32 protein-coding genes (1 of these 32 running past the window's edge) are annotated in these 57,671 nt (G+C 34.3%); 16 read left to right on the forward strand and 16 right to left on the reverse strand.

Annotation, left to right across the window (positions count from 1 at the left end; genetic code table 11):
• Positions 1-119 precede the first annotated feature (119 nt).
• Positions 120-2,078, forward strand: coding sequence for a hypothetical protein (locus FLACHUCJ7_RS01715; protein WP_180907706.1), 1,959 nt, complete (start codon positions 120-122; stop codon positions 2,076-2,078).
• Between the two features lie 698 nt (positions 2,079-2,776).
• Here FLACHUCJ7_RS01715 and FLACHUCJ7_RS01720 read toward each other — a convergent pair.
• Entirely contained in the window at positions 2,777-2,926 is a 150-nt protein-coding gene (locus FLACHUCJ7_RS01720; protein ID WP_180907707.1) for a hypothetical protein, read from the reverse strand.
• Positions 2,927-3,481: 555 nt separating this feature from the next.
• Here FLACHUCJ7_RS01720 and FLACHUCJ7_RS01725 point away from each other — a divergent pair.
• Complete coding sequence (locus tag FLACHUCJ7_RS01725) at positions 3,482-3,904, forward strand: DUF6943 family protein (RefSeq protein ID WP_180907708.1); 423 nt, start codon at positions 3,482-3,484, stop codon at positions 3,902-3,904.
• A gap of 653 nt (positions 3,905-4,557) precedes the next feature.
• A complete protein-coding gene (locus tag FLACHUCJ7_RS01730) occupies positions 4,558-5,823 on the forward strand; it encodes an MBL fold metallo-hydrolase (RefSeq protein WP_180907709.1) in 1,266 nt (421 codons plus the stop codon).
• A 143-nt stretch (positions 5,824-5,966) separates the two neighbouring features.
• Here the strand turns inward: FLACHUCJ7_RS01730 and FLACHUCJ7_RS01735 are convergent, their stop codons facing one another.
• The 9 genes from FLACHUCJ7_RS01735 to FLACHUCJ7_RS01775 form a co-directional block, all read right to left on the reverse strand.
• Positions 5,967-6,143, reverse strand: a complete 177-nt coding sequence (locus FLACHUCJ7_RS01735; protein ID WP_219634046.1) for a hypothetical protein — start codon at positions 6,141-6,143, stop codon at positions 5,967-5,969.
• Positions 6,130-6,345, reverse strand: coding sequence for a hypothetical protein (locus tag FLACHUCJ7_RS01740; RefSeq protein WP_180907710.1), 216 nt, complete (start codon positions 6,343-6,345; stop codon positions 6,130-6,132). Before FLACHUCJ7_RS01740 ends, FLACHUCJ7_RS01735 begins: the two co-directional genes overlap by 14 nt.
• A gap of 9 nt (positions 6,346-6,354) precedes the next feature.
• Positions 6,355-6,750: a DUF5675 family protein gene (locus FLACHUCJ7_RS01745; protein WP_180907711.1), complete on the reverse strand. Its 396-nt coding sequence runs from the start codon at positions 6,748-6,750 to the stop codon at positions 6,355-6,357.
• 39 nt (positions 6,751-6,789) lie between these two features.
• Positions 6,790-7,548 carry a hypothetical protein gene (locus FLACHUCJ7_RS01750; RefSeq protein ID WP_180907712.1) on the reverse strand — a complete coding sequence of 253 codons (759 nt, stop codon included), beginning with the start codon at positions 7,546-7,548 and terminating at the stop codon, positions 6,790-6,792.
• An 811-nt stretch (positions 7,549-8,359) separates the two neighbouring features.
• Complete coding sequence (locus FLACHUCJ7_RS01755; protein WP_180907713.1) at positions 8,360-9,406, reverse strand: alpha/beta hydrolase-fold protein; 1,047 nt, start codon at positions 9,404-9,406, stop codon at positions 8,360-8,362.
• A gap of 20 nt (positions 9,407-9,426) precedes the next feature.
• Positions 9,427-12,006 (reverse strand): glycoside hydrolase family 9 protein, encoded by a 2,580-nt coding sequence (locus FLACHUCJ7_RS01760; protein WP_180907714.1) that lies wholly within the window; start codon positions 12,004-12,006, stop codon positions 9,427-9,429.
• Positions 12,007-12,154: 148 nt separating this feature from the next.
• On the reverse strand, positions 12,155-13,279 hold the full coding sequence (locus tag FLACHUCJ7_RS01765) for an alpha/beta hydrolase-fold protein (protein WP_180907715.1): 1,125 nt from the start codon (positions 13,277-13,279) through the stop codon (positions 12,155-12,157).
• A gap of 24 nt (positions 13,280-13,303) precedes the next feature.
• Positions 13,304-14,599, reverse strand: a complete 1,296-nt coding sequence (locus FLACHUCJ7_RS01770) for a glycosyl hydrolase family 8 (protein ID WP_180907716.1) — start codon at positions 14,597-14,599, stop codon at positions 13,304-13,306.
• Between the two features lie 41 nt (positions 14,600-14,640).
• Positions 14,641-16,755: a thioredoxin domain-containing protein gene (locus tag FLACHUCJ7_RS01775; protein WP_180907717.1), complete on the reverse strand. Its 2,115-nt coding sequence runs from the start codon at positions 16,753-16,755 to the stop codon at positions 14,641-14,643.
• Between the two features lie 285 nt (positions 16,756-17,040).
• On the opposite strand from FLACHUCJ7_RS01775, the gene FLACHUCJ7_RS01780 reads away from it, so the two are divergent.
• The 13 genes from FLACHUCJ7_RS01780 to FLACHUCJ7_RS01840 all read left to right on the forward strand — a co-directional run bounded on the left by FLACHUCJ7_RS01780 (position 17,041) and on the right by FLACHUCJ7_RS01840 (position 45,685).
• Positions 17,041-18,507 carry an MFS transporter gene (locus FLACHUCJ7_RS01780; RefSeq protein ID WP_180907718.1) on the forward strand — a complete coding sequence of 489 codons (1,467 nt, stop codon included), beginning with the start codon at positions 17,041-17,043 and terminating at the stop codon, positions 18,505-18,507.
• A 187-nt stretch (positions 18,508-18,694) separates the two neighbouring features.
• A complete protein-coding gene (locus tag FLACHUCJ7_RS01785; protein WP_180907719.1) occupies positions 18,695-22,825 on the forward strand; it encodes a hybrid sensor histidine kinase/response regulator transcription factor in 4,131 nt (1,376 codons plus the stop codon).
• 652 nt (positions 22,826-23,477) lie between these two features.
• Positions 23,478-26,531 carry a SusC/RagA family TonB-linked outer membrane protein gene (locus FLACHUCJ7_RS01790; protein WP_180907720.1) on the forward strand — a complete coding sequence of 1,018 codons (3,054 nt, stop codon included), beginning with the start codon at positions 23,478-23,480 and terminating at the stop codon, positions 26,529-26,531.
• Positions 26,532-26,541: 10 nt separating this feature from the next.
• A complete protein-coding gene (locus tag FLACHUCJ7_RS01795) occupies positions 26,542-28,029 on the forward strand; it encodes a RagB/SusD family nutrient uptake outer membrane protein (protein ID WP_180907721.1) in 1,488 nt (495 codons plus the stop codon).
• Between the two features lie 135 nt (positions 28,030-28,164).
• Positions 28,165-28,707 (forward strand): hypothetical protein, encoded by a 543-nt coding sequence (locus tag FLACHUCJ7_RS01800; RefSeq protein ID WP_078227651.1) that lies wholly within the window; start codon positions 28,165-28,167, stop codon positions 28,705-28,707.
• Positions 28,708-28,875: 168 nt separating this feature from the next.
• Positions 28,876-30,360: a vanadium-dependent haloperoxidase gene (locus FLACHUCJ7_RS01805; protein ID WP_180907722.1), complete on the forward strand. Its 1,485-nt coding sequence runs from the start codon at positions 28,876-28,878 to the stop codon at positions 30,358-30,360.
• A 33-nt stretch (positions 30,361-30,393) separates the two neighbouring features.
• On the forward strand, positions 30,394-32,604 hold the full coding sequence (locus FLACHUCJ7_RS01810) for an FG-GAP-like repeat-containing protein (protein WP_180907723.1): 2,211 nt from the start codon (positions 30,394-30,396) through the stop codon (positions 32,602-32,604).
• Between the two features lie 53 nt (positions 32,605-32,657).
• Positions 32,658-35,957: a VCBS repeat-containing protein gene (locus FLACHUCJ7_RS01815; RefSeq protein WP_180907724.1), complete on the forward strand. Its 3,300-nt coding sequence runs from the start codon at positions 32,658-32,660 to the stop codon at positions 35,955-35,957.
• 445 nt (positions 35,958-36,402) lie between these two features.
• The gene (locus FLACHUCJ7_RS01820) at positions 36,403-37,605 is read left to right on the forward strand and encodes a hypothetical protein (RefSeq protein WP_180907725.1); all 1,203 of its coding nucleotides are present in this window, start codon (positions 36,403-36,405) and stop codon (positions 37,603-37,605) included.
• 12 nt (positions 37,606-37,617) lie between these two features.
• On the forward strand, positions 37,618-38,133 hold the full coding sequence (locus FLACHUCJ7_RS01825; protein WP_180907726.1) for a hypothetical protein: 516 nt from the start codon (positions 37,618-37,620) through the stop codon (positions 38,131-38,133).
• Positions 38,134-38,233: 100 nt separating this feature from the next.
• Complete coding sequence (locus tag FLACHUCJ7_RS01830) at positions 38,234-41,383, forward strand: SusC/RagA family TonB-linked outer membrane protein (protein ID WP_180907727.1); 3,150 nt, start codon at positions 38,234-38,236, stop codon at positions 41,381-41,383.
• 14 nt (positions 41,384-41,397) lie between these two features.
• The gene (locus tag FLACHUCJ7_RS01835) at positions 41,398-42,846 is read left to right on the forward strand and encodes a RagB/SusD family nutrient uptake outer membrane protein (RefSeq protein ID WP_180907728.1); all 1,449 of its coding nucleotides are present in this window, start codon (positions 41,398-41,400) and stop codon (positions 42,844-42,846) included.
• Positions 42,847-43,519: 673 nt separating this feature from the next.
• Positions 43,520-45,685, forward strand: coding sequence for a beta-glucosidase family protein (locus FLACHUCJ7_RS01840; protein ID WP_180907729.1), 2,166 nt, complete (start codon positions 43,520-43,522; stop codon positions 45,683-45,685).
• A 111-nt stretch (positions 45,686-45,796) separates the two neighbouring features.
• Here the strand turns inward: FLACHUCJ7_RS01840 and FLACHUCJ7_RS01845 are convergent, their stop codons facing one another.
• The 6 genes from FLACHUCJ7_RS01845 to FLACHUCJ7_RS01870 all read right to left on the reverse strand — a co-directional run.
• Positions 45,797-47,740, reverse strand: a complete 1,944-nt coding sequence (locus FLACHUCJ7_RS01845; protein ID WP_180907730.1) for a glycoside hydrolase family 97 protein — start codon at positions 47,738-47,740, stop codon at positions 45,797-45,799.
• A 114-nt stretch (positions 47,741-47,854) separates the two neighbouring features.
• Positions 47,855-50,449 carry a xylan 1,4-beta-xylosidase gene (gene xyl3A, locus FLACHUCJ7_RS01850; RefSeq protein ID WP_180907731.1) on the reverse strand — a complete coding sequence of 865 codons (2,595 nt, stop codon included), beginning with the start codon at positions 50,447-50,449 and terminating at the stop codon, positions 47,855-47,857.
• A 42-nt stretch (positions 50,450-50,491) separates the two neighbouring features.
• Positions 50,492-52,078 (reverse strand): glycoside hydrolase family 43 protein, encoded by a 1,587-nt coding sequence (locus FLACHUCJ7_RS01855; RefSeq protein ID WP_230408778.1) that lies wholly within the window; start codon positions 52,076-52,078, stop codon positions 50,492-50,494.
• Positions 52,079-52,294: 216 nt separating this feature from the next.
• Positions 52,295-55,006 (reverse strand): T9SS type A sorting domain-containing protein, encoded by a 2,712-nt coding sequence (locus FLACHUCJ7_RS01860; protein WP_180907732.1) that lies wholly within the window; start codon positions 55,004-55,006, stop codon positions 52,295-52,297.
• A gap of 41 nt (positions 55,007-55,047) precedes the next feature.
• On the reverse strand, positions 55,048-57,582 hold the full coding sequence (locus FLACHUCJ7_RS01865; RefSeq protein ID WP_180907733.1) for a glycosyl hydrolase 115 family protein: 2,535 nt from the start codon (positions 57,580-57,582) through the stop codon (positions 55,048-55,050).
• 54 nt (positions 57,583-57,636) lie between these two features.
• On the reverse strand, positions 57,637-57,671 hold the 3' portion of the coding sequence (locus FLACHUCJ7_RS01870) for an alpha/beta hydrolase-fold protein (protein WP_180907734.1). 2,683 nt of this gene lie beyond the right edge of the window; only the last 35 of its 2,718 coding nucleotides appear in the window; the start codon falls outside the window, past its right edge — the gene reads right to left on this strand; it ends in the stop codon at positions 57,637-57,639.

Raw genomic sequence — 57,671 nt, forward strand, 5'->3', positions numbered from 1 at the left:
TTGGTGGTCAATTTGCTCCGGAATTAGGTGGTCAGTTTGCTCCGGAACGGGTGGTCAATTTACTCCGGAATTAGGTGGTCAAATTGACCGGTTTTTCCACTAATCCTTTAGAAATTGAAATGATAGTAAATCCTGCAACATTTCAGGCTATGACATCAATTGAAATGATGGAGCAAAAAGGAGATAAATATTCATCCTCATACATTGATGGCAAAATCACGTTTAACATTCCATTTTCTTCATTGGTAGAATTCATGGGGTCAAAAAATGAAGGCGAGCGAGTGATGATGAAAGAAATTCTCAAATCTCTAAATTTAGTTAGCGGTATTTCGATTACCGATGAAGATATAAATAATATTATAGAGCATCATATGCCTCTGAATCAAGCAAAAATGATTTTGATTTCTGACAGTCAGCAAGATTTAATGATTGAACGCAGATGGCTTGCGAAGGCATTTTTGTTAACCGATGCTGAGGTTGAAATTTTACTGGATGAGTTACCTAGTTTGATTGAAACAAAAATGACTATCCCTGAAAAAATTATTAATGCTGATGAAAAAAAGGCTTTATTTAACACGGCTACTACTGTCTTAATAGAAAAACTTAAGAAAGAAATTGGAGCATTCAATCACGAAGATCTATTAATATCTCTTTTGAAACTACATGAGGCGTTAGTTCAAAAAAGAGAATATAATAAGACTATCATCCCTGCACAATTGCTCTGCTTTGGGGGTATTGAAGCTAAAGTAAATGAAATACATGAAAATGAAAAAAATCTTGTAAGGACTTCGGTAGCCCTTAGAGGATTAATTGAATACCTTGCAGCACAACCTATATCGGGAGCATTAAGTTCAAGTTTAGATGATATTGATAGGCTTTTGGCATTGATGCATGAAATTGTGAATTATGGTTTTTTAAGTGATGCGGTACATTTTAAAATGGATGACCCTGAAGTTGGAAAATTACCTTCTGGACGTATCGGTATATCGAGAGATTTTTTTGAGGAAAAACTTAAACCTTATTCTGAATCCAATACTAAAGCTGAAATTGATGATTACATATCAAATTTCGAAAACAGATTTGAAGTATATAACCCAGTGGATGAAAACGATGCCGACCCAGAAATAATCCAATCGATAGAGGAGTTAGATGAAGCGTTTCTGAAAGATTGGGGAATTACTTTTTCAAATCTTTATGCTTTATTTTATCATGCAGCGGTGTTGTGTATGCAAGCAGAAAAATCAGTCATTACAATGGAAGAAGATGAATTGATTGAAAAACTTGTTATTGATTTCAACTATCCAAGAGAACAAGCTATAGCTGGAATTAACCGACTTGTTTTATCGTCAAGGGATTCATACCTAACAGCTCCTGAAAATTACAATAATAGTGAAGTTTTCCCATGGAAATACAATCGCGAATTTAGTTTAACAAGAAGGTTTTTGGTGAGACATTCAAATTTAGATAAAAAAGATTTTTTGAGTTGGGGCTTTAGAGCTGCTATAGCTACTCAAAAGCAATTACAATTTTTATTACATAGTGGAAAATTAAATAATGGAGGTGTTGAGATTAAGCGGATAATGGGGGCATTTCGTGTTAAGAATGGAAATGTGTATAGAAATATTGTAAAAGACTGGCTTGCTTCACACTCCGATTTCATTGTTATTGATTATGAAGTCAAAATCGCTCCGAGGGGACCTTTAAATGCCGATAAACCATATGGTGATGTGGATGTCCTAGCGTTTCATAAACCAAGCAGTACTGTTTTTAGTATTGAATGTAAGAACACAACTAAAGCCAAAAATATACATGAAATGAAAAATGAAATGGACAGCTATCTTGGACGTGAAGGTGGAAAAGGAATGATTACTAAACATGTTGACCGACATAATTGGCTTATTAATAACAAAGAAAAATTACAGAAACTTTTTAAAGTTGAAACACCTATTACTGTGAAATCGTTAATGCTTTCATCTGAAGTAATTCCTACTCCATATATTAAATCAGAGGCATTACCTTTACCTATAATAGCATTCCACAATTTAAAACGAGAAGGTACAAAACTATTATTTGAATAATAGCAACCCATCAGATATAGTTTGTTTCTAAACAAGAAAGTTAAAAAGTCATTAATAATAGATGAAATGAATTTTATTGCCACTCCTTCCCAACGCTCCAAAAGTTTTTGTATGCCAGAAGTATATCGCTCCGATAGATAAATGGTGCAAGGCAACAAAAACTTTCCCCAAAGCTTAGTTACATAATGTGGCATTATAGTGCATAATCAAAATCCCATTCCAAAAGAAGTTACCGGATGCACTATAATAACATTATGTAAAAAAGCCGCTCATCCAACGCGCTTGCCAGTGGCTCCAGGACAACATTTTTTGCAGCTCCCATCGCATCACCCAGCTACAAAAAAAACCGTCCTTCGCCACTGTCTTTAACAACGTTCGCCATTTCAGCGGAAACTTCTCGTAACTACCTTCTTTCAATAACGTTCACGGTCACTGTTTTTAGCAACTTGATGTTTAAAGCGGTAAGTGTTTGCATTGTTTTTGTGCGTGTTGTAAATTGCTTATCAACTTCATTTCTGAAATTCACGATATTAGGAATAAGCAATTTACAACACCCAAAAAATCAAGAGAAGCCAGCAAGAGTGTGGTTTTTTATTTGCCACAAACTATCGAAGTAATTGTTTTCACGATGGCCAGATGTCATAGCAATTTCATAGAACATTCTTTGATAATTGAAAATTTAATAATTCCAAGAACGTTTATGGCATCAAGCCATCATAAAAACAATCAGAAGCACCCCAGTAAGCAAATAAAAAACCACACACTTGCCTGCGCTGCTGCCCCATCGCACTCGGAATTATTTTTTTATTGTTTTTGTAAGTATTGAAAATCACTTGAAACTTTTGCATCACAATTGAAAATATTCGTAAAGTGATTTTCAATACCCACAAAATCAAGTCCAAGAAAGAGTATGAATTTTCAAAACAGAAAAATAATTGGTATGGAATTTTATATCTCTTTTTTCTGTTTTAAAAATCCATACCCCTTCTGAAGAACTTCATCTATCTCATCAACTTTTTTAAATCCCATTTCATAACAACACCTCGGTGGTAAGGAAAATAAAAAAATAAATAAAAAGAAAGTAAAGGTAAGCTCCAGTTTCAAGAAAAGAAAGTTCAAGCCTTCGGTTTTCAATAAAATCTCCACCCTACGTTTTCAGTTCGCTACAACATTTAACTGAAATAACAACCCCACTTCCGAACAACTTCATCTTAAAAACCCGGGTAGTATTTTTTTGAAAAAACTTGCTTTTCTTGAAACCTCCACTTGATAGACGACTTTCTTTTTTTTCCTTTTTTCTTTTTAAAAATTTTATGTGTGCGGAGCGTAGCGAGGCATACCTGCATTTCAGAAGAAACAACGCAAAAAATTGAAAATTAATCTAATTTTTAAAAGCCGATGCTATGCTGAAATTTATCATTAAAACCCACAGAAAAGGAACGATTTACAAAAAACCACACATCTACATTTTAAACAAAGGATTGAACAGTGGAAAGCCTTCAAATGAGCCATTCACTAATAGTTTCGTGGTCATTTTTCAAAACGAAAAAAATTGTGAGAGCATTTACTTTGTCGCATATAGCCTCTGGAAAACCAAGTTTTGGCATCCATTTCTAGTGGGTTCAGTAATTCCATTTTTACGTCTTCCTGACTTTAAAAAGGAATTCAATTCAAAAACTGATTTGATGATTACAGAACATGAAGAACATCTTAAAAATATTGCTGCTCTTAAACTTTTAGAGCAAAAAGAGAAGCAGTTTAATGAAAACATAAATCTTATAAACGACTTACGTAGAGTGATTTTATACAGGTTTTGCAGAAAATAATTATTAACTTAAATGTGAACAAAAATGAAACTATTTATTTTATACCAAACTGACAATTGGAAATCTAAAGCCTCAAGAGTGTGTTTTGGCGTTTTCGACACCAAAGCCAAAGCCATTGACAGCGCAAAATGGCAGGAACTATAAAGCTATAATTCCGAAGTGGTAGTTTTAGAGGTAACGCTTAACCTATTTAAAGAAGTTTAATTTTAGAACGAAAAAAAGCCCAATCCTTGAGGTTTGTACTTCAATATAGTCTAATCCAAAGGTCACCGCAACAAGAATTAGAATATTTTTTATGATTCTTAATGAAAATTTTGAGCATTAAAGATAAAAAAAAACTGACATATGCTTTTTCCATGAACTAATTTTGAAGCAAAGCCCATTTGAGTTTTTCAATCTGTAGCAATGTTTATGCAAAGTGATTTTGAAACGCATAGCCTGATAAAACCTATACTTTTATTTACAAATATTTGACTATAAGTGATTTAAAATTAATACTTTAGCTTAACTATTAGATATTAGATCAAGTCAATCACTTAAGGTGGCTTTCTCTAATTTTCACACATACATAAAAACAAATGGTATATCACCCAAAAGAGGATTTCACAAAAATAGCTTTGCAAAAAAAAAATCAACAAAAAAAATCATACACAATGAAGAACTTTATGTATGCTTCAAAAAACGAAGCACAAATTTATGACAACGTTATTAATAACAAGGGAAAAGAAATTATTAATAGAATCCTTATGGGTACCTATGTAAAAATTGCTGACCAACAAGGAGACTGGTACAAAGTAGTTACGGCTGGGCCAGATGGTTGGATACACAAAGACGATTTAAGCGACAATATGGGTTTAAAGGTTTTCTTTTTGGACGTAGGTCAGGGCGATGGAATGTTAGTAGAAATAGGAAAGTACAAAATATTAATTGATGCCGGTCCAAATGATAGCATGTATAGTTATTTAACCAAATGGCAATACAAGTACCAACTTGATACAGATAAAAAAGTACATATAGATTTTCTAATCATAAGCCATTTTGATATTGACCATTATAAAGGAGCCATAGAAATTATTAACGATACCAGATTTACATTCGGCACTATAGTACACGCAGGCATTTTAAAATTTTCAACTAAAAAAGGCGAAAACTCATATTCTACAGGTCTAGGGGAAACGATAAAAGTTGGAAATAAAGAATACCTTACAACTATATTTAATGACCTTTTAACCATTAATGAATCAGTACCTTTTAACAGAGATGTAACAGCATTCATGCAGGCAATAGCAACTGCTAATGAACAAAATAGGATCACTAGTGCTAAAAGAGTTAAAGCTGGTGATAATATTATAACGGAAAGCATAGAAGCACAGGAATTTAGAATTGATGTATTGGCACCGTTTACAGAAAATATTGATGACAAACAATGTTTTGTTTATTGGAAAGATGATGGTCAAACAATAAACGGGCACAGTTTAGTTTTAAAACTTACGTATGGCTCAAGGTCACTTTTACTAGGTGGTGATTTGAATACTTTTTCTGAAAATTATTTAATGGATAAATATAAAAATCAAAATCCTTTCGAAGTAGATGTTGCAAAATCTTGCCATCATGGCTCTAATGATTTTACAGAAAAATTTATGGCTTTAGTTAATCCCTTTGCTACAGTAATTTCATCGGGGGATAATGAAAAGCATTCACATCCGAGACCCGATGCAATTGGGTGTGCAGGAAAGTACTCAAAAAGTATACGGCCTTTAGTATACTCTACAGAACTAGCTCGTTCTACCGATCTTAAAAATCAGGAGATTCTATACGGAATGATAAATTTGAGATGCAATGGAAAAGATATTTATATGGCTCAAATGAATGAGGTAAAAACAAATAGTGATGTATGGGTTTCTTACATTGTTAAATAATTTTCAAACTATAATAAATTCAAAATCTGTCCTCAAAAAACTAACAGAATACAATTAACAAACCATTAGTACAAAAAAAGCCTGATCTCACGACCAGGCTTTCAAATTGTTTAACCCAAAGGTCACCACAACAAGGGCTAAACTTATTTTTTGTGCTTCTTTTGTAGGCTTTTAAGTAGCATCGAAATAGTAAAACTAACAATTGCTCCAACAGATGCTAAAATAATAGTTTTTGCAATATCCTCAGAATTTATATTCGGTACTATACTCAAAAATGTGCCTCCAGCAGTACCCATTAAAGTATGGTTATTCGCTGTCATTACTTGTAGTCAACTGACTAACCGTGGTTAAAACACCACCAGCTACGGCAACATATCCTCCAATAGTAGTCACTATTGCAGGCAATGCAACTGGTGCTGCTAAAATCGTTCCACCAACAGCTGCCAAAGCCAAACCAATAGTTCGAAGCACTTTAAAAAACTTTGGTGTAGGAGCTGTAGCTCTATTTATAATTTTTTTCATAATTTAAAATTAAGATTGTACAATCAATTCAACACTTTCTTTATTTTCCAGAGCTTTATAAACAATGTCTTTCAACTTATTAAAAGCGATTCGAGACATCAAGCCAAGTCCTGGACCAGAAAGCTTTGTTACAGGAGCAATACAGCCTTGCAATTCCTTTTGGGCATTATTCGCAGGATGAAAAAGAATAAACTTTCTATTCGGTACATCCACCAATTCCAAATGCCATTTGTACTTTGCACTGTATCTTTTTCTAATAAAATATTTCCCTTCAGGAATGCAGGAAACCTTCGTTTCGTTCATCTTCCAGGGCAATTCAATCGTGTTACAGATCAATTTGCCCTCGCATTCGAGTTTACCGTTTGTCCCATCAGGGAAATAAGTTCTAATTAATAATAGTTTCATAAGCTTTAAGACTTTCGACTTTTAACCTTCGACTAATTATTAGACACCGCTATCCACTTTTACAATCGATAATGGATTGTAAGCCCCATTTTTCAAGGCATACATTTGACCATTTATCTGTTGGTAAAATTCCACTCCCAAAGCTAAAAACAATGGTTTGGTACTAGCAGGAGTTACAGAATTGGAATGATTAATTATCACAGATGCATTGATGTCCCAAGGCAAAATAGCCGTTTCTGAATTGGAAGACACAAAATTTTCAGCTTCAAAATCAATTTCAGCTCCACCAGAAATGATTTTGTAGTGAGTAGTTCCACTTGGAGCAGCAATCATGTTTGCTGGAATAAATGATGCTAAATCCACAGTAATTTTACCAGCTACACGGTCAATAGTTGCCACAAAAGGAGCAAACAAAGTAGTACCGAGTTTTCCTCCAATGTTGAATTCAAAACCTGCTAAAAGTTCGGCTTCGCCATCAATTACATTTCGCAATCCTCTAACACTAGTAGTGTCAGCTTGGATAACTTTAACCATTTGTTGAGTCAATCGACTAACCATTCTACTATCCGCAGAGTTCAAAAGCAAGGCTCTAAATGCTGTTCTCAAAATCTTTCCAGCTTTTCCTGCTCGACCAAATTCAGAACCATTTTCACGCGTTCTTTGAAACGCAGGATCGCTTGCAATTCTGCTCGCATCAATGCCACCTTTTTCACGCGCCAAATGCCCATCTTTGGTTTTGTAAAAAGTAATATCCCCGATAGTACCTTTCAATTTAATTATGCCTTTCTGTCTTGCCATAACTTGAAAAAATTAATTCAACAATCATTTACATCTCCTTCATTCTATCAATCAGTTGCAACTATAATTTGAATGATTTATACAAAGTTTACAAAGCATTTACCAGAATTAAAAAGCAAGTCTGTACCAAATGTCCAAAAATGACATAAGTGTCTTAAATAAACATAAAAACACAATAAATACGTTTAATAAAAAAGGATTAAATTGCAGTAGAATTTCTGTAAGTCAGAAGTAAGTCAGAAGTAAGTCAAAGCCTAATCAAAGGTATAGATAAAGTATGAAATTGAATAATCAGAGGGTATGCATCTATCCCAAGGACATACAACGAATAACAGGCAAAAGTTATCGTCAAAGTACTAGATTAATGCAAAAGATAAAAAAAGACCTCAACAAGCTCGAAAATGAGTTTCTAACGATTGAAGAGTTCTGTACATATGCTGGCATAAAATATGAACAAGTAACTCACTTGATTTTTGGTTAAAATTGGAAAATACCTCAGACAAATTTTAATCAAGAAGAGCATCATTAAATACTTTAACAACTAGTTCAATATTTAGTCTTGATACTTTAATATTCAAATAATTATGGTTATATTTGAGTACTTTGAATTTGGAATAATTGTACCCTTATAAAGGAGGTGTCAGTCGAGGAGTCACTTAAATAATTATGCTTTGTAAAGTATTGATTTTATTGGTGGCTTTTGTAGTAGACAAATCCCTCTTTCTCCACCAGTAGAAGTTTCAAAAGAAACTTTAAAGTCAAAACCCTTTAAATACAAGTATTTAAAGGGTTTTTTGTTTTTTGTAACTACTCAAAAAACACATATATTATCAAAGTACGGTGACCCTTTAGTACCCAAACCCAACCAAAAAAGCTTGTTTTTTTTATTAAGCGAATTGCCATTTTTATATTTTGCTTCTAAAAAAGTTGAAGCGTCAATAGGATCTATACTCGGATAATTGGCTGTACCGCTAAATCCTCCATAATATGAAAAAGTTTCCAGATGGTTCATCGTAATTCTCATCGTTTGATTGGCTCCCATCGAAAGGCCTGCAATAGCTCTATGTTCGCGATTGGCCAGAGTACGAAACATAGTATCAATCATTGGAATAACTTCGGTAATAAGTACTTCTTCAAAAATAGACTCGGGACGTTCTTTTTTAGGTACAGATTCGTTGTTTTGTGGTTTATAAGCGTAGCCATTATCCATTACAATAATCATAGGAGTTGCCTGTTTTGAAGCTATCAGATTATCTAAAATTAAATTTGCTCTACCTTGGGCAGACCAACCTGATTCGTCCTCAAAACTTCCGTGTTGTAAATAAAGTACCGGATAACGTGTTTTTGCATTTTCATTATAACCTGGAGGTGTATAAATAAAACAGCGTCTAAAAGAGTTCGTCAATTTTGAGAAGTAAATATTTTCACTTACCAAACTGTGTGGCACATTTTTCAGGGCAAAAAATTCCTGATCTCTTGCGGGAATTTCGATTCCACTGCCTGTTCTTCCTGCACCGTAGAAATACAAACTTCCTGGATCCGGAACCGAAGCCCCATCAAAGTTTAACTGATAATAATGAAATCCTTCATCTTGTGGATTTGACTCTCCTGTCCATACTCCATTGGTATCTTTTCGCATATCGTATTTAACTCCGCCAATATCAAGTTGCACTTTATTTGCATTGGGAGCAGAGATGCTGGCACGCACGCGTCGTTGTGAATTTACCTGAGGAAATTGTTTTTCTGCCTGATTAATGGTTGAAGGTTTAAAATCTTCCACTATTTGTGGTTCCTGACTCCTGGCTGATTCAAAACACAAACTGAAAATTATAATGACAATATTTAAAAATCGTTTCATATTTGCTTTTTTTAAGTTTATTATTTTTCCTGTGCCAAATCATTTACAGCATTCGCAAGAAAAACATACCACGCCCCACCATCGATAATACATTCATTTTCTCCCCAAAAAAATGGCCAGTCATCTTTATTCTCTAAATAGTCGGGTTTTAGAAAAATAACGCCCGGCACTACTCCACCCGCAATTGTAGTAAAGTCCGCTCGATTACCTCCATAAGCCACTTTTTTAGATCTGTTTCCAACAGCATTTACAAAAGATAAATTAGAATAAGGATGACAGCCCAAAATATAATTTAGTCCTTGATAAACACTTTCTTTGTCCATGATATTAGGATAAATTTTATGAATATAATAATTGGTACTTGCCAAATTGATAACCTGTGAACTACCTCCCCAACCTCTTTTTGCAATCGGTACACCATAAGGGTTTTCGGCATTTTCTTTGTCCATTTTTTCTTTATACTTAATTACATAGCCGCGTACTTTTTGTTTGTAATTATCATCCATAGATGGGACAGCCAATAATGCTGAAGTAATATTAAAATCTAAATTTTCGTCTAGCAGCTTCCATATTTTATCTTCAAAACCTTTTTTATATTTTTCGTCTTTTGTACTTAAATAGAGTTGAAGGATTGCGATCATGTCACTTCCTTTACCCCATCTCGACATTGGACTGTTGTCCGGTTTTGCTTTTTTATCTATTTCAGTTGCTTCATTAGTCAGCTTTTTAGCAATAGACAAACATTTCGCAGCAAGTTCATCATTATACCCTTTTAAAGCACGACTTGCTGAGGCTAATGCTCCTGCAGTTCTGAAATCCAGAAATGAAGTGCGGTTGGTAAATGCCCATCTGTCATCTTTTGTACCGCTTGACACTCCATTAGATTCATAAGGTTTAAGAGACGGATTATAAGGCAAATTATCTGTTTCGGTCGAAGCATCGCCCAAATGATGGTACTGATGAAGATTAGGAACCACTATTCCCCTGACAGGATGACCAATATTTTCGACTTGAGCCACAAGATTCAAAACTCCATGTTCAATTTGTTGTAGCATATCGGGCTGACCATCAGGACGGTGAATATCTACGAACCGTGTTTTCTGGTCAATATACGTTTCATCCCTGTTTACTTTGAATGCTTCCCAGGATTCTACAAAACTATTGATAACACTGACATGCGAAAAAGTTTGTATATCAAAATCACCGGCATCAAACCAGCCTCCTACTGACATTCCCGGAATACGTTCTAAAGGTTTGTACTTCGTATCAGTTGTTGGACCTTGTTTATAACCATCAAAGTGTTCGTGATTAATGGGCGCCTGAAGGCAATCGTCTAAAAACGGTCTTCCATGCCAAATTCTATAAGCCTCGTTCACTTCCATGTGATCCATCTGAACGGGAAACCATACGTCCATAGTTGGATGCCATATTTTGGAATAAACATCATCTTCAATCTGAAAAGTATTTGTTTTTTGGTCGCCGTATTGAATATAATAAAGTCCTTTTTCTTTAACAGCACTAAAATCAATCTGGGCATAATTATATCGGAGATAAGGTCCCCAATCCTTGACATTAGCTTTTAATTTCTCTGTAAATTTTCCATCTTCACCAAGTTTAAAAATCGATGCAGTAGTTAATGCTTTATCACTTTTATCAAGTTCGACAACCGCTACTTTCTTTTGGCCCGGCATATAACCCACTTGTGAAAAGCCAATAACGGGTTCTCTTTTCCAATTCGGTATCGCATTAGGTTCTAAATACCAGGTCATTACTTTCCCTTTTTTGTTTGAAGGAAGAAGACTTCGCGCTATAAACCAGCCGTTTTGCCCCAAATTTCTTCCATCAAAAAGCATTACATCCTGATCTTCTGACTGAATTTTTACGTTACGCTCGGGATTTTCGGGTGCAAAAATGAAATTCTTACCCGATTCTAAAGGAAGGGTCGTTATAAATTCATTCTTTCCACGATCATCGAATGTTGTATGTCCCGCAAATTGTGGGATCTTTTGAGATAAAGGCAGAATTGCAGTATTGCTTGCAGGATATCTGGGGAAAGTTCCTGCTTTTCCATCAACCACATAATTACTTTCAACATAAGAAGTTGGAATAAATTCCAGATTAAATCCTGCTCTTCCTTCCAATTGCTTTGGAACCGGTTTATCAAGCTCAACATTAATTACAAAACCTTTTCCTTTTGGGGTAACTATTATTTTGGAATCAAAATTAAATTCTTCATACCTCAATATAACTTCAATCCTATTGTTTGTTCTGTCGACTTTTCTACTGATCATTTTTGGAATTAAATCCCATTGTTCCGGTGTGTTTTGAAGTCTGATTGCTCCCCCGGTAACTGTTCTGACACCATGATGAATAAACTCTATTCCTGCCGTTTTTTCATCGAAAAACATCCCGTTGTATTCATTATTAAAAACCCAGACATTCAGTCCGGGAGTTTCAAAATATTCCTTTTCATTTAATACTAAATTCTGAGAAAAGGAAATGTTTGTCAAGCTAAAAAAACAAAAAAACAATATTGTTTCTTTTCCCAAAGTCCTCTTAAATTTGAAAAGAACTCTTGAGATACTATTAAGTTTACGCATAATTTAGATTTTAATTTGTTAGCCCAAACAGCGAATTTTATACTGATAAATTCTTTTAGACATACTATTTCTTGTCAGCCAAATAAATTCATCAGCAGCTATTATTCTACTGGTTCAGATCAATCAATGAATTAATACTATTGAAAATCTACTCTTTAAATAATAGTGGAGCTAATTCTTTGAAGCTGCGGCGCCACGTTTGAAATTCATGGCCAGTGTCTTCGGAAATATAGGAGACAGCATTAAAACCAGCGCTTTTAAGGTCTGACACAGCGCTTTTAATACCATCAGGGCGTTCTTTACTTCCACAACTTAAAAAGATAAGTTTGACTTTTGATTTATCCTTAATGTCTTCTGGTTTATAAGTGCCTCCACTAAGAAGTGCATAGTGAGAAAAAACTTCCGGTTTATTGAGTGTTATCATTTTTGTTTCCATACCTCCCATGGATAAACCTGCCATTGCACGATGAGACTGATTGGCAGCTGTACGGAAATTGGAATCTATATAGGGGATTAATTCCTCTACAAGAACTGTTTGAAAGGGTTCTATTTTAAAGCTTGCCAGACCACCATATTTAATTTCATTGGTCATTCCGTACGCCATTACAATAAGAAATGGTTTTATTTTGCCTTCTGCAATCAAATTATCCATGATTAAATTTACACGTCCCTGATTGCTCCAGGCTGTTTCATCTTCTCCCCAGCCATGCTGTAAATACAAAACCGGATAATTCTTAGCTTTATCTTTATGATAAGCTGGTGGCGTGTAAACAAAAGCTTTTCGTGAGGTATTGGTACTTTTTGAAGGAAAAAGAATTTGCTGTACATTTCCGTGAGGAACATCTTTCAATGCATAAAAGTCTTTATCGTGGGCTGGTATTTCAATGCCGCTCTCCCAACGTGTAGAACCATAAAAATTGAGTGCACCCGGGTCGTTAAAAATACCCCCATCTACAGTTACATGATAATAATGAAAACCTTCATCCATTACTCCAGAAGTGGTACCCATCCAGTAACCGTCTTCTTTTTTTTCCAGTGTAGTACCCCCTTTCGTGCCACCTAATCCAAGACTTACTACAACAGATTTAGCTTCAGGTGCTAAAATTTTAAATCGTGTATACCCTTGAGAATTTACCTGTGGATATTCCTGTCCTGGCTGATTTAGTGATGAGGGTTTAAAATCCTCGGCAATTCCAGTTTGTGCTGTCTGGGCAAAACCCAAACAGCAGCACAAAATAACTATTAGCAACATCATAATTGAATACTGTTTCATATTTTTTATTTTTAAGTTTAAAATTTAATTTCCTTGTGGCGTTATAATTTTATAGTTACCACTAAGGTGCATTAGACTGAATAAATACATTAACCCATCATAATAAGGGTCAAAATAACCATCTTCATAAGGTTCAAGTTTTGCATTCCAGATTGCATGAACAAAATCCATACTTGCCTTATCGCGATTTACTAAAGAGGCAGTAGCAGCAGTGGATACTAAACCAATAGAGTGTCTCAATTTTTTTACAGGACCTGCCTGAAGTATCCAGTCAGGAGTAGAACCATCTAAATTAAATTGGTCATCATATGTATCTAATCCCTTAGATCTTAGAAAATCTTGAAATCTTTTTGCATAATCTTCCTGCCATACTTTATCCTTTCCATACCAGGTATAATCCATCGCAATATTCATAGGAACACGCCATGAATCGTAACGAAACGCTGCGGGCATCCATGGTGTAGGATGTGGTTCTCCATTAAATTCGGTGTAATCTGCATTTAAACCCGTTACAGGATGACAGGCCTTGTGCAAAAAGTTACGGGAAACATCAGCACATTCTTTATAAAACTGCTCGTGCCCATCTTTGGCATACAAAGCCCATATTTCATAAAATGCAGGGACATGATAAGAAGGATCTGTCCAGTTATATCCTCCTCCTTCCGGAACAAAAGATATTTGTTTATGCTCTGTATTGATAATGTTATAAATATTACCAGTACCGTCTTTTTTCCACATGGCATCTAAAATTTTTCTGGCTTCATTGTAGTAATGTATTCCAGTATCATTGCCCCATTTGTTCGAAGCAAAAAGCAGACTTGTGATGTAATACAACTCTCCATCAGATGCAGAACCAGGCGAATTTTGTTTTTTTGTTTCAGGATTTACGCTCCATGCAAAATAGCCTTCTCTTGGTCCGTCCTGATGCTGCATGTATTTAACAGACCATCTCCAAATTCGGTCAAAAACCTCTTTTTTATTAAGCTGAACGGCAACCATCATACCATATGACATTCCTTCGCTACGGGCATCTTTATTTTTGACATCTGAAACATATCCTAAAGAATCGCCTTCTTTAAAATATACTTTATCTGGTCCTTCAAAAACATCATAATAAGCTTTGGCTAATTTCTTATCTATTTCAATTTGACTATAACCCCCTTCCTTAAAAAGATTGCGATATTGAGGCTTTTTGAATTCTGATTTTTCTATTTTCCCTTTATTTTGACTAATTACCAAAGCCGGAACAATCAACACAAAAATCAATATCAAAACTCTAATAATTCTAACAAAACACTCTCCTGAAAAATTTTTATTCATAACCGTCTCTGTCTTTTTTATTCTAATTAAAATCAATTTTATCATAAACTGTTTTTTATTTTATTGACTGCTATGACTACATCCCTTTCAGGCATTTTACAAGCTTTGTTAACGCAAACATAGATATAGGTCTCATTGTTTATAAAACGATTTTCTAAAATTGGAAGTTTACTTTCTTTTGTCGCTCCTGCAATTAGGATATTGGGCAAATAGTAACTTTGCAGCTGAATCGTTTTAGCAATAGCGTCTTTTCCGGAAAGGGCTACTTCAAAATAATTATCTGTATAATTCAACATTAAATCCAGCCAATTGTAATATTCTGCAGGTGATTGTAATGCGTCTTCTTTTACATTATTTAACATTTTCTCAGCTGTTTTAGAATATGTATCATTCAAGTAATAATGTCCTAACAGGAATAAATTACGAGCAAGAATAGAATTGGAGCCGGGAATTACATTGTCTGCAATTTCCATTTTTCTGGCAATTAAATTTGTTGAGGCATTAGACGTAAAATAAAACATACTTGATTTTTTATCCCAAAAATGAGTTATCGTATTATCTGTTAATTGCTTGGCTTTGTTTAGCCATTTTTCGTCAAGAGTAATTTGATACACCGCAATAAATGCATCTATAACAGCAGCATAATCTTCTGAAAAACCAACAATACTGCTTTTACCTTCTTTATAACTGTGATTTAAACTTCCGTCTTTTTTAAGCTGATTATTTATAATGAAGTTAGCGTTTTTTAAAGCGATTGCTTTGTAATGTGGATTTTTGAATGCACGATAAGCACTAACATATCCTTTTATCATTAAAGCATTCCATGAAGTCAGGGTTTTATTGTCTAAATGAGGTCGTGACCTTTTGTTTCTGGCTGTTAAAAGTATTTGCTTCCAGTTTTTAACTTTGGAATCCAGTTCTTTCAAAGTCAATTTGTTTTTAAGCGCAAAGTCTTTATCCGATTGGTTCCTAAATAAAACATAGTTTTGGTTTTCCCATAAACCGTTTTCATTGCTATTAAAATATTCTTGAAAAAGAGGATAATCAGATTGTAATATAGATTGTAATTCCTCCTTTTTCCACACATAATAGGAACCTTCCTCCTGTTTTCCTGCCTTATTTTTGCTGTCTGCATCTAAGGAAGAATAAAAAGCACCATCAGTTGCCATAAGTTCCCTTTCTACAAAATTCAGCGTTTCATATACCGTTTTTTTATATAACTCATCTTTGGTTGCCAGATAAGCATCAGAATACAAACTTACTAATTGGGCATTATCATACAGCATTTTCTCAAAGTGAGGAATATGCCATTTAGAATCTACCGAATATCTCGCAAAACCACCACCAATGGCATCGTAAATTCCTCCATTAGCCATTTTTGTAAGTGTCGTTTGCACATACTTTTGAATCGATTTATCATTATTCTGAATACTGTAACGAAGCAGGAAATGTAAAGAACCCGGCATTGGAAATTTGGTCTCGCCAACTAAACCTCCTTCTTTATAATCCAAATCTTTTTGCCATGATTTTACAGCAGTAAAGACCTCTAAATTTTTAAAATTCGCTTCATCATTATTTACTGTAACTAATTGCGATTTCTGAATTCCTTTGATTAGTTTTTCTGCATATTCACTTGCTTTTTTAGGGTTATTTTTATATAAATAAGAGAGTTCTGTTAAGGCTTTTGTCCACTCATCTTTGGTGAAATAGGTTCCTCCAAAAATTGGACGCCCATCAGGAAGTGCAATACAATTTAAGGGCCAACCGCCTTTACCAGTCATTAATTGTACTGCATTCATATAGATTTGGTCAATATCCGGACGCTCTTCCCTATCTACTTTTATACTTATAAAATTATCATTCATTAATTTGGCCACAGTTTCGTTTTCAAAGCTTTCTTCTTCCATAACATGGCACCAATGACAAGCAGAATATCCTACGGATATAATAATCAATTTATTTTCTGCTTTTGCCTGGTCCAAAGTTTCCTGATTCCATGCTTTCCAGTCTACAGGATTATGCGCGTGCTGCAAAAGATACGGACTTGTTTCGTTGATTAAATCATTAGTAAATTTGTGATTCCCTTGATTATTCTGTTTTCTGTTACAGCTAATAAAAAAGCAGGAAATGATTAATAAAAGAGGTAGAATGCGCATATAAATAAAATGAAAAGTGTGAATAATGAGGTTGAATTTCAGTATATTTTTTTAATCAAAAGCTAAAATAGCAATTTATATTTAACAGATTTACTCTAACGAAATTATGCTTCAAAAGTGTTATTAAACGCTTCAAAAGTGACAATCTTATTTCAACTTTCCAGCTATTTTTACGTTTAGCATTTTATTAAAATGGGGTTAACAAAAAGCGTTCATTGCTCCATAAAAAATTTGCTCTTAATCAATACGATTACTAATGAAAGGAAAAAATAACCAGTCTATTTTATGAGTAATACATCACAAAAACTTTCTGTTCTGGAAAAAATAGGCTATGGTTTGGGTGATTTTGCAGCGAATTTAATCTTTCAGACTTTGCTGACCTTTTTGGCTTTTTTTTATACCGATGTTTATAAAATTCCTGCCGGAACGGCCAGCGTTATTATTTTTATTGGAGGTTTTATCGGTGCTTTTTTTAATATTATTATGGGTGTTCTCGCTGATCGTACTGAAACCCGATGGGGAAAATTCAGACCCTGGATATTATGGACCGCTTTGCCTTTTGGAATTGCCTCTGTTCTTTCTTTTCTAACGCCTAATTTTAGCGAAAACGGCAAGATAGTTTACACATTACTGACTTACTTTTTTTTGGTTTTAATTTATGCTGCAAATAACTTGCCTTACGTTGCTTTAAGCGGAGTTTTAACAGGTGACATGAAAGAAAGAAACAGCCTTTCTTCCTATCGCTTTGTAGCCGTAATGATTGCTCAATTTATAATACAATCGCTTTTATTACCATTGGTTTTAATTTTAGGGCATGGTGACAAAGCAATTGGTTTTAAAAATACAATGATGCTATTTGCTATTGTAGGAGTAACTTGTCTTCTCATTACTTTTTTTACTACCAAAGAAAGAATAATACCTGCAAAAAATCAGGAATCTTCAGTTAAACAAGATTTTATTGATTTGTCTAAAAACGGACCTTGGCTGGTTTTGTTACTTGTTACGATTTTGGTATTTATAACATTGTCTTTAAAAGGCGGAATGTATGTATTCTACTTTAAATATTATTTAGATCCAGCTGCTCAAACCGCTTTTTTGAATGATATTGGTTTTACTGCATTTATTGGCAGACTAAATAATTCATTAACAGCAATGGGATTAGTAGATTTTCAGTGGCCAAAAGATGTTCCTACTTCAGCGTTTAGTCTTTTTAATGCAGGAGGAATTCTTTTTATGATTTTTGGAATTATGTTTTCAAAATCACTAGCAGATTCCTTTGGAAAAAGAAATATCTATATCACTTTCATTTTTTTATCTGCTGTAAGCTTATTACTTTTTAATTTTTATAGTAGAACAGCTATTGCAATGGTTTTTCTTACCCAATTAGCACATGGATTTATTTATGGAGTAACAATTCCTTTATTGTGGGCCATGATTGCCGATGTAGCTGATTACAGCGAATGGAAAAACAATCGAAGAGCAACTGCTACTGTTTTTTCGGCAATGATTTTTGGTCTAAAAATAGGGATAAGTATAGGTGGAGCATTAGGCGCTGCATTTTTATCCAAATATGGTTATGTTGCTGGAGAAGTCAATCAGATACCCGCAGCGGTCGAAGGAATTAAACTTTCTGTAAGTATCTATCCTGGTTTTATATTTATTATAAGTGCAGTACTGTTGTTCTGCTACCTGATAGATAAAGAAATGGAAATTCAGATTGAAAAAGATTTAAAGGAAAGAAGAGAAAACTAAAACATACTATTTCATAAATTAAATAGATAAAAACCTGCTATTCTTCAAAACATTAACTATAATTATTCAAAATTTAAAACCCTTTTCATATTTAAAAAAAGTAACTAATTTAGTATTAATTTGAAAACAATAATTGGTTTTAAATTAAATAGTATATATTTAATTTAAATTTACAAATCATTTTATAATGTACCTAAAAAAATGTTTTAGATTTATTGCCATCTTACTCTTTACCATAAACAACTTATTTTCTCAAAATACATTTGAAAACTATCAGTTTAGATTAATAAGTAATGAGACTTCAAAAAGTGGTATTTACACCATAACACAGGATAAATCCGGTAACATGTGGATTGGAACAAATGGTGCCGGTTTATATAAATTTGATGGTGTTAACTATGTCGCTTATGAGCAAAACTCCAACGTAAATAATTCTATTAACAGCAATTTAATTTATGTAGCTTACGTAGACACACGCAACCGATTGTGGATAGGGACAGATGAGGGATTATGTCTGTATAATCGAAATTTGAATACTTTTGAAAATATTGATATTCAAAAGAAAATTAGAAAAGAAAACGTAATCTCTGTAAAAAGTATTATTGAGGACAATAAAGGCAATCTTTTTTTAGGAACTTTTAATGGCGGATTACTGAAATTAAATAGCTCGACAAAGGAAATAACTCCGGTAAAACTTGATGCTGCTAATCCGTCAAATTACCTTATCAATAGTTTAGTAAAAGATAAAAAAGGCACTATTTATTTAGGTACTAATCTTGGCTTAAAGGTCGTTGATCCAATAAAAAATGAGGTTAAAAAGGTAAACATAGGCAAAGAGAATCAAACATTCTCAGGAAATATTGTATCTATGTTTGTGGATAGCAGGCAAAACTTATGGATCGGTAATGGCTACAAAGGTCTGGTTAAGGTAGATTTAAATTCTAAAGTTAAACACATTGTTTCTTACCCTATCACACAAAAAAGAATTATGTCGATACTGGCAACAGATGCTAAAACAATTCTTTGTGCAACAGAAAATGACGGACTCATTATTGTAAACGATCAGGGTTTGGTTCAAAAAAAATATGTAAACAGCAAGTTCAATATTCGCAGTTTAAGTTCAAATTCTGTTTGGTCTTTATTTCTGGATAAAGAGCGTAGAATTTGGCTTGGTTATTACAATAAGGGCTTAGGTGTTTTTGACAGAATAAACAGCAAGGTAAATATTATAGAAAGTCTACCTGGGAATTCCCAATCCTTACAAACCAATTGTGTTACCGATATTGCCAAGGATAATGACGGACAGTTATGGATTTCTATGGAAGGTGGAGGAGTTGATCTTTACAATCCTAAAACCAAAAATTTTAAGCATATAACCAAATCTGATAATAGCTTTTATTCCGGCTTAACCAATGATAACATTACAAATGTATTTATTGACAAAAAACAGAACATTTGGTTATCCAGCTGGAATGAGGGGATTTTTCTTTTAAAGAAAGGAAGCAGGAACTTTATTAATTACAATACAAAAAATACTAATCTGGCCTCGGATAATATTATGAGTATTGCTGAAGATTCAAGAGGTGTCGTTTGGATAGGAACCTTTGCAAAGGGTTTGCATTATTATTCACCTTCAGATGGGAAATTTCACCATTGCAATTCCAAACCATTTTATAAAAATGGCTTAGTGAATTTAGACATCAGAAATGTGATGGTTGATTCTGATGACAATGTTTGGGTTGGTTCAACAACAGGTTTGTACAGAGTTAAAACAAATGATTTTGTTGCCTTTTCAGTCAGTTCCTTACGAGATAAAATGTCTGAAAAGTTTAGAAATCATAAAAGCACGCATACTATTAATACTTTGTATGAGGCTAAAAACAAAGAAATCTGGATTGGCACTGATGGTGCCGGATTGTTTAGCTACAATAAAAAAACAGATTCACTGAAATGGCATATAAATTTTCCCGGCCTTCATGAAAAGTCAATCTCGTCGATTGTAGAATCTAATGATGGCGGTATTTGGGTAAGTGGAAAGAAAGGAATTACCAGACTGAATTTAAAAAACAAGACTACCGTTAATTACTCAACATATGATGGCCTGCTTGGAAATGATTTTAATAACAATTCTGTCCTGAAAGATGAAGATGGATTGCTTTATTTTGGAAGCTACGAAGGCTTGAACTACTTTGACCCTACAAGTTTAGTTAAAAGTAAAAAACAGCTTCCGATTTACTTTACCGACCTAAAACTTTTTAATAAATCAGTAGGGCCGCTTGAAAAAAACTCACCCTTAATAAAAGTAATATCCCAAACAAAAAAAATAATCCTTAAACATGATCAGTCTGTATTTACAATTGATTTTATTGCGGTTAATTATTCTTTTCCTGCCAGAAATGAATTTGCTTATTATTTAGAAGGTTTTGAGGATTCATGGAATTATGTTGGCAGTAAACGCTCTGCAACTTATACTAACTTAGCCCCAGGCAATTATGTTTTCAAGGTTAAAGCGTCCGAAAAAAATGGAGCATGGAGCCAGAAACCATTAGAACTAAAAATTGAAATTTTACCGCCCTGGTGGAAAACATCTTTTGCTTATCTGTTCTATTCTTTATTGCTTTTTGCAGCAGTTCATTTTACCAATCAATACTATCAAAATCGTTTTAAACAAAAACAACTGATAGAATTTGAACAGAAAAAAGCAATTCAGATTGAAAAATTAAATAATAAAAAATTACAATTCTTTACCAATATCTCTCATGAGTTTCGAACTCCCCTTACTTTGATTTTAAACCCATTAGGGGATATCATCAGGAATTACAGTTCAGAGCTGCCAGAGAGTGTATTGAGAAAACTACAGACAATTCAAAAAAGTTCCGACAGACTTTCAAGACTGATTAATGAGCTGATGGATTTCAACCAGCTGCAGTTCAATAAAATGACCCTGCAATTGCAATTAATCGAGGTGGTAAGTTTTACAAGGGAAATTGTCAGTTATTTTGAGCAAGAGGCATCCAGCCGTGGAATTCAGCTGGAATTCCAATCCAACAAAACAGCATTAAAAGATTGGATAGACCCTAAAATGTTCGAAAAAATTATTTTTAATGTGATTTCAAATGCTTTCAAGGTTACTCCTGATAATGGCAAAATAATGGTGAAAATAGTAGTCAATCAGGAATTGTTTCATTTTCCTTTGATAGGTCAAACAAACACTTATCCTTCTTTTGAGGTTATAATTCAAGACACAGGTTCAGGACTTGATAAGAAAGATATTAAGCGAATATTTGACCGTTTCTACCAAGTAAATAACTTAAATAAAGCTTATTATGGAAGTACAGGGATAGGATTAGAAGTGGTTCGTGGATTTGTAGAATTACATAAAGGAATAATCGAAGTAGAAAGCGAACTGGGAGTTGGCACCACTTTTAAGTTACTATTCCCTATTGGAAAAGAGTTCTTTAATGAAAGTGAAATACTGCTTGAGGAATTTAAAAAAGAAAAAAAAGTAAGTTTCACGCCAATAGTTGAAGCAGGCATTCAATCACAAGATGATGAGCAAAAACCGGATCGGATTCATACCATTCTCATTGTTGAAGACAATGTCGAACTGCGGAATTATTTAAAAAACGAACTCAAAAAAGAGTATAAGGTTCTGGTAGCTGAGAATGGCCAGGCTGGTTTGGAATTGGCCCTGCAGAAATTGCCTGATTTGATCCTAACAGATGTAATTATGCCAGTTATGAGTGGTTTGGAGTTGTGTAAAAACATTAAGGCAGATTTAAAAACAAGCCATATTCCGCTGATGATGCTCTCTGCAAAGGCACTAGTCAAAGAAAGACTGGAAGGTATTGATTCTGGTGCGGATATGTATTTGAGTAAACCCTTTGATATGGATATTTTAAGGTCCAGCTTAGTACAATTGATTAACAGCAGGCAAATTATGTTTAATAAATTCTATAACGGAATTACCCCAAAAGCAAAAGAAAAAACAACCACTCTGGATAATGAATTTATAAAAAACACCCTGAATTATATTAATGAAAACATTAGTCAGCCTGAGTTAAGTGTTGAAGTTTTGGCTTCGAAGGTGTTTTTGAGCAGAAGCCAATTGTATCGAAAAATTAAAACGCTGACTGGTGTATCAGTAAATGAATTTATACGTAATGTTCGTTTAGAAAAGGCCAAAGAACTAATAGAGCTTGGTAATGACAATATAACCGAAATCAGTTTTAAGGTTGGTTTTAGCTCTCCTTCCTATTTTACAAAATGCTATAAAGAAAAATACGGATATCTGCCTACACATAACAACAAACAATAAGCTTTTTTAAAGTATTAATTAAGACGGTTTATACCGTCTTTTTTTGTGTCAAAATCAAATTTTGTCTGATTTTTTCCTAAAATTTTAAGTTGAATAAAATTTAATATTGTCATTTTAATTTAAAACGACAACTTAAAATTAAAAGTATTTTTTGCTTTTTCTTCTTACATTTTATTTTTAAGAATTATTAAATATGGATAAATAGTCTTTTATTTTTTTGCTATCCAAAAAAATAAAGAATAATTATTGATAATACCCTATTTACATTTCCTTTAAAACAAGCATAAAACGCTGTATATATTATTTTTACACGTATAATGCTACAAATTTGATAGTTTTTGCATCATTTGTAGTATGTGAAATTTATGTTAAGACTCTATTTTTGGATTAACAATATTAAAATTAACTAAAAACATTATTAACAACTTTAAAACAATTTATAAGCATGAAATGAAAACAATTTATTTATTGAGTATCTCTTTTTTAAATCAAAAATTAAACAGTAAAATATGATTTGAGAAATCTAAATTAAGAAGAACTTATTATTTAGTGACTTTCGAAATTTAAGAGTATAAATAAACTATAGTCAATATTAATAAATAACAACTTTACATCCAGACAATTATTTAACTAAACAAAAAACCAATTAACTATGATGTTAAAAATAAAATTTGCAATAATCGCATTGCTAATAGTTAGCACTCAAAATGTGATGGCACAATCAAAGACCATACAAGGTGTGGTTACGGATCCTTCAGGAGTTCCCTTGCCTGGCGCCAGTATTAATGTACAAGGCTCAAAAAATAGCGCATCAACAGATTTTGATGGTAAATACTCTTTACAAGGAGTAAATGATACAGACAAAATAACATATTCATTTGTAGGTCTAACTTCACAAACAATTACCGTTGGTAATCAGAGTGTCATTAATATTAAACTAGCCGAATCCACACAAACCTTAAATGAAGTTGTAATAGCTTACGGTACACAAAAAAGAACTAAAGTAACCGGAGCAATTTCAACAGTAAGTTCAAAAGATATAGTAGCAGTGCCTATTACCAACGCTGAGTCTGCCTTACAAGGTAGAGCAGCGGGTGTTACAGTTATCAATGGTGCACCTGGTTCGAGCCCAACAGTTCAAATTCGTGGTATAGCTACAATGAATAATGATACTCCATTATATGTAGTTGATGGAGTTTTGGTGGGTAATTTATCAGGATTAAATCCAAGTGATATTGAATCCATGTCTGTTCTAAAAGATGCTTCCACAACTGCTTTATATGGTTCAAAAGCTTTTAATGGAGTAATTATGGTAACTACCAAAAAAGGAAAAAAAGGTCCTGGTCAGCTGAATTTTAGTTCTTATGTAGGTTTTCAAACGGTTACTAAGCGATATGATGTTCTAAATACGCAACAATATCTTAAGTATGCTAAAGATGCTTTTAACCAGGATTTAACGGCAAGAGCTGCTCAATTTGGTAATGTAAATACAAATTGGCAGGACGAAATTTTTCAGACTGGTTTGATGCAGGATTACAATTTGAGTTTCTCAAATGGTACGGAAAATTCAACAAGCCGTTATTCTGCAGGATATTTAAAGCAAGAAGGATCTATTATTGGAACGGGTTTCGAACGTTATTCTTTCAGGTCAAATAACACCCAAAACATTGGTAAATTGACTATCGGAAGCAGTATTGGAATATCCTTTAACAAAACAAATCCAGAGCGTGCTTCAGGAGGTAGAACATTATTAGAACACGCAATCAAAATGGCTCCCTATATCCCTGTTCACAATGCTAATAACTTAGGCGGATACGAAGGTGTAATTAAAGATATCGACGGCACAAATGATGCAGAAAACCCTGTACGTGTTGCAAATAATGGATATCAGGAGATCAATGGAACTTCTTTAATAGGAAATATATTTGCAGAATTGGAACTTTACAAAGGCTTGAAGTTTAGATCACAAGTTTCTTTAGATTATTATCAAAATAGAGACCATACATTTGTACCAGGTTTCTTTGAAGGTACAAACTTTCAAAATTATTCTTCAACTGCAGAAATTAACTCTCAAGGCCAAACCATTGTTTTTGATAATAGTTTAACATATAAAACTACTATTGCAGAGAAACATAATATTGAAGTTTTAGGTGTTATAACTAAAATTGAGAATAAAAGCCGTAATGTTACTGGTGGTAGCCGCAATTATATTTCCAATGACATTGATCAGTTAAGTATTACCGATCCAACTTTAACTTCGGCTAATTATGAGACAAATAATTTAGGCTATGTTGCCCGTATTAACTATGATTATAACGAAAAGTATTTATTTGCTGTTTCCGGACGTCGAGATGGTTCATCACGTTTTGGAGCTAATAAACGTTTTGGTAATTTCTATTCTGTTGCTTTAGGTTGGAATATAGCAAAAGAAAGTTTTATGGCAGGTTCTGTTTTCAGTACACTGAAGCTTAGAGGAACTATTGGTACAACGGGTAATGATAAAATTGAGGATTACAGATATGCTTCCGCATTAAATACAAATTATACATATCCATTTAATGGTCAGGCAGGTTTAGGTACTACTTCTGGAAGTGCTCCTAATCCAGATTTAAAATGGGAGTCCAAAAATGACAGAAATATAGGTTTAGATTTTGGATTATTTGATGAAAAATTTACGGGATCTATCGAATATTTTAACAATAAAAGTAGTGATATCCTTTTTGCTGTACCACTTGCTACTTCTACTGGTGCTCCGGGAGGAACTCAAATACAAAATATTGCCGATGTAAAAGTAACCGGTTTTGAAGTCTCATTAGGTTACAATGACAGACAAGGTGATTTTACCTGGTCTGCAGTAGCTAATCTGGGGACTAGTAAAAATGAAGTAACGGCTTTAGCTCCAGGTGTTACAAGTGTTTTAGGCGGACCTGTACCTCGTGCTGGTTTAGAGAATTTTTCAAGATTAGAAGTTGGTAAACCATTATTTTATTTTTATGGTTATGAAACCAACGGAATTTATCAAAACCAGGCAGAAGTTGCTGCTGCTCTTGGTAGCACTCAGACTGCTGTTCAACCAGGTGATATTCGATTTGTTGATCGTAATGGTGATCAGGTAATTAACTCAAGCGATAAAACAGATATTGGAAATCCATATCCAGATTTCACATACGGTTTGAATCTTACTGCTGGTTATAAAAATTTTGATTTCAACTGTTTTATATCAGGAGTTCAGGGTAATGATATTTTTAATGCAAATAAATTTGACTTAGAGAGTATGGATCGTCTGTTTGGAGCAAGTACTGATGTTATGGGGCGATCAATAATTACAGGCGGTATTCCTAATAGTAGTGGAGGTCCTGGAGCTCTTACAGGTGGTGTTGTTTCAAATCCATCAGCAACACTTCCAAAAGCTGTTGGTGTAAGTCAAAATGCAGGGTCTTCAAGTACGAGATACATTGAAGATGGTTCCTATACACGATTAAAAAACGTGACTATAGGATATACATTCTCCGGAGATGCATTTAGTAAGTATTTTTCAAAAGTACGATTTTATCTAAGTGGACAAAATTTAGTTACTATTACGAATTATTCTGGTTTAGATCCTGAAATAACACGTACAGATGGTAATGCAAATTCTGCTGGAATAGATTTAGGAAGATATCCACAACCTAAATCAGTAATTTTTGGTTTTGATGTTTCATTTTAATATTAAAATAATGAGAAAAATAAAATATACAGTTGTAGTATTGTCTGCAATTTTTACAATAAATTCATGTGACACTAAGGATTTAGAATTATCTAATCCAAATGCCTTACTACCTGAAACTTTCTTTAAAACAGAAGGCCAGATACAGTCATCTGTAAATGCAGCCTATGCCAATTTGCAAACCAGAGGACTTTACGCAAGACATATTTTCTTTGCTTTAGATCTAATGTCTGGAGAAAACCAAGGAAATGGTGGGTTAGAAGGTAATAAAAAACCTTTTGGGAATTTTAGTTTTGATGCAAGTAGTGATATTATTCAGTACTATTGGGATACCTGTTTTTTAGGAATATCGAAAGCCAATTTTGTGTTGGATAATGAAGAAAAGATTAATGCTTTACAAACTTCAATTATATCTGAAGAAAAAAAGAAAAAATTTTTAGCGGAAGCTCATTTTTTGAGAGCCTATTATTATTTTCTACTACTGCCACGTTTTGGTGATTTACCAATTTATACAGAACAGACTATTGTTGGTAAGGCCAGAAGTCCCAAAGCTGAAGTTTATAAATTGATAGAAGAGGATTTTGACTTTGCTTCAAAAAACTTATTAAGTAAAGACGTTGAACAAAAAGGAAGAGCTACTAAAGAGGCTGCCTTTGCTTATTTAGGAAAAGTACTTCTGTATCAAAAGAAATATGATGAAGCTTTAGCTGCTTTTAATAATGTTGCAGGATTTACATTAGAACCTAAAGGTCAATTTTATAATAATTTTATGGATGAAACAGAGCATGGTCCGGAATCCATTTTTGAGATTGAATATGATGAAACTTTAGGAGTAGGTGATAAATGGGGTAGTGACACTTCAGGTGAAGGGAAAGCTGAATCGACACTTAGAGGCCAGGAATATGGTAACTTAGATTGGTATAATGTCTGTCCAACGGATGATCTGTTAGATGAATATGAAGCTGGTGATCTTCGTTTCGGGGATACTTTTTATGTTCCAGGATCAAAATATAATAAAGGGGCAAATACTATGACGGCTGCAAATTTTGGTAATGGTACTAGAAGAGCAGGCTGGAAAAAATACCAAAATTACTATAAGAGAGTATCCGAATTACAACAATCGAGCATTAACTTTAAAGTTATGCGTTATTCAGATGTATTACTTATGAAAGCGGAATGTGAAAATCAAAGAACAGGAGGTTCACAAACAGCTGCTATAGCTTATATAAAAGAAGTTAGGGACAGAGCTGGTTTAATAACTAATATTCCAGCAACAAAGGATGATGTTTTTAAAGCCATTATTCACGAACGTAAGGTAGAATTAGCTGGAGAGCAAGTTCGTTTTGATGATCTTATAAGATGGGGTCTGGCAGGTACTGATCCGCTACTAAAAAGTAAAGGTTTTCAGGTTGGTAAAAGTGAATTATGGCCAATACCAAACAGAGAAACATCTTCTAATCCGAATATAAAACCAAGTGATAATAATCCTGGTTACTAAAAATTAAGTTAGTTTAGGTTGAGTTAGTATTTGAAAGCAGCGCATGTTAAGTGCGCTGTTTATTTACTTTCTACAGTTTATATAAAATAACTTAAGCCTATTTAAATAAAGTAATTAGTATACTGACAGTTTTATATGAAAAGAATTGCATCACTTTTTTTAATCGTAACATTGTTTTACAATGTTTTAGGATTTTATATCATGTTTGCTGAACAACAACAGCAAGTGTGGGTGAATGCTATGGAAAAAACTGACAACGCAAATTTTGAAATAATTGAAATTAAAATTAACCCCTATGCTTATGTTGTAGATTCTGGCTTTGAAGAAGTTAATGAAGACTTAGTAATCGAAAATAAGACCTACCATGTTTTTAAGAAAAGAATCCTAAACAATGTTTTAAAATTATATTGCCTAAAGAACTCTCACCGAGAGGTTTTGAGTAATGATTTAAAAAAAATTGTCGACAGTCAAATATTTGATACCGACTCAAATAAAGAAAATCCAAGTAAAAAATTGATAAAATCCTTTATTCAGGATTACATTCCTAATGATACAATTAATTTAGTAAGTACTACAACTAAATTAGTTTTTCCTGTTACTTTAAATTCATACAGTCCAAAAGAAGATCTTCTTTCCGGATATTTTACTACCAATTACCCTCCTCCAAATATGGTATAGTATTTCCTGGTGTTAAAATATAAATAGCCTTTTTAATCAATCATGCTCTTGCATTAAATCTTTAGTTTTTAACTTAAGACTGAATTGTTTATTTAAGATTTTGACATACAACACTCAATTAATTCTAATTGAAAGAAAACTATCAAAAAACCATATAAAACCACCAAAATGAAAATTCATAAATTACTATTTAAAGTACTATTATTTGGTACTTTAACTACATCCATATTTGCTCAAACCAAAGAGAGTAAAACTAAAATTAAAGAAACAACAGGAGAAAACAATATGGCCTATAAATGGTCAGAAATAGCAGTACTTGCCACTGGTAATGATACCGATAGATTTAAACCAAGACCAACAGTAACTTCTCGTTTTCTTGGATTGACATTTGTTGCTGTTTTTGATGCCTGGAGTCGTTATGATCAAAAAGCAATTCCTGTATATTTAAAAGATACAGAAAGAAGACCTAATAAAGAACAAACACTCAAAAATAAAGAGATTGCTATTAGTTATGCTGCCTATAATGCATTATGTGAATATTATTTTTCGGATAAAGATTTGTTTGTCGCTTTTATGGTCAAATTAGGCTTGGATCCTAATGATAAATCACTCGATCCTAAAACGCCTGTAGGAATAGGAAATTTAGCCGCAAAAGCTGTAATTGAAGCAAGAAAACATGATGGATCAAATCAATATGGAGAAGAAAATGGTTCGAATGGAACTCCCTATTTTAACTATGTAAACTATAATCCAGTCAATTCTCCAGATGAAATGATTGATGTAATTCATTGGCAGCCAAAATATTTTTCAGATGGAAAAGGCGGTAAGTTTGCGCCAGGCTGTGCCACTCCATTTTGGAACAAAGTAAAACCTGTAGGATTAAAATCTGGTGATCAGTTTCGCCCTATACCCCCACCTGCATTGGATTCAGAACAACTTAAAAATGAAGTTAAAGAACTACTTGATTTACAATATAATCTAACCAACGAACAAAAAGCATTGGTAGAATTTATGCGTGATGGTCCAAAATCAGTACAACAAGCCGGACATTGGTTAAAGTTTGCCCAGGATGTTTCCAGACGTGATAAGCATACTTTAGATCAGGATGTAAAAATGTTTTTCTATAATCAGGTAACTGCAATGGATTGTTTTATAGCGTGTTGGGATACAAAAATGTTTTATGATTTTGCCCGTCCTTATGCTTTAGTACATCATTATTATAAAGATCAGACTATAAAAGCCTGGGGGGGACCTGGTTTTGGAAATATAGAAATGAAAGGCCAAGATTGGAGACCTTACTCACCAGATATTTTTTTATGTCCCGCTTTTCCGGGTTATGTTTCCGGACATAGTACAATTAGTGGTGGTTGTGGTGAAGCATTAAAATTATGGACCGGAAGTGATACTTTTGGAGAATCTGCAATCTGTAGTACCCCAGGGTCAATGACAGAACCAAACAACATTGGAAAACCTGTTGTTCTAAAATTCCCAACCTTCACAGAAACAGCAAATATGGCGGGGATTTCCAGAGTAATGGGAGGCTATCATATCCAGGCAGATAATGTTGAAGGACTCAAGCTGGGCAGAAATGTGGCTCATGAAGTTTGGAAGTTTTATAATTTTCATATAGGAAACAAAAAATTCGATAAATAATAGCACGATTAACCAATCTAAAATGTTTTAATTATGAAAATTAAACAGTTAATATTGCTATCGATACTATCTATTTTGACACAGTCATGCGATTATTTTTCTAATCCTAATGACAAAATGGTTAACATTTTGGAGGCCAGGAATAGAATGTATAATGTTAGAAAAAATCCATTTGCTACAAACGCAGAGATCCTTTATTTTGATTCAATAATTAAAAATTCCTATGAGGGACATTTAAAATTATATAATGAAATAAATAAAGGAAATGCATTATTAAAACTCGGTAAAGAATCAGAAGCAGTCTCAATTATTGAAAGTGCAATCAAAAGACAAAAAGCAATTGATGGCAGAGATAACCCTCAGTCATTAATTTTTTTAGCAATTGCTTATATGAGACTGGCAGAAAAACAAAATTGCGTCAATTACCATAATCCGGAATCGTGTATTATTCCAATACAAAAAAGTGGAATTCATACTATACGTCAAGGTTCTCAAAAAGCAATTGAAATTTATAAAAAATTACTGGATATAAATCCTAATGATTATGAATCGAGATGGCTGCTGAATATTGCTTATATGACCATAGACGGATATCCCTTGAATGTTCCCAAACAGTGGCTGATACCTAATCTAAATAAAGATAATTCAGGATATACAATAAAACCTTTTATGGATGTTGCTGCAAATGTTGGCATAAAAACCAGGAATATGTCTGGTGGAGTTATTGTTGATGATTTCAACAATGATAATTATTTAGATATTGTGACCTCTGACTGGAGTCTGGATGGAGTCATGCATTATTATCAAAATGACCAAAAAGGGAAATATAGTGATTATTCCAAAGCATCTGAAATAGGGCGTTTCAAAGGAGGATTGAATATGATACAAGCTGATTATGACAATGATGGCGATACCGATATTTTTGTTTTGAGAGGTGCCTGGATGCGTAAATTCGGAAGACAGCCTAACTCGCTGTTACGTAACAATGGTGATGGATCTTTTACTGATGTAACTATTAAAAGTGGGTTGTATTCTGAATTTCCTACTCAGGCTGGTACGTGGAATGATTTTAACAATGACGGCTATTTAGACTTATTTATTGGTAACGAGTCATCACATGATGAATCCTACCCTTCTGAATTGTATTTGAATAATCAGGACGGAACATTTACCAATGTTGCCCATGCCGCTAAATGTGATATTGTCAGTTATATAAAAGGAGCAACATCAGCAGATTATGATAATGACGGCGATATTGATTTATTTCTTTCCGGAATGGATAAAAGGAAAATATTATTAAAAAATACAGGAATCAAAAATGGTATTCCACAATTTATAGATGCTACAGATCAGGCAGGTTTAGCAGGAATCAATGTAATGACTTTTCCAACATGGTTTTGGGATTATGATAATGATGGCTGGCAGGATATTTTTGTTTGTGGCTATCAATATGATGGTTCTATAGGAGGAGAATTTGCAATGGAAGCATTGAATATCCGTAATAATAGCAGCAAAATGTATTTGTATCACAATAATCATGATGGCACATTCTCAGATGTTTCTAAAGCATCAGGGCTAAATAAGACCGTATTTGCAATGGGTTCCAATTTTGGAGATATTGATAATGATGGTTTTTTGGACATGTACCTCGGAACAGGAAATCCAGATTATAAATCTCTAATTCCTAATAAATTATTTAGAAATATGGGTGACGGAAAATTTGCTGATGTTACTGTTTCCGGGCGGGTAGGGAATTTGCAAAAAGGTCATGGCGTAGCCCTGAATGATCTGGATAATGATGGAGATACAGATATTTTTATAGAAGTTGGAGGTGCTTATGCAGGAGATGCTTTCAGTAATTCCTTATACCTGAATCCTGGTCAAAACACTAATCGCTGGATAAAATTGCAATTAGAAGGTACAGACAGCAACCGTTCTGCTATTGGAACAAAAATAAAAGTCAGTTTCAGGGAAAATGGTGTTTCAAGATCTGTATACAGGATAGTAAATTCAGGTGGAAGTTTTGGGGCATCAGCCTTAAGAATGGAAATTGGAATTGGACAAGCGAGAATTATTGATCAAATTGAAATTACCTGGCAAAAAAACCAGAAGAAGCAAGTGTTTAAAAACATACAGCCAAATCAATACATTAAAATTACAGAGGGAGAAAAAAACTTTTCAAAAGTAAATATTAAAAAAACAGTTTTTCCAACTGCCGGAGCAAAATCCTCTATTTGTATTTGATACAGTAAATGGGAGTTTTAAACATTTAAGAGATAAATTTTATTATTATAAAAATGAAAAATACAAAAAAAATAAAAGTAGTTTTTTTTAGCCTGTTAAGCTTATTATTGCTTGTTAGCTGTTCTGATAGAGAATCAGATGAAGTTATATTTTCTTCTTTAGACCGTGCTGATACAGGAATTGATTTTAGCAATAATTTGACAGAAAATGATTCCCTGAATTACTTCACCTACAATTATATTTATTTGGGAGGAGGAGTTGCTACAGGTGATATTAATAATGATGGCCTGGTAGATATCTTCTTTACCGGAAATCAGGTATCAAATAAATTGTATTTAAACAAAGGGAATCTAAAATTTGAAGATATTACCAAAAAAGCAGGTGTTGGAGGCGATACGCGTTGGTACAATGGAGTAACTATGGCAGATGTAAACGGAGATGGTTTTTTAGATATTTATTGTAGTGTAAGCGGAAAGTTTGGTCCAAAAAACAATCAATTGTACATCAATAATGGTAATGGAACCTTTACAGAAAAAGCTAAAGAATACGGAATTGATGATATAGGAAATAGTGTTCAGGGCACCTTTTTTGATTATGATAAAGATGGTGATTTAGATTTATTTGTAGCCAACTACCCGCCTACAAAATTCAGCTCCGCAACCCGGGACTATGTACAGATGATGCTTCATGTCAAAGACAATGAAACAGGACATTTATACCGAAATGACGGCAATCATTTTGCTAATGTTACCGAAGAAGCAGGTGTAAAAGCTTATGGACTGTCATTAAGTGCAACAATTGGTGATTTAAACAATGACAGCTGGCCTGATATATATGTTTCAAATGATTTCAACTCACCCGATTTTATGTACATCAATAATCAGGATGGTACTTTTAAAGAAGTGGTAAAACAAGCAATGGCACATAACTCTTTCTACGGAATGGGTGTCGATATTTCTGATTTTAACAACGATGGAAATCTAGATGTTTTTCAGGTAGACATGGATGCTAAGGACAATCGCCGTAAAAAAGCGAATATGTCCAGTATGAATCCACAGCTTTTTTGGGACGTAGTTGATGCCGGTTTTAATTACCAATATATGCACAATTGCATGCAGCTCAACACAGGAGTAAATGAAAACGGAATTCCGCATTTTGGCAATGTATCCCGCATTACAGGAACCTCATCTACTGACTGGAGCTGGGGACCTTTATTTGCGGATTTTGATAATGACGGTAACAAAGATTTGTTTGTAAGTAACGGAACCCGAAGAGAAATTAATAATAATGATTTCTTTAATAAACTGGAAGCTTTAAATTTAAAACCAAAAGACTTACTTAAGAAAACGCAGGAAATTCCTTCTGAGAAAATTGATAATTTCATGTATCAAAATAAAGGAAATTTAAATTTTGAACAAGTAAATAAAAAATGGGGAATTGAATATAAAGGCTTTTCAAATGGTGTAGCCTATAGTGATTTAGATAACGATGGCGATTTAGATTTAGTAGTAAACAATATCGACGATTATGCCTCTGTTTTTGAAAATTCAAGTTCTAAAATCAATAATTACATCAAGGTAAATTTCAAAGGAAATTCAAAAAATACTTTTGGTTTGGGGAATCGTGTTTATATAAGGACAAAAAAAGGAACCCAAATGCAAGAGCTTACCCTAACAAGAGGATTTCAGTCATCAGTAGCTCCAGAATTGCATTTTGGTTTAGCAAAAGACAAAACAATCGACGAAGTAAAAGTAGTCTGGACTAATGGTAAGGTGCAAAAGTTATACAATGTTAAAGCGAACCAAACCTTAAACTTCAAAGAGCAGGATGCCACAGAAGAAACAGCATCGAAAACAATTGCTAAAAATGCTCTTTTTACAACAGAAAATGGAGTTTTTCCAGCTTTCAAACACGAAGAAAACAAATATGATGATTTTAAAGATCAAGTTTTGCTGCCTCATAAAATGTCTACTTTTGGACCTTGTATTATTGTAGGTGACCTAAATAAAGATGGGCTTGATGATTATTTTATTGGAGGTTCTTCTGGCTATACAGGAAAAATATTTTTACAAACTGCAAAAGGTTTTACAGAAAAAAATATTCAGGCGTTTGAGGAAGATAAATTTAGTGAAGATGCAGGGGCATCGATTTTTGACGCTGATAATGACGGCGATAATGACTTATACGTAGTGAGCGGTGGTTATGAATTTTTGATTAAAGATCCAAAATTACAAGACAGATTATACCTCAATAATGGAAAAGGAGATTTTACCAAAGCACCAAAAGGAGTTTTGCCAACAATGCTAACGAGTGGCTCAAAAGTATATCCAATTGACTATGATAAAGATGGAAAAAAAGATCTTTTGGTATTAGGAAGACAGGTTCCAGGACAATATCCTTCACCTGCCACGACTTATTTGTTGCGTAATATTAGTACTGCAGCTCAACCCAAATTTGAAATTTCTAAAAAGTCACCCAAAGAATTTATTAATTTAGGAATGTCTACAAGTGCTGTAATTACCGATTTTAATAATGATAAATTAGATGATATTATTGTCGTGGGCGAATGGATGCCAATACGTGTTTTTCAAAATACCAAATCAGGTTTCAAAGAAGTTACAAAAAACATGGGTCTTACTGATGATACTACCGGTTGGTGGTGGAGCATTCAGCAAGGCGATTTTGACAAGGATGGTGACATGGATTATATTGTTGGAAATAATGGTTTGAATTATAAATATCAGGCAACTCCAAATGAAACCTTTGATATTTTTGTAAAAGATTTTGATAATGACAAACACAAAGATATTGTGTTAAGTTACTATAATGATGGTAAGCAATATCCAGTACGTGGTCGTGGCTGTTCCTCTCAACAAATCCCAAATATCAAAAAGAAATTCAAGGACTACGAAAGTTTTTCACAAGCTACTTTGGTCGATGTATACACAGAAAAATCACTTAAAGAAGCCTTGCATTATAAAGTAAAATCTTTTGCAAGTATCTATCTGGAAAACAGAAATGGAAAATTTGTCATCCATAAACTACCTATTCAGGCACAAATTAGCTGTATCAATCAAATAGCCGTTGATGACTACGATAAGGATGGAAACCTTGATGCTTTAATTACAGGGAATATGTTTAATTCTGAAGTGGAAACACCAAGAAATGATGCCGGTCATGGTTTGTTTTTAAAAGGAAATGGTAAAGGTGCGTTCCTACCTGTCTCAGCAGTTAAAAGCGGATTCTTTACTCCCGGAGATGTTAAAAACATGGAAAAAATTAAAGTAAAAGACAAAAATTACTTTCTCGTAACCAATAACAATTCGTTTTTGCAAAGTATCAGAATTAATTAGGCTTCCTACAGACAGCTGTGATAGTTATTGTCTAGGACAAAATTGATTTGCTGATTTCATGTGAAATGGAATTTTAACTTTCAGATGTTAAGTTAATACAGTACTTACAAGATCAAAAAAGATCTTGTAAGGAATTGTTTTTAGATACTATAAATTAGTAATTCAATATTTGAAGACCCAGACTGTTTGAACAGGCAATTTTGAAATAATTCAAAAAACTATTTCAATTTAACCAAGAACCTTGTTTATAATATTCCATGTTTTTTCTAAAATTTTACCTGCGATATTATCTGCCATAATTTTTCTTTTGGAAATATGACCAATCAGGACTAATTCATTTAATGAATAGTAGTCTTTATAAACATTGGGCAATTTTATTGTAATGATTTTGTATAAACAAAATAAGACATCAATATTTTTTATGCTCATTAAAACAACTAAAATCATGAAAAAAATACCATCATTATATACTTCATTTATTTTTACAGCATTTATTTTAATCACTTTTCAAACAGAAAAAACCATTGCTCAGGGTTGTGTTGCCGTTCGGCAAATGGGTGGACTTTTTATGAATTCTGCCAGTTCTTATAATTTAGACAAAGGAGAATTTCAGGTAGGGGCAAATTACCGTTATTTTCATTCCTGGAGACACTTTGTTGGTAAGGAAGAACAATTAGAACGCCAGACTACAGGCGGTGGTCATGACGAAAATGGTGTGGAGAGAGGCAATGCCGTAAACATTTATTCACATGCGGTAGATTTTAATTTTTCATACGGAATAACCAACAGAATCCAGATCAATGCCACTTTGCCTTATGTAAATAATGAACGTTCTCAGGTTTTAAGGCAAGCAACTCCTGTAAAAGATACTCTTCGATACAGTGTTTACGCACAAGGTTTTGCAGATGCAAGACTAAGTGTTAACTACTGGTTTTTTGACCCAAAAACGGCTCATAAAGGCAATTTAATGCTAGGATTAGGAGTAAAATTAAACACTGGCAGCCATGATAAAATGGATGATGCACCACAAACAGATGGAACAACAAAAAGTGTGATAATGGATCAGGCTATTCAGCCAGGAGATGGCGGTGTTGGAATTTCAGTAGAGGCACAAATATTCAGGCAGTTAACGGGACGTTTGTACGGATTTGCAAACGGATATTATTTATTTAACCCTAAAGAATCAAATGGCACATTTAAATCGGCTCCAAAAGCAGGTTTAGAGGGTTATGAAATTTATGCCTGCCCAGACCAATATTTTGCAAGGGCCGGTGTATCTGCAGCAATAGACAAAAAAGAAAATTTTAATGTCTCGCTGGCCGGAAGAATTGAAGGCATCCCTGCTTATGATGCTTTTGGAGGACAGGTAGCTTATCGTCGCCCTGGATATGTTATAGCGATAGAATATGGTTTTTCTTATCATGTAGGAAAACATAATTTCAGCTTATTTATTCCCTATAATATCGTAAAAAACCGTATCCAGAGTGCTGCCGATATCGCCAGTCAGGATTTACAAAATTCTGTTATTACCGATCCAGCCAAAAAAGTTCATGTCCAAGGGGATGCTGCTTTCGCAGATTATTCTATCAATTTAGGATATTCTTACCGATTTACTTTAGGTAAAAAGATGAAAGTAACCATGCCATAATAACATATAGAAATGAAAACTACTTTTAAATTTTTCTATTTCTTATTAAGTAATAAAATAGGAACGCATGGTGTCAGCTTAATGCGCATTGCATTAGCGATAATTTACATTTGGTTTGGAATTCTGAAAATCTTCGGAGTCAGCCCGGCGGGCGATTTAGTAGAAAAAACCGTTTTTTGGTTTAAACCAGAATTTTTTATCCCAATACTTGGAGTTTGTGAAGTCTTTATTGGATTAGGGTTACTTGTTAGGAAATGGATTCCGGAAACAATTCTGCTGCTTTTATTGCACATGATAGCAACCCTCACTCCTATTTTTATGCTGCAATCCAGCTGTTTTGAGATCTTCCCTTACGAACCTACGCTGGCGGGTCAATACATTATTAAAAATCTTGTTTTGGTTGCGGGTGCACTTGTTATCTCCGGAAAATATAATGAGGATTATTATGCAGCAATGAATTTGGAAAAAGAGCAGGACAAATTCGGAGTAACTACGCAATCAGGTAATCATCAAATTTTAAACAAATAATGGGATGTTTCCAGAAAGTGTTGAGCATAGCTGCTACAATAAAAATACTGACTAACTACTGCCTAATTTAAATTTTAATATTAAAATCAATATTTATAATATGTTATTAGAAAAATATTTAAAATTACTGCTCAGTTTTTTCTTTTTGCTTAGTACACAGATCTATGCGCAACAGCAAAATTTGAAAGGGGTAATTGTAGATGCCAAAGACAATATGCCATTAATTGGCGCAACAGTTCTATCTGAAAATAAAGAAATTACTACTAATGAAGATGGAGAATTTGTTATTGAAAATCAAAAATTACCATTTACATTAAAACTGAGTTATATCGGATATACGACACAGGAAATTGTGGTACGCTCTTTTGATTTATTAACAGTAAAATTAATCAAAGATTCAAATCAATTAGATGAAGTCCTGATTTCGAGTGGCTATTTGTCTCAAAAAAAATCTGAATTTTCAGGTTCTGTATCCACAATTTCAGCTAAGCAATTACAAAACCGTCCTTCTACCAGTTTTGATCAGTTGTTAGGTGGTCAGGGAACAGGAATTGATGTAATTCAATCTACAAGTGTGTTAAACAATACGCCTGTTATTCGCGTTCGGGGTTTAAATACGATTACATCGGGACTTTTTCCTTTGATAGTCGTAGATGGTGTGGCTGTTTTTACCGGCTCATTGGGTGGATTTGTCGGCAATAATCCGCTTTCTGGGATTAATCCTAATGATATTGCCTCTGTTGATGTATTGAAAGATGCTTCTGCTTCCGCAATATATGGATCCAGAGCTGCGAATGGTGTTATGGTCATTACCACCAAAAAAGGTAAAAATGGCAAAACTAAATTCAATTACAACAGCTGGTTCAGCCGAAGTACTCCTTATAATTTGCCTAAATTATTGAATGCCGAAGATTATACCATGATTAAAAATGAAGCCTTGGTTAATGCAGGCAAAGCTCCCGGTTTTTTCCTTTCTAAAAATGCTGATGGAAGTACCGTAGATACAAATTGGTATGATGTGGCTTACGAACCGGGCTTTTCGAGCAATCATAACATTAATGTTTCCGGAGGCAATGAAACGACTCAATATTATTTTTCAGCAGACTATACCAATCAAAATAGCTTTATAAAAAACAACACGTTTCAAAATTACATGACACGATTAAACCTCAGTCATGACGTCAACAATTTTATTAGGGTTGGTGTTAATGTTTCTTACAGCAGGGCAAAAAACGTAGGTCCAAATACAGGTGCTGTAGCAGGTAATACGTTGTCTTCATCAACTTATAACACAGAGTATATTACCAATGAACCTTTAGGAAGAATGACGTATGTCTTACCTCCAAATGTACCGGTTTACAATCCTGATGGTTCGTATAGTATCCAAAACGGAATAAGTGTGGGCTATGGTGCCAATATTCCGTCTATTATCGGTACAATTAATGCTTACAATTTAGCAATGGTTCAGGAGCTTGATCTGACTACTTCAATTAGTAAATCGCTTTTAGGGAATATATATGGAGAGTTTGATATCACTAAAAAAATAACTTTCAGAACCAGTTTTGGATTGAATACTATTGGATTGGAAAACAAATTATTTTTAAATCCAATTCACGGAGGAGGAGCATCCTACAACGGTGTAGCAACCAATATAGCAACCGATTTATCAAGAACAGATTGGGCGAATACCATTACGTACAAAGATTCTTTTAATGAAAATCACAATTTCATGATCCTTGTAGGTTATGAAAGAATTAAAACAGCTATAGAGAGTTGGGGAGCTTCACAAAGTAATATTACCGACACTTATTATAAAAATTACCAGGGAAGTTACGCTAATATTTCGCCTATTGGCAATGACCTTTCAGAAAATGCTTTACTCTCTTATTTTACCAACTTAAACTACAATTTTAAAAACAAATATTTCCTGACTTTAAATTATAGAATTGATGGTTTATCGGCTTTATCCGAAGGAAACAAATACGGTAATTTTGGAGGTGGTTCTGTTAGCTGGAATCTTCTGGAAGAATCCTTTTTTAAAGATTCAAAATTAAGCGGCTTTCTGAATAACTTAAAACTTAGGGCCAGTTATGGTATTGTTGGAAATAGCGAAATAGGAAACTATCCTGCTATCGGAATCTATAATTCATCTACTTATGGTGGTGCACCAACCTTAGGATACTCTCAAACTGCCAATCCTGATCTAAAATGGGAAACAAGTTCAAAACTCGATTTAGGACTGAATTTCGCCATGCTAAACAATCGCATTTCCGTTGAGTTTGATTATTACAATAACAAAATCAGGGATTTGATTCTAAAAACACCTCAATCCCTTTCCGCAGGAATTCCGAATAGTTATATCAACGAAAATGTGGGCGGGATGTACAATACAGGCTTTGAAATAGGGATTAACGCACTCGCTGTTACTGCCAGAAATTTCAATTGGAATGTGAATTTGAACCTTTCCACACTTAAAAATAAGGTGACTTCATTAGCAAGCGATGTATTTGTGCCAAGTGTATTTGGAGTACAAAATATGACCAGAGTAGGCTATTCTATCGGATCTGTTTTTGCGGTGCCTAACAAAGGTGTAAATCCGGAAAACGGTCAGATGGTTTTTATCAACAGCGAAGGCAAAGAAGTGCAGTACAATCATATTGGATCTCCAAAATGGACCTATCTGGATGGCAGTGCTGCTCCGGCCATAGACAATTACAAAGATGGTGTCATGCAAGGACCTTCATTACCAAAATTTTTTGGAGGATTAAACAACACTTTCAATTATAAGAATTTTGTTTTAGCTGTAAACCTGACTTTTGCACAGGGAAATAAACTTTATAATGGAACACGCGCCACCAATTCAGATCAGCGTTATTTTAACAATGGTGAATTTATAAAAAACAGATGGACAACACCCGGCCAAAAAACAGACATTCAAAAGTTGTATTATGGTGATAATGTTTCGGCAGGTTTTTCATTTTCAAGCACTTCAAAAGTAGAAGACGGTTCTTTCGTAAAACTTAAGAATATGTCCTTAGGATATAATGTGCCTCTGGAAGTTTCCTTTCTGAAAAATACATTCAGCTCCATTTATGTGTATTTACAAGGCAATAATCTGTACACTTTTACCAAATACAGAGGTTCTGACCCCGAAGTTTCTATCAATGGAAACTCTATTAATTCAGGAAAAGATCAAAATGTTCCTCCCAACGCTCAGGTGCATACTCTGGGGTTGAATATTGGATTTTAATTAAAACAAACACGATGAAAAAATATATTTTAATAAGCTGTTTTATTCTGATGTTTACGACAGCTTGCAACGACGATTTATTAGACACGAAGCCTGAAACCAGTATTCCGGAATCAATAGCATTTAGCACTCCGGCTAAGATTTTGGCTCAGACCAATAATTTATACAAGCAGTTACAAAATCAAAGTTTTTATGGTGGCCGATTCATTGTTTTTAATGAACAGCGAGCAGATCAATTTGGTCAGAACGACGGAAATGCAGCAACAGGTTCTGCAGTATGGAATCAAAATGTGGCCTCAACAAATGATTTTGTAAACAATGTATGGGCAGTCGGATATGCTGCAATTAATGCTTCAAATATTCTTATCAGCAAAATGAATGAAACTACTGTTATTTCAAAAGAGCTGGCCAAGAACTACATTGCCGAAGCCAAATTTATTCGTGCCTTTTGTTATTTTAGTTTGATTCAAACCTATGCTAAACCTTACAATCAGGACAAAAATTCTTTAGGCCTTCCTTTGCGATTAACACCAATTACGACTTCGGGACATAATGATTTGGCGCGAAGTTCTATAGAAATGGTGTACACGCAAATTCTGAAAGATTTAGATGAAGCAGAAATAGATTTACCTGTTAGTTATTCAACACCTTTGCTCAATACTTCCAGGGCTAAAAAGTGTACTGCAATTGCATTAAAAACAAGGGTTTTATTAGTTCAGAACAATTTTGAGAAAGTAATTACAGAATCTAAAAAAATCGTTTCTTCTACCCTTCCTTTTCAATATACAGAAGGAAATTTAACCCAAAAATTAGAACCTAATTATACTAGTATTTTTGGTGGAAGTTATACAGGAACTGAAGCAATTTTTTCTATCCCTTTTGCTAATTCTACTACTGAAACACCTTCCGCACAATATTCTTTGGCGTATAATTATTTAGCACAACCTATTATTTTTTTAGCAACTGAAGGTATTGTTAGCGATCCCGCATTTAATTCGGCTACTGATGCACGTTCCAGCCTTATTGGTAAAAGTGCAGCCAATCAAAAAGTATTGAAAAAATTTAGTATCACAACAGCACCTTTTAGAGATTATGTGCCTGTAATTCGCTATGCTGAAATATTATTAAATTATGCAGAAGCAGCTGCTTATACTGACGATTTAGTAACATCAATGGCTTTACTGAAAGCGGTAAGAAATCGTTCAGACCCGAATTATGTTTTCCCAGCAAATGAAATTGCAACAAAAGAGGCTATGATTGCGACCATACAAAAAGAAAGAGATATTGAACTTTTAGGCGAAGGTTTCCGCCTGATGGATTTGCAAAGAAAAGTACAAACCTTACCTGCAAAAAAGGGATCGATCGGTACAGCTCCTTTGGTGTTGCCAACCAGCAGTAATTATATCTGGCCAATACCAAGTGGGGAAATCTCAGTAAATAAACTAATGGAACCAAATCCTTAAAAACAGACAAGTAATTTGAGTTGTATTATTATTTAGGCGTCACTTCGAGTGTTTTGGGCTAAAATATTTTGTGCTAAAACGATATTTTAATAACCAAAAATCTATCGAGAAGTTTCGTTTTGCAAAAGTTCTCGATACTATTTTATAAAAATGATCTCGCTATCTTATAAAATCACTCGAAATGACGATAAAAAATGAATGATCCATAATTATTATTAATCGAACTCAGATAAATAGTCATTTGAAATTAAGCTGAATTTTTATACTAAATAATAACCTGTTGGGTGTAGTTATTAAAAACGTCAGTTCGAGTGTTTTTTTGTGCAGAGAAACGGAACAAAAAATATATCGAGAACCGTTTTAATAATAATTTTTCTGTTCCCGATACAATCTTCTATCGAAAATCACTCGAACTGACGAAAAATTATTATCAAAAACTAATTACACCCAACGGATTAAATAATAAGTGTGATGCATTTTTATTACAGTTTAAAAAATTAGCTTTTTTTCATTCAAGTCTGCTTCATTTATTATATAAAATGCTCGATTTGTATCACTCCTTATGTCCTCTATTCCTCTATTTTTGAAAACTTTTAATTGGGATTATTTTACCCATTTATCATAAAAACCCAAATTATTTAATTTAACCAAAAGGTTTTCTAAAACATATAAAATGAGATTACGATTTATGGCTATTGTTTTGTTTTCAGTATTTTTTCAAAGCTCTTTTTCACAAACAGATGCTGTGACCGAAAAAAGAATCCAACAGTTAATTAAAAAAATGACTTTGAAGGAAAAAGTCGGTATGCTGCATGGGAATTCTAAATTTTACACTTCAGAAGTAAAACATCTCGGAATTCCGGAATGGGCCTTATCTGATGGTCCACACGGAGTCAGAGCAGAAATGAATCGTCATAATTGGCAATATGCCGGACAAACGGATGATGCTTCGACCAGTTTTCCTCCTGGAACAGCAATGGCTGCAAGTTGGAATCTGGAACTGTCTAAACAGCGTGGAATCGTTTTAGGCGAAGAAGCACGCTTTCGCAAAAAAGACGTTTTGCTCGGACCAGGAATCAATATTATTCGTTCTCCACTTTGCGGAAGAAATTTTGAATATTTAAGCGAAGATCCATTTCTTATTTCGCAGCTTTCAATCAATTATATTAAGGCTTTGCAAACGCAGGATGTCGCGGCTTGTGTGAAACATTTTGTAGCCAACAATCAGGAAGAAAACCGTTTTGTTGTTGATGTCACTATGAGCGAACGCGCTTTACGCGAAATTTATTTGCCGGGTTTTAAAGCTTCAATTGTAGATGCCGGAGTATTAGGCATTATGGGGGCTTATAATAAATTCAGAGGTTCGTATTGCACTGAAAACGATTATTTGGGGCGAACACTTTTACGTGATGAATTTAAATTTAAAGGCGTTTACATGTCGGATTGGGATGCTGTTCACAGTACTGAAAAAGCGGCTTTGGCTGGTTTAGATTTAGAAATGGGAACTGAAAAAGAAAATTATAATGACTGGTATTTCGCAGATCCTTTGATTAAAGCAGTACAGGAAGGACGCATCAAAGAAAGCGTTGTTAACGAAAAAGTGGCGAACATTTTAAGAGTCATGATTAAAACGAAAGTTTTAGATCCTAAAACGCGCGTAACAGGCTCTATAAATACAAAAGAACACCAGCTGGCTGCCTATCGTTCTGCTGTCGAAGCTGCTGTTTTATTGAAAAATGAGCGTTCAATTTTACCCTTAAATATGAGTGCGATAAAATCAGTAGCAATTATTGGTGATAATGCAACGCGTACACATTGCGGCGGAGGATTTAGCTCAGAAATCAAAGCTTTGTATGAGGTAACACCACTTCAGGCGATGACCACTAAATACGGAAAATCAATGCAGATCAATTTTGCACAAGGATATGAAAAGCAATCCCATGTTGTGGAAAGAAGCAGCGACGGTCAATTAAACACGGATAAAGTAGATTGGAAATTAATCGAAGAAGCTGTAGCTCAAGCCAAAAAATCCGATGTCGCGATTGTTTTTGCAGGCTTAAACCATGATTTCGATTCAGAATCATTTGACAGATTGCACATGCGTTTGCCTTACGGACAGGAAACTTTAATTCAGGAAGTAGCGAAAGCAAATCCTAAAACGATTGTCGTAATTATTGCCGGTTCTCCACTTGAATTAGCGGGTATTGAATCTCGCGTTTCTGCCTTAGTGTGGGGATGGTATGGCGGAATGGAAGCTGGTAATGCCATTGTTGATGTGTTGAGTGGCAAAGAATTTCCATCGGGAAAATTACCTTTTACTATTCCGGTTACTTTAAGCCAATCTCCGGCACATGCTTTAGGTGCCTATCCCGGGCATGATTTGAAGGTCAATTATGAGGAAGATATTTTGGTAGGTTATCGTTGGTTTGACACTAAAGGAATTGATCCTCAATATCCTTTTGGTTATGGTTTGTCTTATACTTCTTTTGAAATCTCAAATGTTGCATCTGACAAAAAAGTCTACGGTATCAATGATGAAATAACAGTAAAATTCAATATTAAAAACACAGGCAGAACCACTGGTGCAGAAGTAGTTCAATTGTATGCAGGCCAAACGAATCCTTCTGTTTTGAGGCCTAAAAAAGAATTAAAAGCATTTGATAAAATATTCCTCTCACCGGGAGAACAAAAGACGATTGATTTAAAAATAAAAGTAAAAGACCTGGCTTTTTACGATGAAAAAACTTCTGGTTGGAAAATTGAACCGGGTGAATTTGTACTTTATACGGCTACATCAGCCAAAAATATCGTGAGTAGTTTTCCTGTTACTGTGAAGTAAAAAACTTCTTAATAATGAAAAAAGTTGCCGAAATGGCAACTTTTTTCATTAAACCTTGTTATTGATGGCCTGACAAAAATTTTTGATGTCCTCTTTCAAAAAAAATTACAATTAATTCAAAAGCAGTACTCCTCCATTACGAGGAATTATTATTTCAGCCTCCTGGTTCTTTTTAAGTTTTATTGTTTTTACTTTTCCATTTAATTGTTCATCATCATGATAATAAATTAACGATGATCCTGAAACAAACATTGGCAGTTTTATCTTAAGTTTTAGAATTTCTTTTTGGGCATTCACACCCGCTATATACCACTTGGTTCCTTTTCGGCGGGCAAGTACAACGTATTTACCAGGAAATCCATCTAAAAAACGAACTTCATCCCAAGTTGTGGGTACTTCTTTCATAAAATTTATTGCCCAGTCCGGAGCATCAGTCAAATTATTTGGTGCTAATGCAAAATGCTGTACCCCGCTTTGAAAAAGTACTGCTGCTGCTAAAGCAAACACATCAGAAGTAATTCGTTTTGAGCCTTTATTGGGAATATTATCACTGTTGTAAAATTTATTTAAGGCACTTCCCCCAAAATCCATACTTCCTACTGTATTTCGAATAAAAGTATGTATTGAGGCATTCATTGCTTCATTGTCACAGCTTCCTTGTCCAAAATGTAAATTTTCGCTGGCTAAAACCGCCTCACTAGCTGCGAAGTTTGGATACATACGCTCCCAGCCTCTTGGTAATGTACAGCCATGAAAAATAACCATTATACCAAAATCATTAGCATCTGTCAGGATATCTTCATATAATTTCATGGTTACTTGTTTGTCTCCTCCAAAAAAATCTACTTTAATTCCTTTTACGCCAATACTTTTCATCCAGGCCATTTCTTTACGACGGATTGTCGAATTGTCCATCATACCTCTCGGTCCCTGGGGAGCATCATTCCAATACCCGTTCGAATTATACCATAAATACAAACCAACACCTTTTCCTGCACCATATTTAGCCAGTTCCGCGATTTTATCCTTTCCTATCTGAGTATCCCAAAGGGCATCAATTAAGATCGTTTCATATCCCATTGCTGCACTAAAATCAATGTATTGTTTCTGTACCGGAAAAGTAGTGTTACTATCCATTTTCATTATCCAGCTCCAGGAACCTTTGGTATATTGGTATTCTTTAGAAGCCTGGTATTTTGGTTTAACCAAATCAAACGGAATTGTGGTTTCTACAATAGGTGCCAGTGTTTCTCCAATTGTAATAGTGCGCCAGGGAGTTTCCCCAATAAGCGGTATTCCTGGGGCAGTTGTTCCGTTTCCATTATTTTCTCCTGCCATTGGAAATCCTACAGTATATAATCCTTTATCATGTCCAATTAGTCTGCTTGCGCAATAACCGCTGTCAACTCCTGTTTCGGATATTAAAACCCATCCAGTATTATTTACTTTAAAAAGACATGGAAATGTATATCCTTCACCCATGCCGTTTTTTCCCATTGGGGCATCTAATGTGTATGATGTTTCATAACTTGGTGCAGTTCTGGCGTACCCTGTCATTGGCTTACTTTGCGGACAAAGAAAGGTAGTGGTTCCTTCAGGCAGTATAAAACCGGAGGCTTCTTCCTGCACCACACAAGAGCGGGCTTCCTTTTGCGGATATACCTTATATTTAAAAGCTACATTATTATTGCTTACTCTAAATACCACATCTATAGCAGCTTTACTATCTTTACTGAAAGACAATATGGCTTCATTAGCCTCATAATGAACATCACTCTGCTTTATATTAGGCAGCTTATAAATTTCATCAATTTTATTTTGTCCAACATCAGCTTTTAAAATTAATCCTGTTGTAAAATCACCAACATTGGTTTTCAATCCCAGTGGAGAATTTTCTAAGAAAGTTTTTTTATTATATGAAATACTATACAAAGGCATTCCATTCGAGATAAAAACAGAAACCTTAAGTTTTCCATCAGGGCTTTGTACAACTGACTGTGCGCTTAATTTAAAAAAACTAAACAGACATAAACATAAAACATACTTAAAACTCATAACACACTATAGATTAATTACTTTATTTTTTTTTGTAACGGAAATCGAAAGAATAATTATCCTGAATTAACTTTATAATTTAAAACAACAGTTATTGTAACAAACAATTTTAATTTATTGAACAGATACCTTAGTCATTTTTAAATCTTTAGCTTCTGAACTTGTTCCATAATATACCTCATATTCACCAGAAGTTACATTCATTCCTCTACTGTTAGAATCATAAAATTCAAATGAAGAAGCCGGTAAATCGATTGTTACATTTTGACTTTCGCCTGCTTTTAAATGGATTCGTTTAAAACCTTTCAATGTTTTTAAAGGACCGTCTGTATCCTTTACCTTTCGAACATAAACCTGAACAATCTCTGTTCCTTCGCGTTTACTACTATTTTTTATTAGGAAGCTTAATTGTGTATTTTCATTCGGTTTTATCTTAGTCTTACTCAGGTTTGCTGTACCAATATTGAATTTAGAGTAGCTTAAGCCAAAACCAAACGGGAATAAAACATCAGTTGTGTATCTGTAAGTACGGCCTTTCATCGAATAATCTTCAAAGTCACCTAATATATCTGAATTTTTATAAAATGAAACAGGCAGTTTCCCCGCAGGGTTGTAATCCCCAAAAAGAACATCAGCAACAGCCTGACCTCCGGATTCACCTGGATACCATGCCTGTAAAATAGCATCGCAGCTTGTTGTTTCTGGTGCAAAAGCTATTGCAGAGCCGGAGCAGTTTACAAAAACTACTTTTTTGCCTGCAGCTTTAAGCTCTTGCAGACATTTTCTCTGAACAGCAGGAAGCTCGATATTTGTTCGGTCTCCTCCTTTAAAACCTGGATAAGAAACAGGCATTTCTTCTCCTTCAAGCAAAGTAGAAAGCCCTCCCACAAAAATTACGGTATCGATGCCTTTTAATTTTTGAATTAATCCTCCGAAATCAATATCATATTCTTTTCCAAAATCGAATTCAAGATTTGCCTGCCAATTGTTTGACTGGGCGTAAAGAATTTCGATTTTATATTTTTTACCCGCTTCAACCGGAAATGGAATATTACCCGGAACAGTGCGCCAGTTGGTATATTTTGCTATTGATTTACCATCAACTAACAATTCAAAAGCTCCTGTAGCTCCGGTTTTAAAAACAAGAGTATCATTTGCTTTCGCTGAAAATTCTGTCTCATATTTTGCCGAAAACCCTTCTAATTTGATCCCTGAAGCAAATTCATGCTGACCGGCAGTAGTCATTTTTATAGGATTTAAAATCTGCTGGGATATTACACTCTTCCCTTCTCTATTCGGATTGTTCCAATAGGTCGCTTTCATTCCTTTTTTTCCTTCAAATGAAATCTGGTCAAAATAAGTTTGATTTACCTTATCTTCAACTAAATCACAGGCTTTATCATACACTATTTTATTTGCCGTAACTTTTGATTCTATTCCGCTCTTAATGGTAATTGTTTTGACAGGAGTTCCATTATAATTTCCCCATAACATCGGTTCATTATCAGCGTTCGGACCTACAACTGCGATTTTGCTTGTCGTTTTATTTAAAGGAAGAATGTTGTTCTTATTTTGCAAAAGTGTCATTGACTTTTGAGCCATTTCAAGTGCTAACTGTTGATGTTCTTTATTATTAAGCACAGAAGCCGGAATTTGAGCCCAGGGCACTATTGCATCATCATCCATTTCGCCTAAGTCAAAACGGCCAACTAACACACGAAGCAGACTTTTATCAATATCGGCTTCTTTTATTAAATCTTTCTCAACCGCTTCAGGCAAATTTTTAAATGGATATTTTTCCCACACACATTCAACATCTGTTCCGGCAAGTACCGCCTTAGAAGCTGCATGTGTTGCATCTGACGAGACTTTATGAGTCGTATAAAAATCGGTTACAGCTCCGCAATCTGAAACCACCAGATATTTAAATCCCCATTCATCACGAAGGATACGCTGCAGTAAACGGGTATTGCTGCAACAAGGTTCATCGTCTAAACGCTGATAGGCACACATTACCTGACGTACATCAGCATCTTGTACTAATGATTTAAAGGCTGGCAGATAGGTTTCATATAATTCTCGTGGATTTACATTATTTAAATTTAATTCGTGCCTGCTCCATTCAGGTCCGGAATGAACAGCAAAATGTTTGGCACAGGCTAAAAGCTTACGGTATTTAGCATCTGCAGGACCTTGCAGTCCCTTAACTACTGAAACTCCCATTCGCGAAGTAAGATATGGATCTTCTCCATAGGTTTCCTGACCGCGACCCCAGCGTGGATCTCTAAAAATATTGACGTTCGGCGTCCAGACAGAAAGACTCAAAAACCGTTTATTCTCATTACCATTCTGAATCCATTGGTTATATTTTGCACGGGCTTCATCAGAAACAGCATTAAAAACATTATAGACTAACTGATCGTCAAACGAGGCTGCCATACCAATTGGCTCTGGAAAAACAGTAACATTATCGTTATTTGCATAGCCATGTAAAGCCTCACTCCACCAATTGAATTTTTTAATTCCAAGTCTCGGAATGGGATCACTCTGATCACACATTAACGCTGCCTTTTCTTCAAGGGTTAATCTTGAAATTAAATCTTTTGCCCGTTCTGTTGAACTAAGAGACGGATTCTTAAAAGGATATTGCTGTGCGTTTACACTAAAAACAGCAACTAAACTTATGATGAACACAGAACTAACTTTCATGATTTCTGAATTATATAATGAATATTTTGTGACGCTAATCGACTAATTATTTTTTAAAATTTGATCTTGAATATGGAAATAATCAAAATCAACAAAACCTCCGGTTTTTTTTGTTGCATAATTGAACAATCCAAATCGATATCCCATAAAATGCGGAAGTGTATATGGCAGTTTTATTTTTTTTCCAATACTCATCCATTTTTTGCCATCTAAACTGTAAAAAAAAATGCCTTCATCTGCCTTGTCTTTAAAGTTACATTCTGCCCTGAAATAAATTTTATCCTGCTTTAACGGAACACTTTCTATTTCGATTGGAAGATCTTTAACCGTAGCAATCATTACTATTTTCTTAGCATTTTTTTCGGCTTTTACGCCAATCAATCCGTATTCTTTTTGCAATAAAGAAAGTCCTGCAAAATCACCTTCTTTCATTTTAGAAACCTCAACCAGAATAGTTCCTGAACTTTGAGGGCCAAAAGTTCTTTGCGTCAACGTATTTTTTGCCTGAACAAAACTGCTGTCGATTCTGCCGGTTTTTAATCTTAAAAAACCTTTTCTTTCTTTTACCGACCAAAGTGCATGATCTGGATTGTGATTCCATTGCCAGACTAATGACAAATCAGGATCATTCTTTTTTCTGGTAAAATCATCTGAGTTTACAATTCCGGGAATCAAACTTTTGCTTGCCGGTAAATCGAGATTTTGTGGCACTGTATTATTTTCACCTAAAATTGGCCAGCCGTCTTCCCACTTAACCGGTACGAAATAAGGAATTCGTCCTACACCGCCAAAATCCCTGAACAGATAGGAGAACCATTTCCCGTCAGGAGTATCGATAAGTCCGCCCTGCGCCACGCCTAAATCCTGCAATCCTACTTTTCCTTCCCACGGACCTGAAATCTTATCGGCTCTGTGTATAATTACGGTGCGAATTCCGTCTTTTGGCCAGACGATATTAAACAGATAATATTTTCCTTTGATTTTAAAAAGCTGCGAACCTTCAGATTGCAACATAATATTTATTCCTGCGGGCGCACTTGCATTTTCTATTAAAATCTTTTTTGTTTCTTCTTTTACAGCTGATAATTCTGAATTTAATTCTATACTCTGCAATTTTCCTGCTCCCCAAATCATATACACTTTTCCGTCATCATCAAAAAAGATAGAATGATCGTGATAGGATGTATTTAAAATGTTTCGTTTCCAAGGGCCTTTTTCGATATTTTTTGTAGAAAAAATATAGGTTTTACCAGTCGTTCCGGAAAAAGTGCTGACATAGTACATCCCATTATGATAATTCAGACTGCTCGCCCAGGAACCTCTTCCGTAATCATTTTTTCCATTATACAGATTTAATTTATCGATATCATCTTCTAATGTTTGATACGCATAATTAACTATTTTCCAATTTACTAAGTCGGTAGATTTCATAATAGGAACACCGGGATTCATGTGCATTGTCGTGCTGCTCATGTAATAGATATCGTTTACACGAATGATGGACATATCAGGAACATCGGCAAAAATTACTGGATTCTGAGCCTTTTTTTGTGCATAATTAATAGACCAATTCACAAGCAGAAGAAGACTAAAAAAAGTATTTCTAATTTTCATTTTATTTGGTATCATTTTCTAATCTTTTAAAATTCTGAATTGATGAAACTTTGGACTATTACTCCCTTCATTAGATTTTATTGTAATGTTTACAATGTCTATTTTCAACATTAATCGGATGGTTTTATTAGCCTAAGAAATAATCAGTATAAAAATATTACTGCGGTCCTGCCTTAAATTACCATTAATTTAAAAGACCGTGCAACTCTTTCCTTAGCCTGAAATCTAATCTTATTTTTTTACAAATTTTCTGCTTATTTTAGATTTATCGTTTGTTCCATTAATAAAATAAACTCCGGCTGGCAGTGATTCTATTCTTATTCTGGTACTGCCGTTTTTCAAAGTGCCTGAATGCATTAAAGTCCCCTGAACATTAAAAATTTTATAATCAAAGTCAGAAGTCATCTTATCTACAAAAATTTCGTCCAACGCTGGATTTGGATATAATTTGAAACTAACTTCATCCAATTCATTTTGATCCGTGCCTAATGTGGTAAATTCCAACGGAAGCACAGTAGCGTTATATCCGCTTTTTTCACTTAAGTAAAAACGGAATGATGAAATTAAGGGTTCACTTCCTACAGTTACAGGATAAAATGCAGTAACATTATTTACTGTCTTCAATGTGTAGCTTCCTGCCGGAGCTTTCATACCAATGTAAACCGGATTCATCTGATCAACAGTTAAGGCTTTTGGTGTTGAAACATTTCCGGTACCGCTAAAAACAAATGTACCTGTGCCACTCAATAAAACAGGGGTATTGGCCGGAATTACACCTTCAATTTTATTACAAATTATTTTAGTTGATGAAGGCAGCATCGTATACGCTGTTACACCTTGAGGTATACTCGCTTCATACGGAAGAACCAAAACATCATAACCTGCAATAGTTTTGGTAAAAGACGCAGCTAAAGCTGAAAAACCGAAAGGAACATTAAAATCTCCTCCCTGATCCATAAGATTTAGATTGTTACACGTTGTTCCTGATATTACATTGTCGGCAGTGTTATTGGCCGTTACATAAAAAATACTGTTTTTATTTGCTGATTTGGCATGCCAATCCTGAGAGGAACTGATACCAGTCGTGTTTCTAAAATCTAATGATACATAATTGGTGCTTTGCAGAGCATCCATCAAAAGGCTGTCATCATCTGAATATATTCCTCCAAATTCGGCCGCTTTTTCGTCAGCAATATTAAAATACACATCACCCAAATTTAAAGTAAGTACTGAACTGTAATTAGAATTTCGCAAGCCAATGATTCCGGTACATCCATCTGTAAGAACGGATTTAGAAATATCAAATGTCAAATCAAATTCAACCCCGGTAGGAAAATTAAATTTTCCATAATTTTTAGATTTTACCTGCCCATTGTCATTGATATAATACAGTGTTGTATTATCAGTATTAGCCTGATTTGCAGTGGTAAAACTTTTAACATGCATTATAAATTTATTGTAACGGTTATCTAATTTCAAATATCCATTAGCACCGTCCATATTGGTACTTATCAGAGGATTTGCGTTTGCAAATGTCACTGTTTTGCCGCTAATCTGGTATGTTGTTCCAAATGCAGGATTTGTAACAGACTGGTTTTCAATTTTAGCATAATGAACTTCTTTACTGGTCATTTGAGAGGGCACCCTTTCCTTGCTTTTTTCAAATATCAAAGTAATAAAACTGGAAGGGTCAATACTCACTACCGGACGAAATGTTTCAGTAAAACTAATCGCAGTGTTTTGCATATCAATACTCTGATTGGTAATTGTTTTAGTCCCTTTTACAGAATAAAATGGCAAATCTACAGTAAGATTATAGGTGTTTTGTGATGGATTAATTATGGTAAGAACAATTTTATCACCAGCATCATTTATGTACGAAGATCCTTTAAGCTGTGCAGTTGCATCACTCCAAGTTGATTCTATACGTGTTGTACCTGTAGTGAATTTAGCATATTGCGAAAGTATATGCCCTCTTTTGGTAATTTCTCCGGATACTGTTCCGTTTGTCCCGTCTCCCATTAATGCATAATATCGCTTAGTGGCGTAGTGAATCCAGGCATTGACATTTCCTAACATAGCATCATTTACACTGTTAGCGAAACTAAAAGCATCAATTCCCCAATTAAAATCACGAACCGTACCTCCTGAATTCCAGTTAATGAGGTATTCCGTCATCCATATCTCCTTGTTATAATTCTTAAATTGTTTGTATTTTGACTGAATACCACCATACTGATGAACGCCGTAAACTTCAAAGTTTTTCATGACATCAGCATCCAGAAAAGCATTTGAAAAAGAATCTGAATAACCAACACTTTCCGGTGCAATAACTTTACAATTAATAAGATGACCGTAATTTTTAACAAAAGCAGCTATTTGTACAGGTGTCCAAATACAGCCCTGATAGGTTGCCATTTCATCTGGCTCATTTTGAATTGAAATATAATCGAGTTCTACTCCATTATCACGAAGATAGGTTACATACCGATTAAGATACAAAGCATAATCCTCATAATGTTCTTCTTTCAGGTAGCCAATTTGCTGAACGCCATTTGCATCGGTATAAACTGCAACTTCACTGTTATTCGTTTTCCATTCTGCCGGCATTGTCCAGGGGCTTGCAAAAATCTTTAATCCCAATTCATTTTTGGCTAATTTTGCAGTTGCAAGCGTTGACGGCCAGTTACTTTCAACCGGAATATAAAGGCGCATAATGTTATAACCGGCTTCACTGTTTGTTCCCCACATTTTTTTGATTTCATCAGTAGACATGTGATTATAACCAAACTGGGGACTGCATACAAAACCTCCAAAACCAGTAACTTTTTGATATGTTTTATTTTTATCAATTTGTACTTTTGCATTTTGTGCACTTAACTGAGCAGCTGACACAAATAAAATTGCAAACAATATTGAACTTAATTGGTATAATTTTTTCATATTCTACTTTGTTGGTTACTAAAATTTAATCAATTAAAAAATTAGAATTTACTCTGTAATGATTCACTTTCCGGCGGTCCGAGATAAGAAGGTTTTAATCCTCCGGTATTTATAACAATCTTCTGCAGCACAATACCAGCATCTAAAACGCGAAAACGTAAAACATGCTTTCCTGCTTTCGAAATAGTATGTTTTGTGTTAGAATGTATCAGGTGTTCTGCCTGCCATCTTCCCAATTCGCCGCGGTAATGTCCGTTAAAATTTATAAGCTGTGGTTTTTCTCCATCGAAAGAAACTTCATAACGAAGGCCTTTGTTGCTGTTAAAATTAAGTGTTGGAGCCAAAAGCAATTCTACATTAAACTCTCCGGTTGAAGTAAAATCTATTTCATATTCAACAAAAATATTCTCTGTTTGAGATGGATATTTATTTTGTGGAAATGTAGTAATACCGCTTTTTGTTTTTCCAAAATCAGGAATTACCTCCCAGTGAATATTGTCTGAATTATTTACTTTAGAAAAATGTTCTGCTTCGATAGAAACATACCCATCCTTTTCTACAAATACATTCGAAACTATCTGATCTTTTTCTGAAACATAAGTAACTTCAGGAAGGATATTTTTAGGAGTATCGTGCCAGGCCTTATATCCAATTCTCATTTGATCCATTATGTGGGTCCATTTTCCGCCTGAAATTTCATTATTGTACTTATTTTGAAGAACAGCATCTCTTTCAAAATTTCTTTTCACCTGATCAGCAAAAGTGTTGGCTAAAATGTTTTTTTCTGCCGCAAGTTTTCTGTTATTCGCCTGGGCAAAATACATTTCATAAAGATTACTGCAGGCATCTATGGGATATAGCACAAGTTGAAAATAGGCATCTTTATATTCTTTGGGAATATCATTGTAAATTCTATAAGAATCAAGTGATAAGTTCTTGTAATCATTAACTACCCTTTCAAATTCATTATAGTTTTCAAGACTATACGTTTTGCTGTCCAGCATTTCGGGAGTAACTCGTCTGTTGAATTTTGGATAGGTATTTAATAGTCTGGCGATTTCTTTGGCATGTTCTGTTCCGAACTGTTCAGCAGCCCATTTCTCCGTAAATTCAAAAAGATTCTGAGAATTAAACTTCTTCGGATTCCATGCCATTTCTAAAAAGAAACTGATAGGGAATTCCATTGGCTTAAGATCTCCAACATTGACAATCCAGATTTTATCAACACCGTGCTCGTAGCTCAGATTCATTTGTTCCCAGACTCTTTGTATCGGACTTATGTTGATCCATTTCGAATTTCTTGGGCCTCCCACATAATCAAAATGATAGTACATTCCGTAACCTCCTTTGTGCAAAGGTTTTGTCAAATCTGGAAGTTTACGTACATTTCCCCAATTGTCATCACAAAAAAGCAAAATTACATCATCGGGAACACGCATGCCCTGATCATAATAATCCTGTACTTCCTTATACAATGCCCAAACCTGAGGTGTTTTTTCAGGCTTTTTTTGCGTTACCTCAGCAATAATTTTACGCTGTTCTTTTACGATATTCTCCAGCAGACTTATATTAGTTCCTTCGCTCATTGCTTCATCGCCATCTCCACGCATTCCTACGGTTACTAATTTTTCCCAGTCTTTACTACGCTGAATTCCACCTTTCCAGAATTCATCTAAAACGGGTTTATTTTTAGCATAATCCCAAATATTTGGAAGATTATTTTTTTTTATATACCGATGCCAATCTGTTTGTGCCAAAGCCATTGGTTCATGGTGCGATGTGCCGATGACAATTCCCATTTCATTTGCCAAAGGTCCGCTGGCTGCATCATCATCATAAAAAGCATTTCCCCACATGGCTGGCCAAATGTAATTAGCTTTTAAACGAAGCAGTAATTCAAAAACTTTTTCATAAAATTGACTGTTAAATCCACCAAATTTTGCTTTCGACCAACCGCTTAATGCAGGTGCTTCATCATTGATAAAAATTCCTCTGTATTTTACCGCAGGTTCGCCATCAGTGTAGGTTCCTTTTATAAAATACAGATTCTCTTTTTTCTCGACGGGAACATCGGCCCAATAGTACCAAGGCGAAACTCCAATTTGTTTCGACAATTCGTAAATTCCGTAAATCGTTCCGCGTTTGTCACTTCCGGCAATTATGATGGCTTCATCTACTCCTTTAAATGGATTTTTTATGTTTTGAATAATAAATTTTTCATTTTTACCTTTCAGCAGCTTTCCGTCAATTTTATTTGCTTTAACTAAATCATCAATAACCGAATTGGTTCCGATTGTTCCAATGATAATCAGCGACGATGTAGAATTTGGATTCTGATTAAAAACAGTCGGTTTATCACCCGTAACTTTTTCAAAATCAGATTGAAAATTACCGATTGCACGCAAAACACCTGCATCAGTTCCCTTAGTAACTAGTAAAGAAAGCTGTGAAGATTTCTCTTTCAGTACAACAACATTATCACCTTTTTGAGTTGTAATAAATGGCTGTGAAGCGTTTGAAATAATAGAACTAAAAACGATAAGAAGTGTTAGGATATATTTTGAAAATCTATTCATGAACTTTAATGTGTTATCCAATTCAATTAATATTCTTTGAAATTCAGTTTATTTCTACTGAAACAATAATGGCGCAAACATAAATAAAT

It is taken from the genome of Flavobacterium salmonis, assembly GCF_903819435.1.
Classification (GTDB): Bacteria; Bacteroidota; Bacteroidia; order Flavobacteriales; family Flavobacteriaceae; genus Flavobacterium; species Flavobacterium chungangense.

Coding starts and splice junctions, on each gene's coding strand:
- FLACHUCJ7_RS01715 (WP_180907706.1), top strand. CDS start 120: ATGATAGTAAATCCTGCAACATTTCAGGCTATGACATCAATTGAAATG.
- FLACHUCJ7_RS01720 (WP_180907707.1), bottom strand. CDS start 2,926: ATGCAAAAGTTTCAAGTGATTTTCAATACTTACAAAAACAATAAAAAA.
- FLACHUCJ7_RS01725 (WP_180907708.1), top strand. CDS start 3,482: ATGCTGAAATTTATCATTAAAACCCACAGAAAAGGAACGATTTACAAA.
- FLACHUCJ7_RS01730 (WP_180907709.1), top strand. CDS start 4,558: ATGAAGAACTTTATGTATGCTTCAAAAAACGAAGCACAAATTTATGAC.
- FLACHUCJ7_RS01735 (WP_219634046.1), bottom strand. CDS start 6,143: ATGACAGCGAATAACCATACTTTAATGGGTACTGCTGGAGGCACATTT.
- FLACHUCJ7_RS01740 (WP_180907710.1), bottom strand. CDS start 6,345: ATGAAAAAAATTATAAATAGAGCTACAGCTCCTACACCAAAGTTTTTT.
- FLACHUCJ7_RS01745 (WP_180907711.1), bottom strand. CDS start 6,750: ATGAAACTATTATTAATTAGAACTTATTTCCCTGATGGGACAAACGGT.
- FLACHUCJ7_RS01750 (WP_180907712.1), bottom strand. CDS start 7,548: ATGGCAAGACAGAAAGGCATAATTAAATTGAAAGGTACTATCGGGGAT.
- FLACHUCJ7_RS01755 (WP_180907713.1), bottom strand. CDS start 9,406: ATGAAACGATTTTTAAATATTGTCATTATAATTTTCAGTTTGTGTTTT.
- FLACHUCJ7_RS01760 (WP_180907714.1), bottom strand. CDS start 12,006: ATGCGTAAACTTAATAGTATCTCAAGAGTTCTTTTCAAATTTAAGAGG.
- FLACHUCJ7_RS01765 (WP_180907715.1), bottom strand. CDS start 13,279: ATGAAACAGTATTCAATTATGATGTTGCTAATAGTTATTTTGTGCTGC.
- FLACHUCJ7_RS01770 (WP_180907716.1), bottom strand. CDS start 14,599: ATGAATAAAAATTTTTCAGGAGAGTGTTTTGTTAGAATTATTAGAGTT.
- FLACHUCJ7_RS01775 (WP_180907717.1), bottom strand. CDS start 16,755: ATGCGCATTCTACCTCTTTTATTAATCATTTCCTGCTTTTTTATTAGC.
- FLACHUCJ7_RS01780 (WP_180907718.1), top strand. CDS start 17,041: ATGAGTAATACATCACAAAAACTTTCTGTTCTGGAAAAAATAGGCTAT.
- FLACHUCJ7_RS01785 (WP_180907719.1), top strand. CDS start 18,695: ATGTACCTAAAAAAATGTTTTAGATTTATTGCCATCTTACTCTTTACC.
- FLACHUCJ7_RS01790 (WP_180907720.1), top strand. CDS start 23,478: ATGATGTTAAAAATAAAATTTGCAATAATCGCATTGCTAATAGTTAGC.
- FLACHUCJ7_RS01795 (WP_180907721.1), top strand. CDS start 26,542: ATGAGAAAAATAAAATATACAGTTGTAGTATTGTCTGCAATTTTTACA.
- FLACHUCJ7_RS01800 (WP_078227651.1), top strand. CDS start 28,165: ATGAAAAGAATTGCATCACTTTTTTTAATCGTAACATTGTTTTACAAT.
- FLACHUCJ7_RS01805 (WP_180907722.1), top strand. CDS start 28,876: ATGAAAATTCATAAATTACTATTTAAAGTACTATTATTTGGTACTTTA.
- FLACHUCJ7_RS01810 (WP_180907723.1), top strand. CDS start 30,394: ATGAAAATTAAACAGTTAATATTGCTATCGATACTATCTATTTTGACA.
- FLACHUCJ7_RS01815 (WP_180907724.1), top strand. CDS start 32,658: ATGAAAAATACAAAAAAAATAAAAGTAGTTTTTTTTAGCCTGTTAAGC.
- FLACHUCJ7_RS01820 (WP_180907725.1), top strand. CDS start 36,403: ATGAAAAAAATACCATCATTATATACTTCATTTATTTTTACAGCATTT.
- FLACHUCJ7_RS01825 (WP_180907726.1), top strand. CDS start 37,618: ATGAAAACTACTTTTAAATTTTTCTATTTCTTATTAAGTAATAAAATA.
- FLACHUCJ7_RS01830 (WP_180907727.1), top strand. CDS start 38,234: ATGTTATTAGAAAAATATTTAAAATTACTGCTCAGTTTTTTCTTTTTG.
- FLACHUCJ7_RS01835 (WP_180907728.1), top strand. CDS start 41,398: ATGAAAAAATATATTTTAATAAGCTGTTTTATTCTGATGTTTACGACA.
- FLACHUCJ7_RS01840 (WP_180907729.1), top strand. CDS start 43,520: ATGAGATTACGATTTATGGCTATTGTTTTGTTTTCAGTATTTTTTCAA.
- FLACHUCJ7_RS01845 (WP_180907730.1), bottom strand. CDS start 47,740: ATGAGTTTTAAGTATGTTTTATGTTTATGTCTGTTTAGTTTTTTTAAA.
- xyl3A (WP_180907731.1), bottom strand. CDS start 50,449: ATGAAAGTTAGTTCTGTGTTCATCATAAGTTTAGTTGCTGTTTTTAGT.
- FLACHUCJ7_RS01855 (WP_230408778.1), bottom strand. CDS start 52,078: ATGATACCAAATAAAATGAAAATTAGAAATACTTTTTTTAGTCTTCTT.
- FLACHUCJ7_RS01860 (WP_180907732.1), bottom strand. CDS start 55,006: ATGAAAAAATTATACCAATTAAGTTCAATATTGTTTGCAATTTTATTT.
- FLACHUCJ7_RS01865 (WP_180907733.1), bottom strand. CDS start 57,582: ATGAATAGATTTTCAAAATATATCCTAACACTTCTTATCGTTTTTAGT.